This is a genomic window from Kocuria atrinae (assembly GCF_039531425.1).
GTDB lineage: Bacteria > Actinomycetota > Actinomycetes > Actinomycetales > Micrococcaceae > Kocuria > Kocuria atrinae.
Map to the genome: position 1 here is coordinate 1 of NZ_BAAAQA010000014.1, position 55,800 is coordinate 55,800.

Genomic DNA, 55,800 nt, shown 5'->3' on the forward strand with positions numbered 1-55,800 from the left:
CCCGGTCAGACGGGCATCCCGTCTTTAATTGCGACCCAAGCCCAGCATGCTCATCGGTGGATCAAGGCTAAGTATGGCTGCCACCCTCGCGCTCGCGAGTTCAGCGGTGGTCCTGACGGGAACGTCCGCTCACGCGGCCGAGCAACCCTATTTCACCTACGCCAACGGGTGGCGTGTGCAGCAACATCCTCGTTTACTAGCCGACGTCAACGGTGATGGTCGTGACGACATCGTTGGTTTCGGTGATCAGGGAACCTATGTGGCTCTCGGCCGAGTGGACCGGACCTTTGCGCCTCCTCAGTTGAGGCTGCGTGATTTCGGATATGACCAGGGTTGGCGCGAGGGACAGCATCCTCGTCAGCTGGCCGACGTCAATGATGATGGCCGGGCTGACGTGGTGGGCTTCGGGATCGCCGGAACCACCGTGGCCTACGGTCGCCTGGACGGTGGGTTCACCGCGCCTACGCTTGCCCTCCGTGACTACGGAACCAGTCAGGGCTGGCTCAAGAGCGAACACGTGAGGGAGCTGGGCGACGTCAACAGTGATGGCAGAGCGGACATCGTGGGCTTCGGATACTCGAAGACCTACGTGTCGTATGCCCGTGTCGGTGGCGGGTTCACTGCACCCACGGTGGCCGTGAATGACCTGACGGCCGCTCAAGGCTGGCAAATCGGCGAGCACCTCCGAGAGTTGGCAGATGTCAACGGCGACAACCGTGACGACATCGATGCTTTCGGCAGCAGGGGAGTCACGGTCGCTTATGCACGATCGAGCGGTGGCTTCACGGCACCCGCGCTGCGTTCAACTGATTTCGGTACAACCAAGGGATGGAGCGTACAACGTACCCCTCGCGTTATGGGTGACCTGAACGGTGACCTCATCGAAGACATCGTAGGGTTCGGCAACGCCGGGACGTACGTGTCTTACGGACGGTTCGGTGGCGGTTTCACCGCACCCACTCTGAAAGTGGCGGACTTCGGCAGTTATCAGGGATGGAAGATCGGACATCACCCCAGGGCATTGGCCGATGCCAACGGTGACGGAACCGCGGACATCGTGGGATTCGGCAACAGCGGAACCTACGTGGCCTACGGTTTGGCGGACGGTACGGTGACCGGCTCGGCGCTGTGGCTGACGGTGTTCGGGAACAACGACGGTTGGACCGTGGATCTTTATCCGCGTGTCCTGGCTGATGTCAACGGCGATAACCGAGCCGAGGTGGTGGGCTTCGGTTAGCGCATGTTCGTGTTATGGCTCTCGTTTTCTCGGTCCGCGTCCCTCTACAGGTACCGGCAGACCTGGTCTGGGCTGCATGTGACGGGGTCCGGGTGCGCGGCGTCGTGCCGGAGGTCGGCGATGGTGCCGTGCAGGGCGGTGAGCTGGGCGATCTGCTGCTCGATCTCGGCCAGGCGCGCGTCGAGGAGGTCTCGCACGTGCTCGCAGGGCGCGTGGCCGCTGTCGCGGATGTCGAGGATTTGGCGGATCTGGGCGAGGGTGAGGCCTGCGGCCTGGCCACGGTGAACGAAGTCGATCCGGGCGACGGCGTCGGGCGCGTAGTCGCGGTACCCGGATGGCGTCCGGTCGGCCGGGGGCAGCAGTCCCTGCTCTTCGTAGAACCGGAGCGTCTTCGAGGTGGTGCCCGCGCGTTCGGCGAGTTCTCCGATGCGCATTGCGGCCTCCGATCATTCGGCAGGGGCCACGCTTGACCTTCCCCTGCACTGGAAGGTCCAGTATGGCTGAAACGGAACAGAAGTCCAAGCCTTGACGGGAGCAGCGATGCCTACGAAGTACGATCTCGCCATCATCGGATCGGGCGGCGGAGCGTTCGCCGCCGCGATTCGCGCGACCATGCTCGGGAAGTCGGTGGTGATGATCGAGCGTGGCACGCTCGGCGGCACCTGCGTGAACACGGGCTGCGTGCCGTCGAAGGCCCTCATCGCCGCCGCCGATGCACGGCACGTCGCCGCCGACGTCGCCGACCGGTTCCCGGGGATCGCGACGACGGCAGGCCCAGTGGACATGCCCGCGCTGATCGCCGGGAAGCAGGCGTTGGTCGAGACGATGCGGGGCGAGAAGTACGCCGACGTCGCCGATTCATACGGGTGGCACGTCCGGCGGGGAGACGCCGGGTTCGCGGGCACCCCGGACGCGCCGGTGTTGGAGGTCACCGCCGCAGACGGAGCGGTCGAGACGATCGAGGCCGAGCACTACCTGGTCGCCACCGGTGCGCGGCCGTGGGCTCCGCCGATCGACGGCCTGGACGAGGCCGGGTACCTGACCTCGACCACGGCGATGGACCTGACCGAGGTCCCCGAGTCGATGCTGGTGCTCGGCGGCGGCTACGTTGCCCTGGAGCAGGCGCAGCTGTTCGCCCGCCTCGGCTCCCAGGTCACCGTGCTGGTGCGGTCCCGGCTCGCGTCGAAGGAGGAGCCGGAGGTGTCCCGGACACTGCAGGAGGTGTTCGCCGACGAGGGCATCCGGGTGGTCCGCCGCGCGGTGCCGACCCGGGTGTCCCGGGACGCGGCGACCGGGCAGGTCGTGGTTACCGCGGACGTGTCCGGCGGCTCGCAGGAGTTCCGCGCCGACCAGGTGCTCGTCGCCCTCGGACGCCGTCCCGTCACCGACGGCTTGAACCTCGATGCGGTCGGGGTGAAGACCGGGGACTCCGGCGAGGTGGTCGTCTCCGACCATCTGCAGTCGTCGAACCCGCGGATCTGGGCCGCGGGCGACGTGACCGGGCACCCGGAGTTCGTCTACGTCGCGGCCCACCACGGCACCCTCGTTGCCGAGAACGCGTTCGCCGACGCCGACCGGTCCGTCGACTACTCCCATCTGCCGCGGGTGACGTTCACCGGACCGGCGATCGGCGCGGTCGGGATGACCGAGAAGGAGGTCGTCGCCGCGGGGATCCGCTGCGACTGCCGCGTGCTGCCCCTGGAGTATGTGCCCCGGGCGGTGATCAACCGCGACACCCGCGGGTTCATCAAGATCGTCGTGAACGCCGATACGAGCGAGATCCTCGGCCTCACCGCCGTCGCCAAGGACGCCGGGGAACTCGCCGCCGCAGGCGTCCACGTGCTCGGCAAGACCATCGCCGAAGTCGCCGACGCCTGGGCCCCCTACCTGACCATGACCGAAGGCATCCGGATCGCCGCGAAGTCCTTCACCACCGACCCGTCACTGCTCTCGTGCTGCGCATGAACGGCAACGCATGCAATCGGGGAGATCTCATCCGGAAGAGGTGCAGACGATGAGCGCCGATCACGACCGCGACGAACGGCGCGCCGGTCCCATCGTCGCCGCAGGGACCGGGCTGCTCCTACTGGCATGCTGCGCGCTTCCGTTGCTGCTCTGCTGCGGCCTGCCGCTCATCGCGGCGGGCGGAGCACTCGCAGGCGTCGGAGGGCTCCTCGGCAATCCCTGGATCATCGGTGCCGGGATCGCCGTCGCGATGGCCGTCACGGCCGGGATGCTCGTCAGGCTACGGCGGCGGCACCGAGGCCGCAGGACTGGCTGCTGCGAAAATCCTTCGACTGCTGATCGGAACCGGTAGCTCGATCGGATCCAGCCATCACCGCCAACGGGGCCACCTCGGCATCCCGCGGCCCTTCCAGGTCTCCACGAGACCGGCGACCCAGCGGACGGACGCGAAGAGTCCGTAGCCGGCCCCGGCGAGGCCCATGGAGACCACGAGCCAGCGACCGATCCCGAGCCACACGCTCCCGTCCACGTCGAGGGCCCACTGAGCGCCCGTGATAAGCCCGGCGACGGCCATCCAAACACCCGCGACGATCACTGCGACCGGCAGCAGCGCGAGGCACATCGACGCGGCGACAGACCAAAGCTGACGGGCCTCCAGCTTCGCCGTTGTGGCGATGATCTTTTCGGCCCGCTCGTTCGCGGCGTCAATCTTGGCTGTTGCCACGGCCCCGGCGTCGGCAGCGGCCCTCTCGATCGACTGCACAGCCTGATCCCGGGCCGTGCTGATCGCACTCGTCGCCTCGGCGCTGGCTTGGGTGATCGACTCCCGCCAGGCCTTCTGCGCACCGTTCGCGGCCCGCTCGAACTTAGCCCGGCTCTCATCGAGATGCTTGGCGGCAGCCTCGGACTTAGAGGCTGAGCCCTTCAGACTCTCCCCGTTGAGGTTCACGCTCATACCCGCGAGAGTGGACGCGATTCCGGCGAGCAGTTCGCTGTTCTCGTTCGACTCCGGCGGCGGCGACGTTGAGGTCAGCTGATGCGAGATCGCGGAGAGCTGCTTCTCCTGCTCCTCGCTGTCCACCTTCACGAACCCCGCGAGCTTCTTCTGCTGCTCGGTCAGCGTGGCGATCCTCGTATTCTGCGCCTCGACGGCGGCGAGGATCGAGGTCAACAGCTCCATCGTCTCCGGACTGCCGAGCGGTTGCGGCGACTGCACGGGCCCGTTCTGCTGCTTCAGCCTGTCGAGTGCTGCGCTCATGTTCCTGCTCCTTCTGCTGCTGGTGGTAGTCGAAGAACGCCTGCGCGCCCTCCGGGGTGAAGTCCGCCGAGAGTGCGCTCGTGCGCTTGCGGCGCTCGGCACGCCCGGACTCGCCGCGGCGGTCCTCGATGTAGAGCGTCCAGGTCTCCTGCCCGGCGCGTTTGCCCTTCTTGCTGACGGGGCTGTGCAGCCGCATCCGTGGCACCCGATCCCCGTCATCACCGAGCTGCTGGTTCTGCTCCTCGATCACCGAGACCAGACCGGCCTTGTCCACCGCGCGGGGATCGGCCAGCGCCGCACTCATCCGGTCGCCCATCTCGCGGTCGAGCGACCCCTCGGCGAAGTCTTCGCGGCGCAGCTCCCAGTCCTTCGGCGCGTGCTCCAGCCGCTTCACGACCGAGAGCCCGTGCTCGCGCATCAGCTCGTCGTTCGCCGACTGCACGCCCTTCTGATTCCCGGCCTTGCGATCGTGGAACGTGCGATAGTCCGAGAGCGCCTTTCCCGTGCGGTTGTTGTGATTGAGAACCAAAATATGGTTGTGCGGCTTCTTTCCCCGCCCATCCACATGACTGACGACGAGGCAGTCGGAATCCGGGTGCATCTTCTTGGCGAGCTGGTAGCCCAGGTCGTTCACCCGCTGCACGTGTTCGGGGTTCTTCGGGTCGAACTCCTCGTCGCTGAACGACTGGCGGTAGTGCAGCGCCTCGACCTCGCGCGTCGTGTTCTGCGTGAGCGCCCGAGCGCGCGCCGAGAACGCGCCGGGGCCTCCCGGCACATCGCACGTGATCGCGACGCCCCGCTCGTCCTCCTTGCCCCGGATATAGCGCTCCGTGTCGGCGGCGCTGGCGCTCGGGCTGTAGTGCGTCGTGCTCATGACGCCGTCCGATCACCGAGCAGGGCGCGGACCTCGCGCAGCAGCTCGATCAGTTCGGGCACCTCCGCCGACAGCGACACCGCCTCACCGGCCCGCGCGCGCCGGTCCAGGTCGTTGACGTTGATCGCCAGCGGGCGCACCTGAGCGGCCAGCTCGCGAGCCTCCGCCGACGCCTGCACGCGGGACTCAACCCCGAGCTGGTGCGCAGCCACGGCGGCGTCCAGCTCCTCGCTCCGAGACGCATGGAGAGCATCGCGCACGACGGTCCGCACCCATGTGCCCGGAGCCAGCCCGAGCCGCTTCGCACGAGTGCGAAGAGCCGCGAGCGTCTCCTCTCCGAAGTCGGTATCGAGCTTCGCGCGGCCCCCACGACGACGCTTCGCGCCGCCGGGGCTCTGCCGCACAGCCTCTGCATCAGCCCGACCGGTGTTCACCTGGGAGTCGGTCTGATGCTCCACCTGTACGCCAGAGTGGCAAGCAGTAGCCGTGTCGGACATTTCGCTGACGCTCATGTCCTCGCCGGCTGCTTGCGAGGGGCCTCCGGCCCCCTCGACCCCCTGGGAGATCGCCTCAAGTTCGGTGTTCATCGCACACCTCCCACGGCCAGCAGGCCGCCGTTCGCGCGGATCCGCGCGACCTTCCGCTCAAGCTCGGCCTGGCGGCGGGCCTCGGCCGCCGCGTCGCGCTCGGCCTCTCGCTGACGCATCTCTGCCATCGCCGACTCGGCGTCGGTGCGGATCGGGCAGGACACTGTGTGATCGAGGGCGTACCCCTGCCACTCGATGCAGATGCAGCGATCCCGCGGGCTCAGCTCAATCGGCTCGGAGGGGACCTCGACGACGCTCTGCGGGATCGGCTGACCGACCCCGGCGAACTCCGCGAACAGTTCGTCCCCGTCGATCGGTTCCAGCTCGGGACGAGCGATCCGGTCGTAGTGCTCCACGATCGGCGCTACCGTGCGCGCCTCGATCGCACCGCGAACGCGCTCGCGCTCGGCCGTGTCCTTGATCGCCTTGCATTTGCGTGCCAGCAGCTCGAGGTCCTGGCGCATGTGCTCGTATCGCTCGTAGCTCTGGTACTCGCGGGTGCCGTTGAGCACGCCGGAGTTCACGAAGATCGAGAACTCGCGTTCGGCGACCGGGATAATCACCGGGAAGCGGCGGAATCCCTGCCCGAGGTTCTCGGCCTGGTGCTTGACCCGCACGCCTCCCTGCATCGACTCGTATTCGCCCGCCAGGCCGCGGAGGAACTCCTCGTAGCCCTCGGGCCCCGTCACGATGTTCACGCGGTTGAGCAGCTGGGTCTTCGATCCCTTGATGTTCACGATCGGCTTCTCGTCCGGCTCGCGCCACGGGCCGAGGATTCGGAAGAGCATGCCGCGGTTCTTCGCCGTGCGTATCATGTCGCCGACGCGCATGTCCTCCCAGATCACGACCGTCTCGCCGTCGTAGCCCTCCCACGAGACGTTCTCGCCGCCGACCTTGAAGTAGGGCTTGTCCGCGTCGGGGGCCAGCGCACGGGCAAGTGCTTTCGCGAGCAGGTCTTTGCCCGTGCCGCCCTCGCCGAATACGTAGAAGTTCAAGACCGACTCGGGTGCGTCCTGGTGCGCGAGGAAGTCGCCGCGCAGCTTCTGGAAGTGCGCCAGGTTACCCTTCGCGAAGTAGATTGCGGGCTCCTGATCGCGGACCTGCGTCAGCGTCAGCGAGCCCTTGCCCACGGCCTGGAAGAGCTTGCTGAGCTTCGCACTGCCTCCGCCGTCAGCGGCGTTGCGTCGCATCGCCATGTGCGTGTCCAGCTCCGGGCCGAAGTCGAAGTTCGCGACGATCCGTCCGCGGCCGTACTGGTACTTGCCGGGCTTGCCCTCCTGCGTCTTGTCCACGAGGTAATGACGATCCGGGTGGTGGATGCCACGGATGGCGTCCTTTCCGCGCGACTCGTGGGGCAGGTACTCGCTGAGGTCAAAGAACGCCTTCTCCGCCGCGCCGCGGCCCTTGTGCTCGGTGCCCTCTTGTTCCACGGTCTCCTTCGGCGGCTTCACCCGGGCCGATGGGATCGAGAACGCATCGGAGACGGTGCGGATCGTGGGGCGCGCGCCCTCTGCATCAGCGATCCACAGCACCATGTGAGCGTGCAAGCCCTTGAGCCCGCAGCACACCGCCTCGCCGGTGCCCTCGTCCACCTCGACCAGGCGGTCATACGGGTGCCACACGTAGGCCCAGCGGTGGAGGCGATCGCCCAGCGTCGCGAGGCCCTCGTCGATCTGCTCCTGCGTGAGCATGACCTCGCCGGTCTCCGGGTGCTCCCGGTACTGCATCACCGAGAACACGCGCGATTGCATTCGGGCGCGCTTCACCTGGTCCGGGCTCTCCGCGGCCTTCGCCCGGGCGAAGAACTCCTTCGCCTCGGCCACCTGCGCGGGCGTGGACTCGGCGACGAACGCCTCGAGGTCATCGTCGGGATCGGCTCCCGGCACGTCCAGCTCGGCGAAGTCCACGACTGCAACCGAGGTAGGCGCCGGTGCAGCCGTTTCCGAAACGGATGCGCGGCCACCCAAGGAAGACCGCGCATGTAAAGCGGCGTCTGACTCCAGGTCAGAGGTGAGATCAGCGGTCGTCTCGGAGTCGTTGGAATCAGTTGATGCAGCCGTATAGCCGTTTCCTGCGAAAACGTCCTCGACGGCGAGAACCTGGTTCCCGTCGTTCAGAACGTCAGCATACGGCTCGGACTCGCTCCGCTCGCCGAACGCCCGGTTAGGACCTCCGGGCGAGGTCAGGTCGGCGAGAGCGGCAGTACGGGCGCGTGGATCGGCGCTCATCGGCAATCACCCCCAGAACGCTTCCCGTAGCGCTTGATGACCGCCTGGTGGGTAACGCCCAGGGCATCCCCGATCCTCGCCCAGGTGACCCCGTCTGCACGGGCGTCAGCGACCGACAGCTCTACGACCTCTTCGAGGACGGAGCGGAGCACTCCGAGGTCGTGGAGCCGGGCTTCACTGTCGGCAAGGGACGAATCGCCCTGACGCCAACGGAAACCAAGGACGTGGTCGAATGCGGAGGCGTTGGCGCTCATGCCCGACCACCCCCTACCAGGGAGGCGATGACAGCCCTCTGTCGAGGGGTCAATGGGGTCTCAGCCAGGCGCTTACCGGCACGATGGCCAGCGGCGCGGGCGGCGGCGATGACGGGATCGTCACCATCATCGCGGGACGGGAACCCCTCAGACCGAACTGGGGCCAGGGGAGGAAACAGATCGTTGGTGCAAGCGTCGTCGAGAACGACAGAAGACATGACGGAAAACCTCACGAATGAGTTCTTCCGGATCCCGTCGAGCGATTACGACTGTGTTTACCGGCTAATTATCGGGGGCTCGTGCCGAGTTACTACCTCGGACCCCGGGGGATTCTCTATGTCTGCAACCATCTTCCCACGACTCGACTCACCATTGCAATGACGAATCGAGTCGTGAGTCAGTTGCGACGCGGATCGATCCGAATGAGGTCAGGGTCGAACTTCACGTGACCTGGGCGGATCGGCTCGATGGTCACCGTCACCAGCTCGTCCACGAGTAGCCGACGACGGTCCATGTCCCATGCATCCCACTTTCGATCTACGGCTTCGCGGCGCTGCACGGTGCCGACGGGATCGTCGATGTCGGCCATGAAGTCCGCCGTCTGCGACACTGACCGATCGTGTAGTTCGGCGTCGATCTCGACGATGCGGGCCTTCACATCGTTGATCGCCTGCGTGATCTCGATGACGGGCTGACTGACGTCGCTCAGCATGGGGCTCAGCTCGTTCACGCGTTCGACCAGGGCGTTGCGCTCCGTCAGCAGTGTCTCGCGGTCGACCCCGGCCTCCTCCTTAGGTACGACCAGGTCGTGCACGTCCCTCGCGGACAGTCTGGTGATGACGGCTTCGGTCACCATCGCATCGACGGGCGCGCGCTGGCGCGAGAGGTGGAAGTGATCTCCACACCTGTAGGAACCCACACCTTGACTGTTCGTCCCGGAGACGAGCGTCGCGCCGCACTTCCCACAGAGCCCGACCGACGACAGCAGATACTTCGGCTGGTTGCCCTGCCGGGCCGCACGCCTCACGTTGTCCTCCAGCTTCGCCACCGCCGCACGCCAGGTCTGCTCGGCGACGATGGGCGGGAACCGACCATCCATGACGGGATGCAGCTCGCCCGTGGAGTACTTCTTGATGAAGCCAGCGTAGAGCGGGTTCCCAAGCAGGTAGCGGACCGCGTCGGTGGAGAACTCGGACCCGCGGGCAGTGCGATGACCGGCTATGTTGAGGTCCTCGCGAATGCGGCGGATCGACAGCGACGGCTCGCCAAGAAAAGCGTCGAACGCCCTGCGGACCGCCTCCGCCTGATCAGGGACAACCTTGCCGTCCTTCGTCCAACCGAACGGCGTCCAGGCCGAGGCGGGCAGGCCCTCTGCCCGCCGACGGGCATTCGACCTGAGCTGACGCTCGGACTTCCGCCTTGTCTCGAACCTCGCGATGGACGCGAGCATCGTCGCCCTGAACTCGCCGTCGGCCGTAGACAGGTCGATCTCGCCGTCCAAGGTGACGATCTTGAGCCCGTGATCGATCAGGGTGTTGAGATCCTTCGTGCTCCGAAGCAGTCGATCCACGTCCACTGCGACGACCATGTCGACCTTTCCCACATCTGCGTCCCTGAGCATCCTTGCCCAGTCGGTCTTGGGCCCACGCGCCTTGGACGCGGACACTCCACTGTCCTCATAGACGTCGACGATCTTCCAACCGCGTTCCTCGGCTCGACGTGCGATGACCTCCTTTTGAGTGCCGACCGACCAGCGCTCACCGGTGAAATCGACGGATGCCCGAACGTACGCCGCAACTCTAGTCATAGTGCCAAGGCTACAACCCAGACATGCGCTAAGGGCACTCGTTGAGGTACGTTCTGGCCTCCCGAATCTTGGCAGTCTTCGACGTGCTCGCAAACCTGAACACGTGGCTGAAGTGCATTCGACCTGACTCAGAATCTACGAAGCCATCACAGGAAGCGAGTCGGCCGTGCGTGATAATCGTATTGACTTCGAGGTAGTTGGGCGTGCTGCCCGAGCACGCGAAGTCGGCCGGGACAACATCACTGGCGGTCTCTCGCCCGGCGACTATCCAGGTCACATCGTCGGTCAACCATGCTGTCATGGCCTCGGCATCCCTCTTCGCCCAGTTAGTGACGAACTCTCCGACTATGGCGATTCTCGGCGCATTCCCGCAGTCCGTGGGAAGAACGAGTTTCATTTGTTCAACAGCCCTTCATCTGTGGTGACCGGCAATGCAACTTCGCATCGCGGCACCGAGTCTTGGTTGTCTGGTGTGTAGATTTCTCGCGGCGGTCCCGCATGGGTGAAACCGAGTTGACTCGCACGCATCTGGACCGCTTCGAACGCCGAGAGAATCCTGGGAAACTGCACATCCTCGGAAACGACGCGCGTGAACAGCTGCAAATGCTCGCGTTCCACTCGATGGGCACGCTCCGCGTCGCGGAGTGGCACACAGACCTCGATGGGCCCGTCGGACTCCCAGCCGACTTGGCCGTGGTAGATCACGACGAGTCCACCGCTTGGACCGCCGCGTCCGTCCGCGAGCTGCAGGAGTTTCGCTGCACTGGAGCGAATGACATCAGGCAGCTCGCGGGCGGACGTGTGTCGGGTCGATGCCAGAACCGCGCTGTCTGGAACGGTTCGCAGCGACACCTCAAACCGGGAGGAGCCAGGCTGGCCGTCTCCGTCCAACGAGCCCTCTGCGACCGCGTACTCGATGAAGCGAGCCAGGGATTGGCGACGCGCGTGCCGTTCCGCTTCGGCTTCCCGATAACGCGTTACGAAGGCTGATCTTTCGTCTTCAGGCAGTCCCAGCAACTCCCTGATCTGGTCAAGAGGCATGTCGATGCGCCGGAGCATGGTGACGAGACGGGCGACTTCGATCTGAGAGTGGCTGTACTTCCGATAGCCGTTGCACGGATCGACCGCATCGGGCGAGAGAAGACCGTTCCGGTCGTAGAGCCGGAGCGCCTTCGACGACAGCCATGTGGCCGCCGCGAACTCTCCAATTGTCATCAGATCGGCCATGCCCCTCCTCAGGAGTCCAGTCTATCGAAGGCTCAGCGCGCTCAGACGGTCTTGAACAGCAGATCGGTGACCCATTTGGAGGGGTCCGGCTCCTCCTCCGGATCGGTGAGGAAGTGCTCGGCGTGGCCGGTCCACAGTCCACCGTTGTCGTCTTCGAGGACGTCGAGGCGATGTCCGTTGACCTCGGCCCATTTCTTGACCTCGCTGTGTGCCGCCGGGATGGCATCAGGCGCACCGACATGGCGGCCGACGACGTAGGTGCCTGCCGGGAGGGCACCGAGAACGAGACCGTCAGTCGGCTTGACTGGTCCGGAGATCGGCACCGCGACTGTGAGGTCAACCGTGTCATCACTGTTTCCGATGTGACGGTAGACATAGAGAGGCCCGCCAAGCGGCGCAACCTGGTGCTCGCCCAGCCACTGATAGATCCGCGGGATCGCCTCGTTGGGTCCGCCGTGCGCGCCAAACTCCGAGAATCGGGCGCTGAGGGGAATGCCGATGTAGTGAACAGTCTGCCGCTCTTCGGCTGCGATGTTTAGTGCCATTTCAGATCACGTCCTCTTTCCGTATTGCCGGTGGCGTTTTGACCACCTGCAACCACTTGACGCCTTCCCCCAGGGGCAAGGTCAAGCGCCCTCGGTCTGAGGCTTCATTGGGCCAGCTGCCACGATGGCAAGGTCGAGTCATCTGCGGCAGCGCCCTTCTTCGAGGGTTGCAACTCCGACATGTGCTACGTCAATCCTCTGGCCTTCGTCGAAGATGCCGGCGCAACAGACTTGATCTCCGGCGGCAGGCTTCAGCTCGGGATCTCGCGTGGCTCACCTGAGCAGGTCATCGACGGATGGCGCTACTTCGGCTTCGAGCCGGCCGCAGGCGAGTCCGATGCGGACATGGCTAGGAAGCACACAGCAGCCACCCTTGAGCTCCTAAAGGGCGAAGGGTTCGCCCAGCCGAACCCGCGGCCGATGTTCCCCAACCCGTCCGGCCTGTTGCGTCTGGAGCCGTTCTCGGAGGGGTTGCGCGGGCGCATCTGGTGGGGTGCGGGGTCGAACGCCACTGCTCGCTGGGCGGCGAAGCAGGGGATGAACCTCATGTCTTCGACGCTGAAGGACGACGAGACGGGCGAGCCCTTCCACGTTCAGCAGGCGAAGCAGATCCGGTCGTTCCGCGAGGAATGGGCCGAGACCGGACACGAGCGCGAGCCTCAGGTATCCGTCAGCCGCAGCATCTTCGCGTTAGTCAACGACACTGACCGCGCGTACTTCGGTGTGAACCGCGAGAAGTCAGACCAGGTCGGCATGATCGACAACACATGCTCGGTGTTCGGTCGCAGCTATGCCGCTGAGCCCGACGCACTGATCGATGAGCTGTGGAGGGATGAGGCTGTCGCGGAAGCCGACACCCTCCTCCTGACGGTGCCCAACCAGCTGGGAGTCGAGTACAACGCACACGTGATCGAGAGCATTCTTGAGCACGTAGCGCCCGGGCTCGGTTGGCGATGAACCACTGTGAGGGGCGGCCGTGGCGAAGAATGAGCTGACCCTCGGTGAGCCCCGGCTCGGCTGGTTCGTCGACGGAGACGCGAGCACAGACCACCTGGCGGTGATGCTCCGCGACACCGGAACAGCCATCGAGCTTGTTCTGCCGCTGAAGGGGATGTTCTCAACAGACGATCCCTACAGCCGGTGGTGGTCGTCTGGCATTCACTTCGGGGACGATCCGGATCGAACAGAGCACAGCTACAAGCCACCACGGGTCCTCATGGTGGAGGACTCACAGGGGGCGGTCGTGCTGGTCGGATGCCGATCAGCTGGGTCGTCGTCGCGTATGCATGTTGGCCAAGGGCACATCGTGGCGAACTTTGCGGTGCTCGGCGGGAGCCATCTTCGTTACGAGAAGGTCAATGGGCTACGTGCAGACATCCCAGCGCTGGCAGCTTGGACTCGCATGAGCAGCATGGAAGTCAGCACCACGACTTCCCGCAACAATCGCATCCAATCAGTGCAGATGACGTTGACCAATGCAGAACCGGTCCCGCTTGCGCGGCCACTGAACCTGGTCATGCGATCTAGCTGGCATACCGAGCGCCCGAGGGGAGGCTTCGTTGCATACGAGGGAGTCGAGCTTGAGACGCTGGTCGATCGCCCGCGGAGTTGGAGCGATCACCTGGCTGTGCACACCGCCATCCTCGAGCTGGTGTCGATCGCCGGGTGGAAGCCGTTCGGTATCGAAGATGCGACGGTGCACCGAGCCGATGACCCCCTGCGGAGCATCGCGGGAGGAGTGCTCGGTGAGCGATGGCTCCCGGTGGCGACTCATCGGCTGCCGGAGCATAAGCCCTGGAAGAAGGACCCAATTTCCTCTTCCCCTACAACGAGATCGGGCCGCGGGGAGTGGCTCGGTGGCTCAAGCTGCGCCGGGCCTACGGTCAGGTCGTGAAGTCCATGATCAACATTCTCCGCTCGAGTAGCCCATGGGGTGATTCGAGCGTGGTCCAGAGCGGTATCGCGCTGGAGGCGCTCGGCTACCTCATCGACGTCAACAAGAACGACGGGACGAGCCTCAACCGGCGTAAGCAAATGAACTTCAAGCCAGGGCTCCGAGTCATCTTGGCCGACATGAAGATCCATCCGCTGGTGGACGTGGACGACTGGATCGAACGTGCGGACGCGGCCTACATGAGCGCGAAGCATCCCGACCGGGCGGCTCTCGACTCGCTGGAAGTGCTGAACACCCTCAGGGAGAACCTCCTGGTGCTGCGGTTCTGGGTCGCGCTTGAACTCGGGGCCAAGCCCAAGTCGCTCATGGCTGGTCTTGAGACCGACCGCCTCGGCAGCGAGTTTGTCCCGGTCGAGTAAGCGTCTGTCCAGCTAACGGGAACGGGCGGTCTCGTCGTGCCCTTGGAGGATGCAGGGCAACGCGGTCCATAGCATCCGGTGACACAAAGCAATGTTCTGGTACCAGATGCTGCGCTGCCGCCACGTCACCTAGGACAGCCGCGTGGGAGGCTGGCACCACCACTCGGGGCCGCACGGCTGCGCCTTCGGAAATCACGAGCAGTGCCCGTACTGGGCTCAGCTGGGCGAGGACCGGTGGGCGGAAGGCTAGGAGCTCTCCACCACGCGCCATCGGATGTCGATGTAGGGCGCGACGTACGACTCGCCGCTGATCTCCAGTTGGACGGCGAGGATCTCGACGACGCTGAGCGCGCCGTGTTCGTTCATCAGCACGACCGTCTGCCCCTCGTGCGCGACCACGTTCCGGCCCCGAGCCAGCTGGCTCTCGAGCGCCGCGTCGGTGATCCCCTCGTCCCGCACGACTCCGACGGCCTTGATCGGATCCCGGTAGACGTAGACGGAATCGACCCCGCAGCCCGAGACCATGAGAGCGTTCTCGGTCTCCCTGTGCCCCCACCGGAACGTCTTCGAGGGGGCGTCCTCGAACGCGAATCGCTCGCTGCCCTCCAGTGCAGGACTGCGCCAGTGCGACGGGTCGCTCCTCAGCTCGTGGCGCTCGAGCCGGGCGGACCGCTCGCGCAGGACGGAGATGGGCGTAGCCGCGTCCTTGTTCGCGGGCAGTCCCTCGAGCCAGCGCCAGAGCTCGTCCACCTGCTCCGATCCGGGGAAGTCGTGCGGCTTCGCAGGGTCGTGGTTGAACGAGAAGCCCTTGGGCTTGTGCTCCGCCAGCCAGGACGGCGTCGTGTGGTCGAGGTTGTCCTTGAACAGGACCGACAGCCAGGTCATCGGTCGCTCCGGGTGCGCCTCCCGGAGCCAGCGGTTCTCGATGCCGACGCCGGACTCCGGGCAGTTGTCCGCCCGTTCCACGTAGTTGTCGTCGGTGATCATGAGCACGTGGTCGGCGTCGACCACCCGCCGCATGAACCCGGTGAGGCTGTCGCCGTAGACGACGTCGGCGTCGATCAGCACGTCGTAGCCGAGCGCCTTCAGCTGGGCGGCGAGGAGGTGGGCCCACTGGCGGTGCTGATCGGAGGTCCAGGCGTACGAGATGAAGAGATCTGCTGCCATGGTGCTCTCATGCCTCCTGTCCATTGGCCGCGAGCTCGCGGCGCTGTGAACTACGCGTCAGCGAGGTGCCGACTGAGTTGTTCAAGTGCCTTCGTGTGCCCATTGCGGGTGCCGTCGATCATCCCTGATCCAACGAAGGAAACCGCCTGGCTGGTGACGGTGACCAGAGTTCCTTCGTCGTCTGGTTCGAACTCCCACGTCACGAGCCCAGTCGCGAGTGGTTGCCCCTCGTTCTTCACCGTCTCCGTGTACACGACGAGTTCGTTCGGCACGATCCTCGTGTACTCGGTCTCTGCATGGAAGTCGAGAGTTTCCGGCGGCCCGCATCTATGGCGGTCGTGGCCGCCTTCGCGGAAGTCGGACTGGTCATAGACTATCTTCTCCCCAGCTGGAACGCTCCACCGAGCACGTGCAGCTGAGTCGGCGTAGGCCTCCCAGACGTCTGCTACGGACGCATCGATGTGGTGAGTCAAGCGGATCGTGTCGTGAGTTGGCGCGCTCAAGATGCTCTCCTTCCGGGCGCGGATCCGTCTCCTGTGCCCTGCCCTGATTTCTTGAATTCATGACCAAGAACAAGCCTGGCAGTTCTTGGTCGCGTGTGCAAGATGTCGTAGAGTGACAGCATGGCACGGACGGGGCGACCACGGAGCTTCGACGAGGAGAGCATCGTCGACCGAGCAAGGGAAAGGTTCTGGGAGCGCGGCTACGCAGCGACATCGATTCGCACCCTTGCGGATGATTTGGGGGTGCTTCCCGGCAGTCTGCACGCTGCGTTCGGCTCCAAGCGTGTTCTGTTCCTGCGCTCGCTTCAAGATTTCGCTGAGATGAGCCACTCCTCTGTCCAGTCGCTCGCGACCAGCGACGCCCCGCTCGACGCCGTGCGTGGTCTGCTGGAGTCCGTGCTGGAGGCGGCCCACGAAGCGCCCGGGCGCGGCTGCATGCTCGGAAACACCGCAATCGAGATGCTCCCGCAGGACGAAGAAGCGCGCATGATCGTGCATTCAGGGCTTCAGTCGTTTGAACACGGTATCGAGAACGGACTTCGGGCGGCCCAGCAAGCGGGTGAGGTCCGCAAAGACATCGACTGCCGCTCCCAGGCGCGGCTACTCGTCACCCTCGTGCAGGGCCTACATGTCACCGCTCGAGCTGAACGCACACCAGAGAAGCTATACGACGTCATCGATGTCGCGCTTGGCGCGATCAGAGAGTCTGAGCCGACGTCATAACCCGGACATGCGCTAGCACATGGGGACTGATGTCGGCGTGTCGTCACCGCAGTTGCCCATCGTCGTCAAGGGCCCCTGGAACGAAGCGGAGAGTGACAGCGCGGGCCTGTCGGTCTGTCGTTAGAGCTCCAGCATCGCCGCCGCTACTTCGCTGGAGGCCGCATCGGGTATCACCGTCGAGGCATTTTCGAGTACGAGGAGCCGTGCTCTGGGGATCTCCCTTGCAAGCGCTTCGCCGTTGCCGACTGGGAAGAACGGGTCACAGCGTCCGTGCACCACCAGCGCAGGCAGCGCGAGGCTGGCGAGGCGCTCCCTCCAGCGCGGTCCGCAATCGAGCCTGGAGAACACTGTCCCCAACTGATTGGCCATGTGCACGGCTGGCAGAGCCCCCGGAGTGCGGTCCCAGGTGCGTGCGGCGACCGCCCGGGCGGCGGCGGGGTCGTCGCCGAGGATATCGGCGCTTCCGGCCGCGTACTCCGCTACCGCATCGCGATCGGACCAGTCGGGCATGGATCGTGAGAACAGCCGGCCAATCGTTGCCTCATCGTGGTCGGGCAGGTCGTCGTCAACCGGCCCAGGGGCGACCGGCCGTGTTCCGACGAGGGTAAGCGCCGAGAATGCCTCCGGGTGATCGAGAGCAGCGACCTGGGCGACCATCCCACCGACTCCGATGCCCGCCAAATGAGCGGGCCGGTCATCGAGTTCGCTGGCGAGCGCCGCAGCGTCGGCGGCGAGATCTCCCAGTGTGTACGTTGGTTCCTCGGGGTCGCCGGTGGTGGATGCGCCGGAATCACACAGGTCGTAGCGCACTACGTGTCGACCGGCGCGCGCGAGAGAGTCGCAGAGCGCGTCCGGCCACGAAAGCATGGTCGTGCCTCCCGCGCATAGAACCAGCGGCGCTGCCACATCGCCGAAATGCTCGACCCCGAGCGTCACGCCATTCGCCTCATGCGTCGTCATCGTGTGCTCACCCCAACGCGAACTGTACGGCTCATAGATCTCTCCTCATGGGACTCGAGATGCACAAATACAACTGCGGTTTCAATAGTGAACGGCAAACGCTATGCTGTCAATCATGAAGACGTACGGTCAGTACTGCGGCCTAGCTCGGGCGGCCGAGATCCTCGGCGGACGATGGACTCTGGTGATCTTGCGTGATCTGCTCGTCGGTCCGAAGCGCTTCAACGAGCTCAGGAGGGGCATCCCGGGCATCCCCTCTAACATGCTGACGAATCGTCTCGGCGATCTCGAACGGGCCGAGGTCGTCGAACGGGCCATCGACGGCCGCAGCGTCGTCTATCGTCTCAGCGACTACGGGCGGGATCTCGAGCCGATCCTTCTCGCGACCGGACGCTGGGCATCACGGCGCATGGATGCCCCGCGTGAGGGCGAGCAGCCCACCGATAGCTCTCTGGCGGCTGCCCTTCTTACTGGTCGCACCGAGACGAGGGTCGCGCCCTTCACCGTCGAGGTGGTCGCCGGGCCCGCCGTGGCGAACGCGGAGGTAGAGGAGACCGGCGTCAGTGTCGCCGAAGGCATCCTGGCCGACCCGGATCTCCGCCTCTGCGGCCCCGGGCTGCGTCATCTCCTAGCCGATGGCGACGTCGAGGTGGCGCTGAGTTCCGGCACCATTGGCGTCGACGGTCCCGCATCGCTGGTTGAGGAGTTCGCGCGTGCATTCCGTGTCCCTCTCGATGCCTCGGCGCGGCACTGAAGCCCCTTCCGGCAAAGCGAGCCCGAGACGGGGTAGAAGCTGTGAGATGGGGAGAGCAACAGGAGCGAGGCGACGGTCGGCAGCGTGGAACGCCAGAGTTATAACCAGGACATGCCCTACGAGAACCCGTTGTACTTCGCGGAAGAGGCCGCTCAGCTGGACCTCATCGCGGATGGCCGCGTGGCCCTCGGCGTGAGCCGGGGATCCCCCGAACCGGCCCTGCGCGGCTGGGAGTCGTTCGGTTATACCGGCTCCGAGGATCCTCGCGGTGCGGATATCGCACGCGAGCACTTCGAGAAGTTCATGCGCGCCATCAAGGGCGAGCCCATGACCTACGCGGATCCCGTTCAGTACGGTGCCGGTGCCAAGCTGGCCATCGAGCCTCAGTCACCCGGTCTGGCCGAGCGGATCTGGTGGGGTGCAGGTTCGGCCAAGACGGCCGAGTGGGCGGGGGAGCGGGGCGTGAACCTCATGAGTTCCACGCTGCTCACCGAGGCCAACGAGGGTTCCTTTGCGGAGCAGCAGGCCGAACAGTTGCGCCGCTATCGCGAAGCCTTCCGCGCTGCTGGTCATACTCGTACGCCGCGCACCTCCGTCAGCCGCAGCGTGTTCCCGATCGTGGGTCCCGAGGACGAGATCTTCTCTTACATGGGTGCCCGGGAATCGCGTGACCAGGTGGGAGTGATCGATGGGTTTACCTCCGTCTTTGGGCGCACCTACGCGGATTCGCCGGACACCTTGGTGGAGCAGCTGAAGCAGGATCAGGCCGTGATGGAGTCCGACACTCTGATGCTCACGATTCCCAGCCAGCTGGGCCCCGAGCTGAACCTGCGGATCCTGGAGAACTTCGCGAAGTACGTCGCCCCCGAGCTCGGTTGGCAGCCGAATACTGAAGGCCCCGTGACGGGGTACGAGATTTCCTAAGCCGAGCTGGCGGCGTCGTCCCGTGGTCGGCATCGACGACGTCGCCAAGCTCACCTCCCCGGGGCCGCCCACCGCGCGTGGGCGGTCCCGGATTCACTTAAACTGGTGGGTATGTCCCTGCCGAAAATTGTGCTGTTCTATGTCTTCACCCCGCTGGCCGATCCTGATGCCATCAAGCTGTGGCAACAGAACCTCGCCGAACGCAGCAACGTGAAGGGGCGCATCATCGTCTCCGAGCAGGGGATCAACGCGACCGTGGGCGGGGACATCCATGACGTCAAGCGCTACGTGAAGGGCCTCAAGGAGTACGCACCGTTCAAGGACGCGGACATCAAATGGTCTGACGGGGTGGGGGACGACTTTCCACGGTTGAGCGTCAAGGTGCGGCCGGAATTGGTGACCTTCCACGCTCCCGATCCGATCACCGTGACTGAGGATGGCGTGCAGGGTGGCGGCACCCATCTGAAGCCGCACCAGTTGCACGAACTCATGGACCAGCACGGTGACGAGGTCGTGTTTTTCGACGGCCGCAACGCCTTGGAAGCCCAGATCGGCAAGTTCAGGGACGCGCTGGTCCCGGAGACGGATACCACCCGTGATTTCATCGACGAGATCGAATCGGGCAAGTACGACTCTTTCAAGGACAAGCCCGTGGTCACCTACTGCACCGGCGGGATCCGCTGCGAAGTGCTCAGCGTGCTCATGAAGAACCGCGGTTTCCAGGACGTCTACCAATTGGACGGCGGGATTGTGCGTTACGGCGAGGCCTACGGGAACAAGGGCCTGTGGGACGGTTCGCTCTACGTGTTCGACAAGCGGATGCACATGGAATTCGAGCCCGGCGCGCAGTCCCTGGGCACGTGCGCCGAATGCGGTGAGCCCACGCCCCGCTATGTCAACTGCGCCGAACAGACGTGCCGTCAGTTGTTCCTGTGCTGCGAGTCCTGCACCGAATCGGGGGCGCGCGATCACTGCCCGGACTGCGTGCCGGTCGCGGCCTAACACGTATCGGTTCTCACGAGGATCCGTGCGTTCGGGAGCTTTGCCCCCGGGCGCCTCCTGCCTTCGGAGACTCCCCGCACGGAGCCTCGTACCCTGGAGGGCATGGCTCAGCCCACGACCCTCATGACCTTCGGCCACGGCACCGCGGACCGCGACGAGTTGGCCCGCTTGCTGCAGGGCGCGCACATCGAACGAATCGTGGACGTGCGCCGGTTCCCGGGCAGTCGCCGCAACGACGCCGCCGCGCGCGGGCAGATTGAAGAGCTCGCCCACGAGCTGGGTATCGAATATGTGTGGGATGAACGCCTGGGCGGTCGCCGCTCGCTCTCCAAAGCCGAGGACCAGCAATCACCGGACCAATGGTGGCGCGTCAAGGCCTTCCGCGCCTATGCCGCGTGGACCCGCAGCGAGGAATTCCGAGCCGGGATGGCCGACCTTCTGGGAGGGCTGGACGATAAACGTACGGCCGTGATGTGTTCGGAGTCCGTGTGGTGGCGTTGTCACAGGCGCATCATCTCGGATGTGGCCACCGCGAAGCACAGCGTGCGCGTGGTACATCTGATGCACAACGGAAAATTCACGGTGCACGAACCCAGCGAGGGATTGCGCCTGGACGAGCACGGAAACCCGGTGTGGGATGGAGCCAAAGCATGAGTCAGGACCAAGCGACCGTGGACGAGCCGAAGGTGACGGACGCCTCGATTACCCTGCTTCGCACTGGCGAGGTGAAGTCTCGCAACTGGGGGTCATCGCGCGCGCTCAGGACGGCCGCAGTCAAGACGCCGCACGCTGGCCCGGTTCACTTGACCGCCACGGGTTTCGTGGGGGATGAGCAGGGGAACCTAAAACATCACGGTGGAACCGAGAAGGCCGTGTGTTGCTACCCGGCCGAGCATTACGACGCGTGGCGGGCTGAAGGGCTCGAGCTGCCCGATGGCGCGTTCTTCGAGAACCTCACCATCCGCGGCGCCACCGAGGACAAGGTGTTCCTGGGCGACGTGTACCGGGTGGGCAGTGCGGTCGTTCAAGTCACCCAACCGCGCCAACCCTGCGGCACGATCTCCAAGAAATGGTCCAACCCGGACCTACCCAAGCTCATGATGAGCACCAACCGCTGCGGTTACTACCTGCGCGTGCTCGAAGTAGGCGATGTCCAGGTCGGGGACCGCTTTGAGTTCGTGTCCCGGCTGTCGGACGCGGTGTCCTCGGCGTTCGTAAGCCGCATCATGAACGTGGAGCGCGGAGACCTGGCGGCCATGCGCGAGCTGCTCGAGGCCCCCGAATTTCCGGATCGCTGGCGCAAGCAGCTGCGACGTCGTTTGGGCGAAAGCGTCTGAGTAACCGCGAGCCTCGCGCTTGGTGCTGACCGGACCTCAGACCGGTACTACTTGGCCATCCACTCAGCAGCCCGGTCCTGTTCGGATCAGATCAGCTCCAGCGGTCCGGTCTTGTTCAGATCGGATCAGATCAGCTCCAGCGGTCCCGGCTGATCCGGAGCGGGGAAAGCCACATCGATGGCGCGGAGGTCCTCCGTGCTCAGTTGCAGCTCGAGCGCACGGGCATTGTCCTCCACATGCTCCACCGTGGACGCCTTGGGAATCGCGATTGTGTTGCCGTCCCGGATGGCCCACGCCAGAAGCAGCTGCGCGACGGTCGAATCGTGCTTCTCGGCAATGTCTTGAAGCGAAGAATCGCCGAGCAGCTCACCCTGTCCCACCGGGGAGTACGCCATGGCTACGATCTCCCGCTGCTTCATGGCGGGGAACAGGTCGAGTTCCGGACCCCGGCTCGAGGGATTGTAGAGCACCTGGTTGACCAGCGGGTTCTCCGGGTAGCTCTCCAACTCCGCCAGATCAACGTTGGACACGCCCCAGTCGCCGATCAACCCGCGGTCCACGAGCCGTTCGAAGGCCATGAGCGTTTCCTCCACCGGATATGAGCCCGGCCAGTGCAGCAAATACAGGTCGATGTGGTCGAGTCCCAGGTGTCGTAGGCTGCGCTCGCAGGCCTCCTCGGTTCCCTTGGCCGATGCATTGGACGGCAGCACCTTGTCCACCAGGTACACGTCATCGCGGATCGGCGCGATTGCCTCACCCACGAGTTTTTCGGAGCGCCCGCTGCCGTACATCTCCGCCGTGTCGATCAGCGTGAGGCCCAGCTCCACACCCCGGCGTAGCGTGCTGATTTCGGCCTCGCGGGTAGCGGTAGAGTCGCCAATGTTCCACGCTCCCTGTCCGATCGCGGTCAGTTGAGTGCCGTCGGACAGTTCTACGATGCGATTCACGATTTCTCCTGAGCCAGGGGACGGGGTGGACACCACGCTAGGGTCTCGGGTGAACCTCCGCAATCACTGTTCGGTTCAACACGCGAAGAGGACTCAGTCATGGCAACCCCCGAATCGGACACACCGCTCCTGCCGCACCCCCTCACGGGCCAGTCGTTCCCGTCGCCCGTTCCTCCGGGCGCGGGCTGGCCCGAGGACCCCGCCTCGCCGGACACACCCGTCGGGCACGACGCCGCTGCGGTGCGGGCGCTCGCGGACGGCACGAGCGGCGTCGGCGAACTCAACGCTCTGTGCAGCGTGTGCCGGGCGTGCGAGCGGTTGGTCGAGTGGCGGGAGAGCGTGGCCGAGCACAAGCGTGCTTCGTTCGCGGGTGAGCCGTACTGGGGCCGACCGGTGCCGTCCTATGGGGACCCGAACGCAAGGCTGGTCATCGTGGGCCTGGCGCCCGCGGCCAACGGTGGAAACCGGACCGGGCGCATGTTCACGGGCGACCGTGCGGGCGATTGGCTCTATGCGGCGCTGTATCGGGCCGGTTTTGCGGCTCACGAAACGGTGACCACCGCGGGAGATGGGCAACGTCTGCGTGGCGTTCGCATGATCGCACCCGTCCGCTGCGCTCCACCGGCCAATAAACCGCTACCCGCGGAGAAAGCGGCGTGCAGCGGATGGTTCGACCGCGAATTTACCCTCTTGCCCGATGTTGAGGGGATCATGGCGCTGGGTGGCATTGCATGGCAGACCACGTTGGCCGCTGCCGTGCGGATGGGCTGGGAGGTGCCCAAACCGCGACCCAAGTTCGGCCACGGGGCCGTCGCTGAGCTGCTGCGACCGGACGGTCAGCCCGTTCGGCTCGTCGGTTGCTATCACGTGAGCCAGCAGAACACGTTCACCGGGCGGCTGACCGAGCCCATGCTCGATCAAGCCCTCGCACTCGCGGCGGGGGAGACGTACGGATCAGGGTTGTCCGACAACGCTGCGGAGTCCGATGAGCCGGACCATCCGTAACGCTGGTGGTGGTCGGCCAGGGTCGACCGGGGTGCCCGGTGCTGACGGTAAACTCCGAGGAATGAGTGTGTGCCCCTGCGGCGGAATTCCCGCCGGTGCGTCCTATGAAAAGTGCTGCGAACCGGCACTGAGCAATCAGCGCTGGCCCGAGACGGCCGAGGCTTTGATGCGCTCGCGGTACACGGCCTTCGCGCTGGGCAACCAGGACCACCTGTTCCGGACCTGGCACCCGTCGACCCGCCCGTCGGAGGTCTCCGCGGATCCGAGCACGGAGTGGTTGGGCCTGACCATCCACGAGACGGAGGCGGGGCAAGCGAAGGATGAGAGCGGCGTCGTCGAATTCACGGCGCGCTATATCGCGGCGGGACGAGGGGACAGCCAGCACGAGGTGTCCCTGTTCCGCAAGCGTGCCGGCCGGTGGATGTACGTGGCGGCCATGACCGACGAAGAGCCGTGACCTCGAGGGTCCCGACTGCCGGACCGGGGATCAGCGCATTTTGTACAGCTTGATGCCCAGGGCGTGATCCACACCGGCGGACTGACCGGCTTCCGAGGTCATGCCCGTGATCATCTCCTGGGGATCCGGGTGGCTGCCCAGCGCCGAGAGGTACTGCTTGTGGCAGCGCAGTGATTCCACCGCGGCGTTGATATTGGCCTCGGAAAGCTCGATCGCGTAATCGGGCTCCACGCCGCTGACGATCAGACGGGTGACGCCCCAGGGTTCCAGGTTTTCTTCGTCCATGAGCTCACGGAAGACCCACGGATTGTCCGCGTCACGGATGGCGTCCAGCGTAGCTAGCCCGGCCACCCTGTGGTCCGCCTGATTGAGGCCCCACGCGGCCATCACGTCCCAATTGATGGTGACCACGGTATCCGGCTTGATCTTCCGGATCTCCCGGGCAATGCGTTTGCGGATGTCCAATCCGGATTCGAGCATGCCGTCCGGTAGATCCAGGATCGTGAGGTTTTCGACACCCACGGCTGCACAGGCGTCCCGCTGTTCCTGAGCTCTCAAAGGGCCGACATCGCTCGGATCCTGGTCTCGGATACCCGCCTCACCCGCGGTCAGCAACAGATAGGAGACGCTCGCTCCGCGCTCCACCCAGCGGGCCGCTGCGGCGGAACCGCCGTACTCCATGTCATCCGGGTGCGCGACCACGCACAGCACGTTCTGGACCTGGGAATCGTCGAAAATCGGAAGATCAGCCATGCTCTCAGCCTAGGCACGTGGACGCTCCGCGGCCAGGGATTCAGCCCCTGACGTTTACTATTCTGCGGCGTAGGGTGAAGTCATGGACGTTCAGATTGTCAAAGGTGACATCACCAAGGTTCAAGCAGACGCCATCGTCAACGCCGCCAACTCATCGCTACTCGGTGGCGGAGGAGTGGACGGTGCCATCCACCGAGCGGCCGGCAAGCAGCTGTTGGAAGAGTGCAAACGGTTGCGCGAAACCACTCTCAAGGACGGCCTCCCGTCGGGCCAGGCCGTGGCCACGGAGGGCTATAACCTTCCTGCGAAGTGGGTCATCCACACCGTAGGACCCGTCTTCGCCAAGAAAACCGACCGGAGCGACACCCTGGCCTCGTGCTACCGGGAGTCATTGCGCGTGGCGGACGAGATTGGTGCGAAGTCCGTGGCGTTCCCCGCCATCTCGGCCGGGATCTACGGGTGGCCGATGGACAACGCCACGGAGATCGCCGTGCGAACGGTGCAAGAAGCGGACACGTCGGTGGAAACCGTCATCTTCGTGCCCTTCTCCAACGACGCCGAAGAAATGTTCCACGAAGCGCTCGGCCGCTGAGCAGACGGACCGGGGCCAAGCGTGAGGGGAGGATTGTGCAGAAAATCGCCACGATTTCTGCACAATCCTCCCCTCAGACTGCGTGCCTGCGGTTTCCTCACATCAGGCCGCTCACGTAGGGCCGGAAGCTTAGATCAGTCTTAGTTCCTTGACCGCAGTACGTTCCGACTCGAGCTCGGCCACGGACGCGTCGATGCGCGAGCGAGAGAACGCCGAAACATCCAGGTCTTCCACGATCGACCAGTCACCGTTGGACGTGGTCACCGGGAATGAGCTGACGAGCCCCTCCGGAACGCCATAGGAACCATCCGACACGACCGCCATCGACGTCCAATCACCCTCGGGGGTGCCGCGGAACAGATCGCGGGCGTGGTCCACCGTGGCCCCGGCGGCAGAGGCTGCGGATGAGGTGCCGCGCGCCGCCAGGATTTCCGCACCGCGCTTGGCAACCCGTGGAATGTACTCTTCCTCGACCCACGAGTGATCCACCAGATCCAGTGCGGGCTTGCCGGCCACCGTGGTGTGGCTCAGGTCCGGGTACTGCGTGGCGGAGTGGTTGCCCCAAATGGTCATGCGCTTGATGTCGGTCACGGGCGCCCCGGTCTGCTTGGACAACAGGGACTTAGCTCGGTTGTGGTCCAGCCGGGTGAGCGCACTGAAGCGGTCGGCGGGGATGTCCGGGGCGTTCTGCTGAGCAATCAAGGCGTTGGTGTTGGCGGGGTTTCCCGTGATCACCACCCGGATGTCGTCTGCGGCCACTTTGTTCAACGCAGCCCCCTGAGCGGTGAAGATGGCACCGTTGGCCTCCAGCAGGTCGCCGCGCTCCATTCCCTTGGTGCGCGGACGGGCACCCACGAGCAACGCGAGGTTGGCGCCGTCGAAGACCTTCTCGGGATCGTCACCGGTCTGCACATCGGCCAGCAAGGGGAACGCGCAGTCCATGAGCTCCATGACCACGCCGTCCAGGGCACCCAGTGCCTGGGGAATCTCCAGCAACTGCAATCGAACGGGCTGATCCGGTCCGAACAGGTCACCTTGAGAGATTCGGAACAACAAGCTGTAGCAGATCTGACCTGCGGCTCCGGTGACGGCAACGTTGACGGGTGCTGGACTCATGGATCCTCCTGAGGCGCGGGGTGACGCCGGTTTCGCGGGTGTTCAGTGACCTATGACACTAGCAGCGGGAAGTTCAGCGCACGGCTAAAGATGGCGACAGATGCTGACATGACGCGTGGCGCACAGCACAATGAAGACATGGCAACTACCGCATTTCAGGGAAACACCGTCCACACCTCCGGCGAACTGCCCGACGTGGGCACCACCGCACCCACCTTTGACCTGGTGGGTTCCGATCTCAGCCCCGTGACTTCCCAGGATTTCTCTGGCAAGCGCGTGGTCCTCAACATCTTCCCGTCGTTGGACACCGGCGTGTGCGCCCAGTCCGTGCGTGAGTTCAACAAGCGCGCGGCAGCACTCGACAACACCGCAGTGGTGTGCGTGTCCAAGGACCTTCCATTCGCTCACGATCGCTTCTGCAGCGCCGAGGGCATTGAGAACGTCACCACCGGTTCCGCATTCCGTTCCAGCTTCGGCGAGGACTACGGCCTGGTTCAGACCGACGGCCCGCTCGAAGGCCTGCTGGCTCGCGCCGTCGTGGTTCTCAACGAAAACGGTGAGGTGGTCTACACCCAGCTCGTTGACGAAATCACCGATGAGCCCGATTACGACGCCGCTGAGGACGTCTTGTCCTAAGCAGCCACCTCTAAGGGGCGGGGCCTTTCGGTCCCGCCCTTTTTTCGTGCCCGGTTCCTCGACGTGGTGAACCACGGCGAGAATGACGCCGCCGCACCGCCCCCGAAGAGGCGACGCGGCGGCGTCGTCGATCTGGAAACGCGCTACGCGATCAGGCGCTGAGCGAATCCACGATCTTGTTGAGCGTGGCCGAGGGGCGCATCACGTTGGAGGCCTTCTCGTCGCTGGGCCAGTAGTAGCCGCCGATGTCGGCCGGGGAACCCTGAACCTCGAGCAGCTCCTTCACGATGGTGTCCTCGTTGGAGCGCAGCTCCGAGGCGACCTTCTCGAAAGCCTTGGCCAACTCGGCGTCCTCGGTCTGCTTGGCCAGTTCCTCGGCCCAGAAGAGCGCGAGGTAGAAGTGCGAGCCGCGGTTGTCGAGCTCGCCGGCCTTGCGGGACGGGGACTTGTTCTCGTTGAGGAACGTGCCCGTGGCGCGGTCCAGCGTGTCCGCCAGGACCTGGGCCTTGGGGTTGTCGTAACGAGTGGCCAGGTGCTCGAAGGATGCGGCCAGGGCCAGGAACTCACCCAAGGAATCCCAACGCAAGTGGTTTTCTTCCACGAGCTGTTGCACGTGCTTGGGGGCGGAACCACCGGCACCGGTCTCGAACAGGCCGCCGCCGTTCATCAGCGGAACGATGGACAGCATCTTGGCGGAGGTGCCCAGTTCCAGGATGGGGAACAGGTCGGTGAGGTAGTCACGCAGCACGTTGCCGGTCACGGAGATGGTGTCCTCGCCGCGGCGGATGCGCTCGATCGTGAACGTGGTGGCGTCCACGGGGGAGAGGATGCGAATGTCCAGACCGTCGGTGGCCTCGTCGGCCAGGTACTGGTTGACCTTCTCGATGAGGTTGCGGTCGTGGGCGCGAGTCTCGTCCAACCAGAACACGGCCGGCATGCCGGATTCGCGTGAACGGCGAACGGCGAGCTGGACCCAGTCCTTGATGGGTGCGTCCTTGGCCTGGCAAGCGCGCCAGATGTCACCGGGCTGAACCTCGTGGGACATCAGCACATCGCCGGCCTGGTTGACGACCTGCACGGTGCCGGCCTTCTCGATCTCGAAGGTCTTGTCGTGCGAGCCGTACTCCTCGGCCTTCTGCGCCATGAGGCCAACGTTGGGAACGGTGCCCATGGTGGTGGGATCGTAGGCGCCGTTGGCGCGGCAGTCCTCGATCACGGCCTGGTACACACCGGCGTAGGAGGAATCCGGCAGCACCGCCAGGGTGTCCTCCTGCTGGCCCTCGCGGCCCCACATCTTGCCGGAGGTGCGGATCATGGCGGGCATGGAAGCGTCCACGATCACGTCAGAAGGCACGTGCAGGTTGGTGATGCCCTTGTCCGAGTTCACGTAAGCCAGTTCGGGGCCGTTATTGATGCCCTCTTCGATGGCGGCCTTGATCTTGTCGCCATCAGCCACGTTGGACAGGCCGGACAGGATGCCGCCCAAACCGTCGTTGGGGGACAAGCCGGCCTGAGCCAGCTGATCACCGTACTGTGCGAAGACCTCGGGGAAGAACGCCTTGACCACGTGGCCGAAGATGATGGGGTCCGAGACCTTCATCATGGTGGCCTTGAGGTGGGTCGAGAACAGCACGTCCTCTTCCTTGGCGCGGGCCACCTGGGCCTTGAGGAACTCGTCCAAAGCAGCGGCGCTCATGAAAGTAGAGTCGACCACTTCTCCCTTGAGCACGGGCACGGATTCCTTGAGCACCTCGGTGCCCTGGTCGGTGACCAGCTGAATCTTCAGGGTGTCGTCAGCGGGCATGACCACGGACTGCTCGTTGGAACGGAAGTCGTTCTCACCCATGGTGGCCACGTTGGTCTTGGAGTCAGCGGACCAATCACCCATGGAGTGCGGGTGCTTCTTGGCGTAGTTCTTCACGGCCTTGGGAGCACGGCGGTCCGAGTTACCTTCGCGCAGCACCGGGTTCACGGCGGAACCCTTCACCTTGTCGTAGCGGGCGCGGATGTCCTTGTCCTCGTCCGTCACGGCTTCTTCCGGGTAATCCGGGATGTCGTAACCGGCGGCCTGGAGCTCGGCAATGGCCGCCTTGAGCTGCGGGATGGACGCGGAAATGTTGGGAAGCTTCACGATGTTGGCTTCCGGGGTCTTGGCCAGCTCGCCCAGCTCGGTGAGGGCATCGGCCACGCGCTGCTCTTCGGTCAGGCGATCCGGGAACTGCGCGGCAATGCGGCCGGCCAGGGAAATGTCCCGGGTTTCGACCTCGACACCGGCGGTGGAAGCGAAGGCCTCGACCACGGGCTTGAAGGAATAGGTGGCCAGCAGGGGCGCTTCATCCGTCTTGGTGTAGATGATCTTGGGCATGGGGCAATGACTCCTTGGTTTGACGGTCACTGGACTGCCCTCCAGCCTACCCCGTGGCGGGCACCACACCCGTTGAGTTTCATTCGTGGATAGCCCGCGACATCGCGCGGGTCGATCTCACCGGGCTTCAGTCCTCTGGGTGCTCCAGGTCCTCCTGCGCCTCGATCGCGAGAGCCAGGCCTGCACCCGAATACAGATTGATCACGGTGTCAACGCCCAGCTTCTCCAGCTCAGCCACCTGATCCTCGTACTGCGCCACCGCAGCCACGCGGCCGGAGAAATCAGAACTGTGCAGTTCGCGCAGCGCGGCCACGTTGGCATCGTGGAACGGCATGGCGAGCACGGCCACCTTGACGTGGCCGGTTGCAGAGATTCGGTCCCACACGTCCGCGTCCGTGGCGTCCGCGTTTTCGACGTCATAGCCCTGCTCCCACAAGTGGTGTGCCCTGACGGGGTCGATCTCGAGGCCCACCACCTTGTGCGAGGTGGTCACCGTGAACTCGTCATAGGTGGCCGTGCCGACCCTGCCCATACCCATGACTAGCACGTCCGCTCGGGTCAGGTCCAGTGGGCGGTCCTCGGGATGCAGCTTGTCCTCGGGTGCCTCGGGCACGGCGCGCAGCAGTGCGCTGGTGATCAGGCTTCCACGCCGGTTGAGCACGGTGGACACCACAAAGCTCAGCGCCACAGCGCACGCGAGCATGACCAGCCAATCGTCGTCGAGGTGACCCGTCACCACCGCGGTTGAACCCACGATGAGGGCGAACTCGGAGTAATTGGCCAGCGCGAGGGCCCCGCGGACTGCCGTGCGGCGTCGTAGCCCACAGAGCGTGAGCACGGCGGCCATGGCCGCGGATTGCATGGGTATCAGCAGGCACAGGATGACTGCCATGATCAGCATTTCCATGCTGGGTAGGCCGTAGAAGCCGATGCTCACGAAGAACCCGACCAGCAACAGGTCTTTGACCGTGAGGATCGATTTGGCAAGGTCCCGCGCCAGGGGGTGGGATGCCAGGAGCACCCCGACCAGCAGGGCACCCAGATCGCCCTTGAGCCCGGTGGCAGTGAACGCCCACCACCCGGGGACCAAGGCCATGACCACGCCGAAGAGAGCCAGTAGCTCACCATGCCCCAGTCGGGACCACAGCAATCGGGCGAGCCTGGTCACCGGCCACAGCAGCGCCAGCACGAGAAGCGCCCAGGGGGAGGGGAGGTGGCCGCTGGAAATGGTGAGGTACAGGACCGCGGCAATGTCTTGCAGGACCAGGATGCCAACGGCCACCCGCCCGTACAAGGAGTTGGACTCGCCGCGCTCGTCCAGGATCTTGACGACCAGCACCGTAGAGGAGAAGGACAACGCAAAAGCTACGAGCAGGACCGTTCCAGCGGTTTCACCGGCCAGTTCCAGGCCCGCCAGCATCATGAGCCACAGGACTGCGGCCCCGCCCACGGCGCTGACCGCCATATGAATGGTGCCGGCGGCCCACACCTCTTTGCCCAGTAGGGTCCGCAGATCGAGTTTGAGCCCGATTCCGAACAGAAGAAGTGTGACACCGAGCTCGGAGAGCAGTTCCAGCTCGTCCAACCGCTCGATGCCCATTCCGTTGAGCAGAAAACCGGCCGCCAGGAACCCCAACAAGGGCGGCAGCCGAATCAGGTGTGCGAATGCCCCCAGCCCCATGACCACCACCAGGTAGATGGCCACGGTGGTCATGACTCAGCCGTCCTGGGCGATGGTGTGGGCCGGGGGCGTCATAGCGGTTACCGGTTGAGGGTTTCCTTGATGCGTGCGCGTTCATTCTCGAGTTTGCGGACGCGGTGGCTCAGTTTGAACATGCGTACCGACCCCACAAGCGCCATGACCAGTGCGCCCGCGACGGCCGAGAGCAACATGGCCACTCCCAGAGGAAGGCTGAACTGCCAGGCCATGTATTCGAATCGAGTGGACACGTTGTTCTGGATGATGAAGATCAGGAGCAGGATCAGGATGATCACGCCCAGGATCAGCGCGGCCCACACAATTCCAGAGACACCGCGCTTGGTGGGTTCGTCCAAAGTGGGGTCGGTCGCGGGCGCGGCGCTGTGGTCGCGGCCGCCGCCCCGGGCCGTTTCCACCGACGACGACGCCGCACGGTCACGTTCTGTGCTGTGCCCGTCCGCTTGCTGTGCGCGCGAGTCGAAGGTTTCTCCAGGTTCCGAGGGGTCGCGGCGGGGCTGTACGGGGTCTTGCGGGTGCTGTGTCATAACGGTTCCTCCGGTAGCTGTTCTTCTTGTGCCAAGCGTAGTCACAGGATGAGTCAAGAGCGGCAGGTGCGGTGGTCAGAACGGATTTCGTCTCAATCGCGAGTGACGTGTTTCGAGATTGTGACCAATGAGTAACAAATGACGAGTATTTGTCGGACACGGACAACTGAGGCGCGTGTTCATGATCAATGACCGGTAACCTATGTCTCACTGTGAGATGAAACACACCTCACGCACAACTCATCCAACTCACGGGTGGAAGCACACCGTGGTGCCCCACCGATCGTGACACCACACCAGGAGAGATACCGTCATGGGAAATTACACTTTCAAGGGCAAGGCAGCCGTTTCTGTTGCCGCGATTGCCGCGTTGGCTTTGTCCGGATGCGCGAGCGTTGGCGGCGGCGACGAGAACGGCGGAGGCGGTGACAATGGCGGCGGTGAGTCCGGCGGCGTGGTCACCGTAGCCGAAACCAACGCGTTCACCGCGGTCAACAGCGGTACCCCGGCAACGAACCTCGATATCAACGGCAAAATCGGTAACGCCACCCGCGAGGGTTTCATCTACGTGAACCCTGCGCAGGAGATCCAGCCCAACGAAGGATTCGGCTCCTACGAGCAGACCTCCGAAGATCCCCTGACCGTCGAATACACCCTGAATGATCCCCAGTGGTCCGACGGCAACGCCATCGACAAGGCCGACATCATGCTGTGGTGGGCCACCGGTTCCGGTTTCTACGACGACGAGGACGCAGAGGCCGAAACCGGCACCACATACTTCTCGATCGCTGGTTCCACCGACATCCTGGGGCACACGGACAAGCCCGAGTTCTCCGAGGACGGCAAGTCCTTCACGCTGACCTATGACGAGCCCCAGGCTGACTGGGAAATCGCCTTCGACGATTTGTATCTGCATCCTGCCCACGTGGTGGCCGAGCAGGCCGGTATGTCCGAGGACGAGCTGCTGTCCACCCTTGAGGACGCTCCCGCGGGTGACCCCGAGAGCCCGCAGGAACGCCCGGAACTCGAAGAAATTGGCACCGCCTGGGGCGAGGCATTCGCCTTCTCCGACATGCCCGAGGACGAGAGCTTGTTGCTGTCCAACGGTCCTTACCAGATCCGCGACATCGTGGAGAACAACTCCGTGACCCTGGAGAAGAACGAGAACTACGCCGGTGACCACGAGGGCAACCTGGACGAGATCACCATTCGCACCATCGGTGACGCCACGGCTCAGATCCAGGCACTGCGCAACGGTGAAGTGGACATCATGGCCCCGGGCAATGTCAACAAGGACACCATCGACCAGGTGACCGAGTTGGACAACGTGGAGGTCGTCGATGGCGGGCAGTTGGCTTACGACCACCTGGACCTGAACTTCGGTTCGGACACCTTCGGGGATGAGAACACCCGCGAGGCGTTCCTGAAGACCATCCCCCGTCAGCAGATCGTTGATCAGCTGGTCAAGCCGGTCAATGAAGACGCCTCTGTGCTGAACTCTCAGCTGTGGGTTACCAGCCAGGAAGAGTACGAGAAGACCACTGGCGAGAACCAGGCGGAGGAGCTCTACGGCGAGCCGGACATCGATGCCGCCAAGGAATTGCTCGACGGCAAGACGCCCACCGTGCGCATCCTTTACAACAACGAGAACCCGCAGCGTGTGGACACCTTCCAGCTGATCAAGGAATCTGCTGAACAGGCTGGCTTCAAGGTCGAGGACTTGGGTGATCCCAACTGGTCCGAGAAGCTCGCCGACGGTGACTACGATGCATCCTTGTTCGGCTGGGTCTCCCCGGGTGTCGGTACCGAAGCTCTGTCCCAGATCTTCAAGACCGGCGGCGGCGGCAACTACAACGAGTACTCCAACGAAGAGGTGGACAAGCTCGTGGACGAGGCCCGTTCCAACCTGGACAAGGACTCCCGCGACGACCAGATGGTCGAGATCGACCGCCACACCTTCGAAGACGGCTACGGGCTGCCGCTGTTCCAGTCCCCGGGCTTCTTCGGAGTCTCCGATCAGATCGGCGGAGTGAGCGAGTACCAGCCCAACCAGGACGGCGTGTTCTGGAACGTCTGGGAGTGGAACCGCCAGTAAGGCGTGTTAGCTCACGTCATGGAGCCACTCGACTAGCGAGCACGGCGTGTTGCGACACCCCTACGAAGAACGTGGTGTCGCAACATGCTGTGCCCTTTCACCCCCTCAAGGCAGCCACCTATGATCTCTTATATTTTTCGACGGCTCATCACAGCCGTCCTGATCCTGTTCGGGGCATCGTTCATCGTTTACATGATGACTGCGGCCTCCGGCGACCCCCTGTGGGACCTCTACGGTCACCCCAACGGACCCCAGTTGATCCCCGCCAGAATTGAGGCCCTGAACCTCGATCAACCGCCCATCCTGCGGTACTTCACGTGGCTGGGAGGTGCGCTCGGTTGCCTCGTCCCGTTCACGGACACGTGCACCCTGGGCGTGAGTCGCGAAGGCATGGAAGTCACCGACATGCTCGCCTTCGCAATGGGCCAGACGATTCTCCTGGTGACCGCTGGAACCATTCTGGCCATCGTCTTCGGCGTGACGCTCGGTATTGTGTCCGCGCTGCGTCAGTACTCGGGCCTGGACTACGGCATCACCTTCTTCACGTTCTTGTGCTTCTCCCTGCCGAGCTTCTGGCTTGCGGTGTTGCTCAAGGAAATCGTGGCCATATCGTTCAATGACTTCTTACAAGACCCAGTGTTATCCGTGGCCTCGATCCTCGCGATCGGAGTGATCGCCGGGATCATCTGGTACCTGGTCTCGTTCGGTAAGACCCGTACCAGGCTCCTCATGGGTGTCCTGGGCTTCGTAGTGACTTCGGCCATTGTGTACTTCGTGTTGGCCACCAACTGGCTCACGGCGCCCTTCTTAGGCATTCCGCTGATCGGCTTGACCGGGGTTTTGGTCGCCGTGATCGCCACCATTTTGATCGCCGGGCTGCGGAACAAGCGAGCGTTGTACGCGGGGATTGCCACGGTTGTGGTCGGACTGATCGCGTACTTCCCGGTACAGGGGCTGTTCGAGGGTGCGGGCCTGCTCACGCTGCTCGTATTGTGCGTGCTCATGATCGCGGTGGGCGTCCTCATCGGTTACTTGGCCGGTGGCTACGACCGCGGTCAGGGCATGCGAGTGGCCGGCGTGACCGGTTTCTTCGTGGCGCTGTTGATCATTCTGGACCGTTTCATGCAGTCCTGGCCGGACTATCTGGAATCGGGGCACATCCGCGGACGTCCGATTGCCACCGCCAGTGCAGCAACCCCCGGTCTGACCGGGGACCTGTGGATCACCGGAATCGACCGGTTCACGCACCTGTTGCTGCCCACCATCGCACTGACGCTGCTGGCCCTGGCGTCCTACTCGCGGTACTCCCGAGCCTCGATGCTCGAGATCATGGGCCAGGACTACGTGCGTACCGCTCGCGCCAAGGGTCTGTCCGAGCGCACGGTGGTCATGCGCCACGCTTTCCGCAATGCGCTCATCCCATTGGCCACGCTGGTGGCTTACGACATCGGCGCGCTCATCGGCGGCGCGATCATCACGGAGTCCGTGTTTGCCTTCACTGGCATGGGACAAATGTTCGTCCAAGCGGTACGCAACGTCGATCCAAACCCGGTCATGGGTGTCTTCCTGGTCACGGGCATCGTGGCGATGGTGTTCAACCTCGTCGCTGACCTCGTGTACTCCGTTCTCGACCCGCGCGTGAGGGTGAAAGCATGAGTCAGCCACAGCAAATCGAAGTCGACGAGGCCAGGAACTTGGATCCCGCCGGCGATCCTCGCCATGAGGTCCAGGGCAAGAGCCAAAGTCAGTTGGTCCGCCAACGGTTCTTCGGCAATACCGGCGCGGTCGTCTCGATGATCGTTCTGGTCTTCATCGTCCTCCTCTCCATCACCTCCATCGGCATCGGTCCCATCCCGGGCTGGTGGAAGTGGGATCCGGACGCCACCGGAGCCGTAGTGGACGGCGGCAGGCCCACACTCTCGCTCCTGCCGCCGAGCCTGGGGGATCACCCCTTTGGCCAGGACAACCTGGGGCGTGACCTCTTCGCGATGACCATGCAGGGAACGCAGTACTCCCTGATCGTGATGGTCGTGGTGGGTCTCATGGCGGGCCTTCTGGGCACTGTGATCGGCGGTCTGGCCGGTTACTTCCGTGGCTGGACCGAAGCGATCCTGATGCGTCTCACAGACGTGATCATCATCATCCCGCTGGTGATCCTGGCGGCACTGTTGGGGCGCCTGGCGATCTCCTACGTCCGCTCAGCAGGTCTGCCCACCGTGGCCACGGTCATCGCCCTGGGTCTGTTGATCGGTTTGGCATCATGGCCGCCGCTGGCCCGTTTGGTTCGCGGTGAGTTCCTGTCCCTGCGCGAACGTGAATTCGTGGACGCGGCTCGGTTGGCGGGTGCTTCGAGCGGCCGCATCATCTTCAAGCACATCCTGCCCAACACCGTGGGCGTGATCACCGTGAACATCACGCTGTTGATGTCCTCGGCCATCCTGCTGGAAACCGCGCTGTCCTACTTGGGTCTCGGTATTCAGCCGCCGGACTGGTCCCTGGGTCGGTTGATCAATGAGAATCAGACGGCCTTTGCCACCCGCCCCTGGCTGTTCTGGTGGCCCGGTCTGTTCATCGTGACCATCGCCCTGACCATCAATTTCATTGGTGACGGTTTGCGTGATGCCTTCGACCCGCGCCAGAAGAAGTTCAACCCCAAGAAGGCTCGGGAACGCGGCGAGCACCGTAATGATCGTGGTGACGTGGATGCCGGAACCAACGCCGGGATGCGCAGCGCCGTGAAGCGAGCTACCCAGTGAGTTGGCTCACACCGAATCGTACGTGGGCGTCACACTGTGGCGAACAGGGTGATGCCCACGGCGGCAAGCAGCAGCGTGACCGCCAGGGGGCCGGGAACGTAACGCACGTTCATCGGTTCAACGGAAGTGTCGTCGAGGGTGAAAACGTCCAACTCGCCGGTGTCGATCTTGCGCTGCCATACGGTGCGGATGTCATTGGCGGCCGCGCCAGAACGAGTTCCGGCCAGGTCGCCGGTGCGCACGGCACCGTCCGTTCGAGCGAGCGGATGGGCCTGCGTGACTCCCTGGGTCCCCGAACGCAGAGCGGACCCGGGCCCCGCGGCGGGCAACGCGAAGCACGAGTAGGATCCGGCCTCGGCGATCACGGTGACTGTGAAGCGCGTGCGCACGTCGATGATCTGCGCCCACGGAATGTCCACGGTGCGCAGCGGATTGATGATCCGTACACCGTGACCGCGGATTTCCATGCGAGGGCGCCAATACAGGCTGTACCCCAGACCAGCCAGGGCCGCACCGCTGCACAGACCGGCCACCGTGAGCCACGGCTCCCGGCCCCAGCCAGTAATCGCCACGACCACACCCAGGACCACCAAGAATCCGGTGAGCCAAGCGGCGGACGTGGCGCGATATACGCGCGGAGATTCTGCGGTGGAGTTCGGCTCGTGGGGCATGGCCCCCATGCTAAGCATCCGCACCTCGCAACCCACGCACACCACGTCTCAGACACGATGGAGCACACACGATGAGCACCTCGCACTCAGCCCCCGGTCAGCCGGAGGGCACCCCGGGACCCACGGGTTCGGACAACACGCCTAACGCACAAGCTTCCGGTTCCGCGCCCTGGCAGGACGACGCCGCCGCTCAGCCACAGAGCCGCCGCGAGCGGCGGCTTCGATCCAACCGAAAGGTGAGTCGGACCAAAGAGAATCACGAGGGCGCCGAAGGCAGCTCGTCCGCGGGGACGCGCACGGGTAACCGCGTGGCCCGCGGCGAATCGGTCTTGGTCGTGGACGGGCTGTCGGTTGACTTCGGTGTGGACAAGGAATGGGTTCCGGCTGCGATCGACATGAACTACCACGTGGCCGCCGGTGAGGTGCTGGCCATCGTGGGCGAATCGGGTTCGGGCAAGTCGGCGAGCTCCATGTCCATCCTGGGTCTGTTGCCTTCCAACGCCCGAGTCAGTGGCTCGGCCAAGTTGGCTGGACAGGAACTCATCGGCCTGCAGGGTGCCGCCCTGCGGCGCGTGCGCGGTGAGGAGATCGCGGTGATCTTCCAGGAACCCATGACCGCGCTGAACCCGGTGTACACCGTGGGCCAGCAGATCGTGGAGACCATCCGTCTGCATCGTGACATGTCTCCGTCCGATGCCGCGGACCGTGCTCGAGAAATGCTCACCATGGTGGAGCTGCCCGATCCCGAGAAGGCCTTCCGCTCTTATCCCCACCAACTCTCCGGCGGCCAACGTCAGCGCGCCATGATCGCGCAGTCACTGTCGTGTGATCCCAAGCTGCTGATCGCGGATGAGCCCACCACCGCCCTGGACGTCACCGTGCAGGCCGAGATTCTGGACCTGATCCGCAATCTCAAGGACAAGCTGGATTCTGCGGTCATCCTGATCACCCACGACATGGGTGTGGTTGCGGACCTCGCGGACCGGATTGCGGTGATGAAGAAGGGCCGCATCGTGGAGCAGGGCACCTCGGCGCAGATTTTCTCGAACCCCGAGCATCCCTACACCAGGACTCTGCTCGAGTCGGTGCCGCACCTGGGAGAAGGCGGTGGCAGCGAGGCCGATTCCGTGGACATGGTCGCGGCAATTCAGGGGACCTCAGATCGGCAAGGTGACGCAGCGGCGTCGTCGACCGCGCAAGGCGATTCGCAACCCTCGGAGGATGGCCCCGCAGCCGAGGCAACGGGAACCTCGCCGCAGGACGAGGGGACTGAGGGTTCCACGGCAGCGACTGCCACTGAGCGTCCGACACTGCCCAGTGATGCCAGGCGCACTCCGCGCCACCAAGAACCCAGCGACGACACTGCTGCGCTGCGAGTGACCGAGCCCGTGTTGCAGCTGAAGAACGTGGCCATCGAGTACCCCAAGCAGGGGCGCAATCCCGCGTTCCGCGCGGTGGAGGACGTGAGCCTGACCGTGGCAGCGGGCGAGGTGCTCGGCCTGGTGGGTGAGTCCGGTTCGGGCAAGACAACCATCGGTCGCGCCGCCGTGGGACTGTTGCCGGTCGTAGAAGGCTCCCTGATCGTGGACGGTCACGAGCTCAACGGTGCGAAGCGACGCGAACTGAACACCGTTCGCAAGGACGTGGGCATGGTGTTCCAGGACCCGTCCTCATCGCTGAATCCGCGCTTGCCGATCGGTGAGTCCATTGGTGAGCCCATGTTCCTGGCGGGTATGGCCAAGGGACAGGAGCTGCAGCGTCGGATCGAAGAGTTGCTGGACCAGGTCCGTCTGCCGCGCAACTATCGCAACCGTTACCCGCACGAACTCTCGGGTGGCCAGAAGCAACGCGTGGGTATCGCTCGCGCGCTGTCGCTCAAGCCCAAGCTGCTGGTGGCGGACGAGCCGACGTCCGCACTGGACGTTTCCGTGCAGGCCACCGTGCTGGACCTGTTCGAGGAACTGCAGGCCGAAATGGGCTTCGCGTGCTTGTTCGTGACTCACGACCTTGCCGTGATCGACCGGCTCGCGGACCGCATCGTGGTCATGCAGCACGGCCGGATCGTGGAGCAGGGACAACGCGAAGTGGTGCTGCGAAACCCCGAGCAGGATTACACCAAGCGCTTGCTGGCGGCAGTGCCGGTGCCCGACCCGGACACCCAGCGCGCACGCCGTGAACTGCGTCAGAAGATGATCATTGGCACGCCCTAGGGGTATCGCTGGTTCCGACTCAGGGAGGTATTTGGACGAAATCGGTATGTGTCACCGGCAGTCATGTGTGCGGGGTGTCACAGCAAACTTACTAGGGTGGAGACATGATTAATCCCGCACGCCTCACTTCTGACCTTTCCCGCTTGCGTCGTGAGACCGATATGTTCCTGGCGACCATCGAGTCCCTGGCCGATCGCGAGATGACCGAACCCACTCTGTGCGAGGGCTGGGATCGTGCGCACGTGATTGCTCACATCGCGTCGAACGGCAATGCGCTGGTCAAGCTCATCGACTGGGCCGTGACCGGTGAACCCACCGAGCTGTACGAATCCAAGGAAGCCCGCGATCGCGAGATCGACGAGCTGGCAGCCCTTCCCAAGGAGGAGCTCTTCCAGAAGGTTCGTGACAGTGCGGACTACTTCGAGGAGCAGTGCGAACGCCTCAAGGGTGAGATCAAGACCGAGGAACTGGACCTGCACGGCAAGCCCATTCCCGCCACGTCCATCCCGGCCGTGCGCGTGTCGGAGGTCGTGGTGCACCACCACGACCTGGACACCACGTGGACCGTCGAAGAGGCGGACCCGGACTCGCTGCTCAACGCCGTCGAAGCTGCTGTTCGCACCATGCGTGCCAAGGACGCACCGGGTATGACCCTGCGCACCGAGGAGCGTGACGAATGGGTCATCGGTGACGGCGGCCAGGAGATCACCTCCGACCGTGAAGGCATGCTGGCCTGGTTGGCTCGCGGTGACGACGAGAACGTCGAAACCCAGGGTGAATTGCCTGAGCTGCCCAAGTGGTAATTCGTTGAGTCGCGGCTGACTCACATAAAACCGCCGCCGTGCAAAGGTGCACGGCGGCGATTTTTTTATGGCGCTAGCTCAATTGCGCACGTCGAAGAGCCATGGGTCCCAGCGGCGGTCGGTGTGGGGGTCCCCGAAGTTCACGAAGGCCTTGCCCTTGGACTCGACCGTTTTGTACTCCTGGACCACTTCCAAGCTCAGCCGCTCGCGGTGTTCGACCTCCACGATCACAGCCCGGGCCCCGGAACGGTCCGGCAAGGTCGCGGGGTAGGCCAATGCTGCGACCAGCAGGTCTGAGGCCTTGGCTGCGGTCATGGCGCGGAGTTCTTCCAGCACGTCATCCGGGTGCCGGTCTGCGGTTTCTGCGGGGTCCAGGGAGTTCAACTCGAACTCGCCGTCCTTGGAGCCGGTGACCACGAACACGGGGAAGGCACCGAACTGCAGCACCTGGTCCTCCACCACGGTCTGCACGTGGGTCAGCGCGGTGTCCACGGCCTCAACGGCACTGTCGGACACCCACTGGCGCCAGGCGTTGTCGTGGTCCGACTGGGCCTTCGCCGCGTCAGCACGCGATAGACGGGGCTTTTTGGAAGGGCCACCGGAGTGACGTTTGGGCGGGCGGGCGGAGGACTTTGCCACGAGTGGGGACCCCTTAGTGAGATAGGTAAAAGTCGAGCGTTCTGAGTCAAGCCTAGGCGCTCGCTAGACTGGATCGGAATCACTAGCAAATACCAGGAGCATGCATGTCTGCGATTAATCGCGAGCAGGTGGCCCACCTGGCCGACCTCGCGCACATCGAGATGACCGAGGAAGAGCTCAAGCGCGTTGCGGGCGAACTCGACCTCATTGTCTCGTCCGTGGCATCGGTCAGCGAAGCCGCCGGACCTGACGTTCCTGCAACCAGCCACCCGCTGCCGTTGCAGAACGTTTTCCGTGAGGACGTGGTGGGGGAGACCCTCACCCAGGAAGAGGCCCTCTCCAACGCACCGGACAGCCAGGACGGCAAGTTCCGTGTGCCCGCAATTCTGGATGGGGAGTGAGCATGAGCGAACGCATCGTAGAACTTTCGGCCGCAGACCTCGCGGCCAAGCTGGCGTCCGGGGACGTCTCGTCCGTTGACGCGGTCAACGCGCACTTCGAGCAGATCGACGCCACCGAGGGTCAGGCCGTGGACTCGACCGATCCGCACACGGGTACCGACGGCCTCAACGCGTTCCTGCACCGCAACCGCGAGGAAGCGCTGGCGGTTGCGCAGGAGGTCGACCAGGCTCGCGCCAACGGTGAGCAGCTGCACGAGCTGGCCGGTGTGCCCATTGCGGTCAAGGACCTGATCGTGACCAAGGGCCAGCCCACCACCGCAGCATCCCGGATGCTCGAGGGCTGGATGAGCCCTTACGACGGCACCGTGACCAAGAAACTGCGCGCCGCCAAGATGCCCATTCTGGGTAAGACCAACCTGGATGAGTTCGCCATGGGCTCATCCACGGAGCACTCGGCGTTCGGTCCCACCCGTAACCCGTGGGATCTCAACCGCATCCCGGGCGGTTCCGGTGGCGGTTCCGCCGCTGCGGTCTCCGCGTTCCAGGCGCCCCTGGCCCTCGGTACGGATACCGGCGGTTCTATCCGCCAGCCGGCCGCGGTCACCGGTACCGTGGGCGTCAAGCCCACCTATGGTTCGGTCTCTCGCTACGGCGTGATCGCCATGGCGTCCTCGTTGGACCAGGTGGGCCCGTGCTCGCGCACCGTGCTGGACTCGGCCCTGTTGCACGAGGTTGTCGCGGGGCACGATCCGCAGGATTCCACCTCCCTGAACGATCCCGTGGGTTCCTTCGCCGCGGCCGCCCGTCAGGGCGCCGAGGACGGCGGGCTCAAGGGCCTGCGCGTGGGCGTGGTCAAGCAGCTCACCGGTGACGGATTCCAGGCCGGTGTACAGCAGCGCTTCAACGAGGCGGTCGAGCTGTTGCAGTCCGCAGGTGCCGAGGTCGTGGAGGTCGAGACCCCCAACTTCGAGTACGCGTTGGGCGCCTACTACCTGATCATGTCCTCCGAGGTCTCCTCCAACCTCGCCAAGTACGACGGCGTTCGGTTCGGTTTGCGCGTGGTCCCGGAGGGCAACCCCACGATCGAGCGCGTCATGGGAGCATCCCGCGCGGCCGGATTCGGTGACGAGGTCAAGCGCCGCATCATCCTGGGTACCTATGCACTGTCGGCGGGTTACTACGACGCCTACTACGGTTCGGCCCAGCAGGTGCGCACCCTGGTGCAGCGCGACTTCAAAGCCGCCTTCGAAAAGGTCGACGTGCTGATCTCGCCCACCGCACCCACCACCGCCTTCAAGATCGGCGGCGTGGACGAGTCCGCGGACCCCATGCAGATGTACCTCAACGACATCGCCACGATCCCCACCAACCTGGCGGGGATCCCGGCCATCTCGCTCCCGGGCGGTCTGGCTCCCGAGGACGGATTGCCCGTGGGTATCCAGTTCATGGCCCCGGCCCGCGAGGATGCCCGCGTCTACCGCGCCGGTGCTGGCCTGGAACGATTGCTCAACGAGAAGTGGGGCGGTCCCGTGTGGTCGTCTCGCGGCGACGTCGCCACTACCGTTCGTGACTTTGCGGCCGGTGCCGCGCTGGGAGGCAAATAATGAGCGAGGACGTCCTGTCCTTCGAAGAGGCCATGGAGCGCTTCGATCCCGTGCTGGGTTTCGAGGTGCACGTGGAGTTGAACACCAACACCAAGATGTTCGACGCCGCCCCCAACACCTTTGGCGATGAGCCCAACACCAACATCACCCCGGTGTCCCTGGGTCTGCCCGGTGTGCTGCCCGTGGTCAACGGCAAGGCCGTGGAATCGGCGATCAAGCTGGGGCTGGCGCTGAACTGCTCCATTGCAGAAAAGTGTCACTTCGCCCGGAAGAACTACTTCTACCCGGATACGCCCAAGAACTTCCAGACCTCGCAGTACGACGAGCCGATCGCCTTTGACGGTCAGCTGGAACTCGAGCTCGAGGACGGCACGCCGTTCACCATCGAGATCGAGCGGGCGCACATGGAGGAGGACGCAGGCAAGCTCACCCACGTGGGTGGCGCGACTGGTCGTATTCAGGGCGCATCACACTCGCTGGTCGACTACAACCGCTCGGGCGTACCGCTCATCGAGATCGTAACCAAGCCCATCGTGGGCGCCGGTTCGCGCGCTCCCGAGCTGGCCCGCGTGTACGTTGCAGCGATTCGCGAGATCGTGAAGAACCTGGGTATCTCCGACGCACGTATGGAGCGCGGCAACGTGCGCTGTGACGCCAACGTGTCCCTGATGCCCAAGGGCACCACGGAGTTCGGTACGCGCTCGGAGACCAAGAACGTGAACTCGCTGCGCGCCGTCGAACGCGCGGTGCGTTTCGAGATCCAGCGCCACGCCGCCGTGCTGTCGGCGGGCGAGAAGATTGTTCAGGAAACCCGTCACTGGCACGAGGACACCCGGTCCACCACCTCAGGTCGCCCCAAGTCGGACGCTGATGATTACCGTTACTTCCCCGAACCGGACCTGGTTCCCGTGGTCACCACGGAAGCCTGGATCGAGGAACTGCGGGCTCAGCTGCCCGAGCCGCCGGCCCAGCGCCGCAAGCGTCTCAAGGCCGAGTGGGGTTACTCGGACGAAGAGTTCCGGGACGTCGTGAACGCCGGCGTCATGGACGAGATCGAGCAGACCATCGCGGCTGGTGCTTCCCCGGCCGTGGCCCGCAAGTGGTGGATGGGCGAGATCGCCCGTCTGGCCAAGCAAGCCGAGGTCGAGATCGTGGATCTGCCGGTGACCGCGGCCCACGTGGTCGAGGTCAACGCCCTGATCGATGAGGGCAAGATCAACGACAAGCTGGCCAAGAAGGTCATCGGTTTCGTGATCGAGGGCGAGGGTTCCCCGTCCGAGATCGTCGAGGCTCGGGGGCTTGCGGTCGTCTCCGACGACGGCGCCCTGACGGCCGCCGTGGACGACGCCATGGCCCAGATGCCGGACGTGGTGGAGAAGATCAAGGGTGGCAAGGTTCAGGCCGTGGGTGCGCTCATCGGCCCGGTCATGAAGGCAACCCGTGGGCAGGCAGACGCCGGTCGCGTGCGCCAGATCATCCTTGAGAAGCTGGGCGTACAGGGCTAGCTTCCGCTGCCGCCGGTGTGGCTACGCCGGGCGAACCTCAAGTGAGGGTCGTGCAGATTCCGAGTCAGGAATCAGCACGACCCTCACTTCACGCTGGAGGCCTTAATTCTTCACGGGAACGTCTTCACTGACGAGCCATTCGCGGAGGCCATTCTCTACCGCGGACGGCGTGTTGACGATCTGGGCGATGCGCTCGCGGTTCTGTGTGTCTTGCGCTTGCGAGCGGCAGATCCCGTTCGGCGAGTCCGAGGCCGTCGAGCACCACGCGTACTGACCGCCCTGCGTGTTCGAGCTGGGGGCCCAGGACAGGTCACTGACGTCCCAGTTGCCGTTCTCCGTTTTCGCGAACTGGAACCGTGCGATCAGACCATCGTTGTTGCTCGGCATCATGGGGGCGGTCTCCGTGACCGTGTTACCCACGCCGTAGACGATCCAGGTACCGTCGTGATTTTCGATGGGCTGAACGCTGTGGGATCCGTGCCCGTAGATGGCGTCAAAGGCGCCGGAGTTGGCCAGTGCGTGGGCGGTACGGACTTGGAAGTCATCGGCCGTATCCGTGTATTCGATGATGGAATGCATTGCTGCCACCACTACATCCGCACCGTGCTCGCGGGCCTTTTCCGCCTGACTGACGGCGTGGTCGAGATCAGCCTGGGCAACCTCCGGGTCCACGGTGGGGTCTTCGCCGTTCCGGAAGCGGTCCACCTGCCAATCATGGTCCGGCACTTTTTTGTTGAGACTGTTGGTGCCCGTCACGATCGCCACGGTGCCGGTTTCCGTATGAAGGAGCAGCGGTTCTTCAGACGCCCGCTGAGAATCGTAGGAGCCGGTGTGCTGCAAACCGGCCTCGTCCAAGGACGTCAACGTCCGATTGAGCCCCTCGGTCCCGTGGTCGACGGTGTGGTTGCTAGCTGTGGTGCACGCGTCATAACCCACCGACTTCACAGCGGTGAAAATTTCCGGGGGAACCTGGAAATCGGGGTAGTCCGCGTAAGGCCCGCCCTTTTCCGCTACGGGAGTCTCGGCATGACAGACGCCGATATCGGAGTTCTCCAGGTACGGGCGCTGCCCGGCCAGCAACGGCTCGAAATCAAAATGCTCACCGTCTCGGGGGGCAGGGTCCGTGGCGAAATTCTCCCACAACCCGTGGTGCAACAAGAGGTCGCCGGTCACGGCCATGGTGATGCAACTATCTTCCGGACACTCGGGGCCGGCTGCGGCGGCTGGCAATGTGGGGGAGGACTCGGCGGAAGTGGGCTCCGTGGACCCGGCCGCTGGATCGTTCGTCTCCTGGGTTGTATCCGAACACCCCACCAGAGCGCCCGCGGTCAACGAAACCGCGGCTGCGAGAGTCAACATCCGTGTTGGCCGGGTATCCAGGAAGCTCATGGAACAGATGGTTTCACATCCAGAAGATGATCTGCATCACATTGAGAACGCGCTTGGACTCAATCGAGTGGATTTAAGTCATTAAAATCTGACGTATTTCATGAGATGCTCTTCACACGAAGGATGCCAAAGGTTAGGCTTTCCTAAGTTTCGATAGCCACACAGAGAGCGAGGAAGCCATGGTCGAGCGAACGATTGGTGGCCAGTCTCAAGGTTCCAGCACCCGCGATCGAGCAGTGTCACTGGCACATCGAATGCTTGCGGGAGCGGGGCGCGCGGCGCTGGTTGCCTACGGGCTCGAAGGACAGCCCACGCTCGATGCCCTGGCGCACGGCATGACCGGCAGTGGCGACCTCATGGTGGCGACCACGGTGTTCTCCGGCTCCGATGACGCGGTTCTGCTCAACCCGGGCACGCGTATGGACGTTCGGATGGACATCACCAAGCTCTCCCCGGAACCTCGCGTGGAGATTCTCACGGCCAGCGCGCACATGCTCGGTCAGCTCGAATGGTTGGATTCCGAGCGCGCTTCCGATGTACTCGAGTACGACGACGTGCCCGAGATGGTCAAAGCCGTGGCCGAGTCGCCCCTCGGAATGCTCGGCATCGTCCGAGTCTCACGCGTCCTGCTGCACGACGGCGTGGGTGCCACGGCCATTCCGTTCGCGCACCTGGTCGAGCGGCATGACGACGTCGCTCTGGCCGGCTTGGGTGACATCGAGACCGTTGGTCTGGATGTTGCGTCCAGCCTGGATTCCGTTGATCTTGCCTCGCTGTGCGATGCCGTCAGCAACGGCTGGGTCGAAGCGCGTGTCTTGAGTGAGAAACCCTCTGCCGGAGGTTGCTCCCACACCAAGAACCGAGAGTTCGTGGTGGATGTCGATGTCACAGGATTGACGGTCATGCGCAACGGCGCCGAGCGCACTCGTGTGTTCTTCGTGCCCTTCGACCGCGAGTCCGTGGTGGAGTGTGGTGGTCTCTTGGCCCGTGTGGAGTCCCTGTTCGGGGCTCGAGTGGGCGCCGCCGAATAATCGACCCGGATTCACCCTCAATCTGGGGGTGGGTAGTCGCCCAGGCGGCTGGCTCGTCAGAACAAAAAACCGTGCCAGTGCGTTCGTGAAGAACGCTCGGGCACGGTTGTGTTCGGAAGTCAGTGATTACTCGGCTTCGTAGGATGCACAGTTAGCGGTGTCGCCGGTCATCTCGATGGAGGACGCGGTGCACAGCAGGTCGGTGTTGTGCTTGCACTCGAGGCGCTGGCACGCGCCAACCTGGCCGTTGGCGGTGGGCAGGCCTCCGCGAGCGTCCAGGGAAATGAAAGTGGTGCAGGATGCGGTGGAGCCGCTGCCGCCCACGGTGATGGCGGGCGCGGAGCAGCCGTTGTCGTTGTAGGCGCACGCGGTGGCGGCGCAAGCGGAGACGGCGGTCAAAGTAGCCATGATCTGTTCCTCTCAGGCGGTTCGTATTTATAAAGATACGAGCGAAAACCCCGTCTTACAAGTAAGTTGAACCTTAGATCAAACCACTCTGACGTAATTAAATTAGTGAAGTCCCATGTTCTCTAATTGCCTACCAAGGAGAGCATTGACTTGCCGTGACGGGCATCTCGCGGGTCCGCGGTCCGTGAAAAGTGTTTCGTAATTGGGTAGCCGCTAAATCATCCCTGCATTAGCTAGTGGGATTCAGGGCATCCGCGTGAAATGCACATTAATCACACATGACACCAATTGAAATGAATAACTGCTAACGCGAGTGAGCCCGGCTTCTACGTGCGGTAATCGGTGCCGTCCGGGGCTCGCATGATGTACCCGGTGTCCACGCAGTGCCGGCGAATCAGGGCCGGATCATCGCTGAACTTCTCAATCCGGTCATTGAGCTCTCGCTCTTCGACGCGCTCGTCAGTTGCCAAACATTGATCCATGATCCATCGGATCAGTCCGTCTTTGTCCGCTGCCTTGGACGGCCACCGTGCAACGCGCCCGTTCTCCAGAAATCGCTCGTAACCCTTGGGTGTGTCCCTGGCGCCCTCGGTCAAGAGCTCACGGAACACCTCGGTAGGTGACCATGCGCCGTCGGCGGTGTCGATCAAGCCTGCGCGGTGCAGGTTCAGGAGGGCCCGCGATTGCTTGGAGGTGGGCGACTCGGGGGCTTGACCGAGGATGACCCGGGCCTACATATCGCGAGTATCGGAGTTCGCGAGGGCAGCGAAAATCTGGCGCGTGTTCATTCGGCCATCCTGGCAGCCTGCATCTCATCTGTGAGGTTCGAGGGTGGCGAGTCCACTGTGAGCCGTTAGGCAAGGGAGAGGAATAGCTTCTCCATTTCCTTCTTGTCCATGGCTTCGTCCGGGTTCTTGAAGCACTGTTCGAGGCCGCTCGCGACGATCAAGAAGCCTGCGCGGTCCAGGGCTTTGGACACGGCGGACAATTGGGTGACCACGTCCTTGCACTCCTTGCCATCTTCGGCCATGCGAATGACCGCTGCGAGTTGGCCCTGGGCTCGCTTGAGTCGATTGATGGCAGGTGTGATGTCTGAGGGGTCAAGTTCCATGGGGTCTCCTGAATGTGATGTTTGAAAGCATCTTATACCCCCGGGGGCGTTTGCATACCCCTAGGGGTATCAAGCATACTGACGTCATCACTTCGGCTCAATTACTCGAAAGGACGCTCATGTCTACTCCCACCGTCACCGACGTCAGCCCTCAGACCCTCCGCGAGTGGATGGCGCAACACCAGGATCTGGCGGTGATTGACGTCCGGTCTGCGGCCGAGTTCCAGTCCCTCCACATCAAGGGCTCCTACAACGTGCCGCTGAACCTGCTGTCCGAGCACACGGAAGACCTCGTTTCCCGGCTGGGTGAGCGCGTTGTGCTGGTGTGCCACTCGGGCGTTCGGGCAGAGCAAGCGCGTCAACGGCTGGCCACGGTGGGGCTCGAATCGGCATACGTGCTTGAAGGTGGTGCCTCGGGGTTCGCCGATGCCGGTGGTGATGTGGTGCGCGGCGCATCCCGCTGGGATCTCGAACGACAGGTGCGTCTGGTGGCCGGTTCCTTGGTGTTGGCCGGTTTGGTCGGCGGAAAGTTCGTTTCGCCCAAGCTGCGTACTGTGGCCGGAATTATTGGCACCGGGCTCACCTTCTCCGCCGCTACCAATACCTGCGCCATGGGCAAGGCACTGTCGGCCATGCCATGGAATAGGGCGGCGGTGGAGCCCACCGCCACCTCGGCCATTCAGCAGATCCCGGCACGCTCCGAGTAATCCCTGAAGTTGCGTGCCCGAAGGTGCGGAGCTTTAGGGGGACAGGACTTCTCATGACACTGACTCTTGCACTGACCCTGTTGTTGTCGATCATGATCGGACTCTCGCTGGGGCTGCTCGGTGGCGGCGGATCCATTCTCACCGTTCCGATCCTCACCTACGTGGCCGGATTGGATCCCAAGGAGGCCATTGCGGCGTCGCTCTTCGTGGTGGGGGTGACCTCGGTCTTCAGTGCTGTTACGCATGCCCGCCAGGGACGGGTGAAGTGGCGAACCGCGTTGATTTTCGGGCTTGCCAGCATGGTCGGCGCGTTCCTCGGGGGACTGGCCGGCGGGTACATCCCAGGCACGGTGCTGATGATTGCATTTGCCGTGATGATGGTGGCCACGTCCTTGGCGATGATTCGTGGTCGAAAGAAGGAGAAGGAGAGCTCTGAGCGCACGGATCTGCCGATCGTCAAAATTCTCATCGAGGGGCTCGTGGTGGGCCTGGTCACCGGCCTGGTCGGGGCCGGCGGAGGTTTCCTGGTCGTCCCGGCCCTGGCGTTGCTCGGCGGCCTGTCCATGCCGGTTGCTGTGGGAACCTCGCTCGTGGTCATCGCCATGAAGTCCTTCGCGGGACTGGGCGGCTATCTCACTTCCGTCTCGCTGAACTGGGCACTCGTAGGGGCCGTCACGGCCGCCGCAATAGTGGGGTCAGTGATTGGTGCTCGGCTGGCGGGAAAGATCCCGGAAGCCGCATTGCGGAAAGGGTTCGGGATCTTCGTGCTCGTCATGGGATTCTTCGTACTCGCTCAGGAACTGCCGGGCGTGGGAGGCCTGATCGTGGCGGGTGCAGCCGGGGCTGCTGCTGTCGCCGCGCTGGTCTGCTGGTTCGCCGTTCCCCGTTGTCCCCTCAGGTCTAAGGCGTTCGCTGGCTGACCCCCGGTCGTGCGAGCTCCCTTTTCTCGAGGAAATCGCAGGCGATAAGGAACTCCCCGCCGGATGAGCTAAGTTTCAGCTCATTCGACGGGGAGTTTTCTTGAACCGGTTATTCGGGCGCAATGTACAGTGGCCTACCTGGAGTCATGCCCATGGTGCAGAGCCAATGACGGCGCTGGGTGACGGGTTCTCCACGGGAAGCCGGACACCAAAAGGCCGGGAGGCCCACCCGCAATGGGTGGACCTCCCGGCCTCGGTCGTCAGGATTTCTTAGGGAGAGGCGCTGCTGACGGAGTCCTGGTGAATTGCCCAGGCATCGTAGGAGCCCTTGAGTTCGGCCACGTCGAAACCGGCGTGGCGTAGGACGTTCGCGACGATCGAGCTACGCGCCCCGCTCTTGCAGTACGTGACGATGGTTCCGTGCTGGGGGAGCTTGTCCAAGTTCCACAGCACTCGACCACCGTGCAGCTGGGTGGCGCCGGGAATGTGTCCCTCGTCGTATTCGCTCACCGCGCGCACGTCCAGAAGCGTTGCTGCATCGAAGGATTCCACATCTCCTGGGTTGATCACCTGAGGTTTGGAAATGGGGAGCCCATCAAACGAGGTCACATATCCGGCCACCTTGTCGATGCCCACACGCACCAGGTGGTCCCAGATGCTCTGCGCCGACTCCTGGTCTTCCGCCAAGAGGACCAGGGGGCGATCATCCGTTTCCGGGTTCACCGCCCAGGCCCCATACGTGGCGGTATTGCCGGAGCCTGGAATGTTCAGTGCACCTTCAACGGTGCCATTGTGGACGGCGTCCGCGGAACGGGTATCCACGAAGCTGACTTCGTCGGCTTCCAGCTTCTTGGCGACCTCCGCGTTGTCGAGTTCTTCCAGCGGGGCGCGTTCACCCATGATCTCCGGGCCGCGGCGGTTCTGGTTCTTCATGCGGCCGAAGTAGAACGGTGCGTCAGGCTGCCCATCGAGGAGCTCGTCGATGAATCCCCGTTCGTCGTTGTTCTCCGCGTAGGAGGCCCACCAGGAGAAGCGGCGCTCATAGCCCACGGTGGTGGAGGGGATAGCGCCCAGGGACTTACCGCAGGCAGATCCGGCGCCGTGGCCGGGGAACACCTGCACGAGGTCCGGCAAGGTCAAGAACTTGTCTCGAAGGCTCTTGAACATCTGCTTGGCACCCTCGAAACGGGTATCGACACCGCCGGCGGCCTCATCGAGCAGATCGGGTCGGCCCAGGTCACCCGAGAACACGAAGTCTCCGGTGAGCATGTAGCCCGGGTCGTCCGCGAACGCGCCGTCGGTGACGAGGTACGAGAGGTGCTCGGGTGTGTGTCCGGGGGTGTGTACTGCGGTAATGGTGATGTTGCCAAGTTTGATCTCGCTCCCGTCATAGAGGCGGGTTGCGTCGAATTCGTACTGCCAATCCTGGCCACCTTCTCCCGAGACGTACATGGTGGCACCAGTGGCCGAGGCCAATTCACGAGTACCGGAGAGGAAATCTGCATGGATGTGAGTCTCGGTCACACCCACGATCTTCATGTCGTTCTTCTCCGCGATCTTCACATAAACGTCAAGGTCGCGTCGTGGATCGACCACGATGGCCTCTTTCTTGGCTTGGCAGCCGATCACGAAGCTCGCCTGGGCCAAGTCCTCGTCGTAGATACGTTCCAGAAGCATGAGGAGTTCTCCTTACTTGTGACATCGGGGAGCCTGCTGCTCCTCCGGGTGTTGACCAAAACGGTAATACCCTAGGGGGTATAGCGCAAGTACCCCCGAGGGTATTGCTGGCACAGTCCGCACTCTGGGTGTCAGAGCATCGCGTTAGTGTGACCTACATGACATTCCGTGTAGATACCCCCGAGCATTTGATCGCGTCTCCTCGCCTGTCCGGATTCAATACCCACGAATCGGGCACTGTGGTGGCCCTCCGTAAAGAGCTGTCTACTGATGGCAAGAAGTACGTGACGCAGGCGTGGTCGGTAGGGACGGACCAGGACGAGATCCAGACCCGGCAGCTGACTCACGATCAGCACGGTGTGTCGGAAGTGTGTCCAGGGGTCGGCGGCGCCCTCTTCTTCTCGTCTGCGCGCCCGGCCAGCCAGGACGACAAGGACCGCACACGGCTGTGGCTTTTGCCCCCGTACGGCGAGGCGCGGATGATTCTGGAACGGCCCGGCGGCGTCGAAGACCTCAAGCTGGGTGGCGACCGTCTGTTCTTCGTAAGTGGCACGCTCCCGTCTGCCCGCCACGCCAATGAGGTCACCGCCGAGAACGAGCGGTTGGACAACTTGCGCGAAGACTCGGGCGTGAGTGCGGTGTTGTACGAGTCGGCACCCACCCGCGATTGGGACCACGATCTGGGGCCGGATGTGCCCACGCTCTGGTTCGTGGACGCTGTCGCTGCTGCCGACGGCGCTTCGGTCCAGGACCAAGCACGGCACGTTCGACTTCCGGAGGGTCGTTTGCTGGGTTATGAGCCCTCGCCGGACGGGAGTTTTGCGGTGGTCACCGTGCAAGCTTGGATGGACGGTGGGTGGGAACGTTCGGAGATCTGGCGTGTGCCCGTCACCGACGATGGCACTGGGGAGCCCGAACTTATCCGCCCCGTCGAACAGGACACTTGGTGGGAAGCAGGTCCTGTCAGCCCGGACGGAGCCCGGGCCATCATCGTCAAAGAGCGGCTGTGGACCAGTACGCAGAATCTCTCCATATCGCTGTGCGTTTACGACTTCGCGTCGGGTGACGCACGCGAGATCCTGCCCGGAGACCAGTACTGGGGAGAGGATCCGCAGTGGATTGATGAAGCTACCGTGGTGTGCAGCGCCGATTACCGTGGCCGCGGCATTGTGCTGCGCATCAGTTGTGCACCAGGGGATGAACCGCGCGTCGATATTGCTGCCGGCGGCGATGGTCAAGGCTGGACGTACCGATCTGTTCACGTAACGGGGGAGCGGCTCTGGGCTCTGCGATCCCGCCTGGACCGACCCGAGGAGCTCGTGTCGTGGCCGAGCGAGGGATTCTCGTCGGATCCCGCACCGGTTCAGGGGCTCCTGCCCGATGCCACTCCGGCTGGGAGGCTCGAAGAGGTCACCACAGCGGCCGAGGACGGAACGGAGATTCGGGCCTGGCTCGCGCTGCCGGACACCGCCGCGGCCGAGGAGCTTCCGCTGCTCGTGTTCGTGCATGGTGGGCCGTGGGCGTCCAACAACGCGTGGTCATGGCGTTGGAACCCGTGGCCCTTCGTGGCAAGTGGTTATGCCGTGCTGCTTCCCGACCCGGCGATCTCCACCGGCTATGGCCAGCACATGATCGACCGCGGTCAGCAAGAATTGGGTGGGACCCCATTTACGGATGTCATGGCGCTGGTCGAGGCCACCACTCAACGGCAGGACATCGATGGCGAGCGACAAGCACTGTTGGGTGGTTCCTACGGTGGCTACATGGCCAACTGGGTGGCCGGTCACACAGGGGATCGATTCAAATGCATTGTGACCCACGCGTCGCTGTGGGACCTGAACACCATGGGTTCGACCACCGACAACACCGAGTGGGAGGAAGCCATGGTGCCGTCGCAAGCGGATCACTATTCACCCCATCGGTTCGTGGGTGACATCCAAGTCCCCATGCTGGTGATCCACGGTGATAAGGACTATCGCGTTCCGATTTCCCAGGGTTTGCAACTGTGGTCGGATCTGCAGCGGCACACCGCGGTGGAAGGGCACAGGTTCTTGTACTTCCCGGATGAGAATCACTGGATCCTCAAGCCGGCCAACGCGCGTACCTGGTACGAGACCGTCCTGGCCTTCGTGGACGAGCACGTTCAGGACAAGCCGTGGCACAGGCCGGAATTGTTGGGCTAAGGGAAAACTATGCGGAGTGGCTCGGGAGATGGACCCGGGCCACTTTCGTTGAGCTGCCTCCGAGAACCCATCAAAAGTGAGTGATAGGTCACGTGTGGACGAGCATGTCCATCAAGAAGAGTAGAATCGTTGAGATTCCCCTCTACCTCGATCTATGAAGAGAGACCTGCGTATGTCTGAAACCACCGCCCAGCGCGCCGATCTGCGCAACGTGGCAATTGTTGCCCACGTTGACCACGGCAAGACCACCATTGTCGATGCCATGCTCCAGCAGACGCACGCTTTCTCCTCACACGGAGAGGTCGAAGAACGAGTCATGGACTCGGGTGACCTGGAGCGGGAGAAGGGCATCACCATCCTCGCGAAGAACACCACCGTGTTCTACGACGGCCCCTCGGCCGACGGCGAGACCATCACCATCAACGTGATCGACACCCCCGGCCACGCCGATTTCGGTGGCGAGGTGGAGCGCGGTCTGTCCATGGTGGACGGCGTTGTGCTTCTGGTCGATGCTTCCGAGGGCCCTTTGCCCCAGACCCGTTTCGTGCTGCGTAAGGCCCTTGAGGCCAAGCTGCCCGTGATCCTCGTGGTCAACAAGGTGGACCGCCCGGATGCCCGCATCGAAGAAGTGGTCTCCGAGACCATGGATCTGCTGCTCGGCCTGGCCTCGGACATCTCCGAGGACTACCCGGAGATGGACCTGGACGCAGTGCTGGACGTCCCCGTGGTCTACGCTTCCGGCAAGGCCGGTCGCGCTTCCACCGAACAGCCCGGCAACGGTGAGCTCCCCGACAACGAGGACCTCGAGCCGCTGTTCAAGACTATCATCGAGCACATTCCCGCACCTACCTATCAAGAGGGCGGCGTGCTGCAGGCGCACGTGACCAACCTTGACGCTTCCCCGTTCCTGGGTCGTCTGGCTCTGCTGCGTATCTTCAACGGCACCCTCAAGAAGGGCCAGACCGTTGCGTGGGCCCGCCAGGACGGCCAGTTGAAGAACGTTCGGATCTCCGAGCTGCTGGCCACCAAGGGCTTGGACCGCGTTCCTGCAGAATCTGCGGGCCCCGGCGAGATCGTGGCCGTTGCCGGTATCGAGGACATCACCATTGGTGAGACCCTGACCGATCCGGAGAACCCCCAGCCGCTGCCGCTGATCACCGTGGATGATCCCGCGATCTCCATGACCATCGGCATCAACACTTCTCCGTTGGCCGGCCGCGTCAAGGGCGCCAAGGTGACGGCCCGTCAGGTGAAGGACCGCCTGGACAAGGAGCTCATCGGTAACGTCTCGCTCAAGGTTCTGCCCACTCAGCGTCCTGACGCCTGGGAAGTTCAGGGCCGTGGCGAACTGGCTCTGGCCATCCTGGTCGAGCAGATGCGCCGCGAAGGGTTCGAGATCACTGCCGGTAAGCCGCAGGTGGTCACCAAGACCATCGACGGCAAGGTGCACGAGCCCTACGAGCACATGACGATCGACGCTCCGGACGAGTTCCTCGGCGCCATCACCCAGCTCATGGCCGGACGTAAGGGTCGCATGGAGGGCATGGTCAATCACGGCACGGGTTGGGTGCGCATGGAATTCAAGGTTCCGTCGCGCGGCCTGATCGGCTTCCGTACCAGGTTCCTGACCGAGACTCGCGGTGCCGGCATCGCGTCGTCGTACGCGGACGGTTACGAGCCGTGGGCCGGTGACATCGAGTACCGCACCAACGGTTCGCTCATCGCGGACCGCGCCGGTGTGGTCACCCCGTTCGCCATGATCAACCTGCAGGAACGCGGTACGTTCTTCGTGGAGCCCACGTCCGAGGTCTACGAAGGCATGATCGTGGGTGAGAACTCTCGCGCTGACGACATGGATGTGAACATCACCAAGGAGAAGAAGCTCACCAACATGCGCTCCTCCACCTCGG

At 63.9% G+C, this 55,800-nt stretch carries 53 protein-coding genes and 2 pseudogenes (1 of these 55 only partly in view); 29 read left to right on the forward strand and 26 right to left on the reverse strand.

Annotated features, from left to right (window positions below; translation table 11 throughout):
• Positions 1-73 precede the first annotated feature (73 nt).
• The gene (locus tag ABD283_RS06040) at positions 74-1,237 is read left to right on the forward strand and encodes an FG-GAP repeat domain-containing protein (RefSeq protein ID WP_344224088.1); all 1,164 of its coding nucleotides are present in this window, start codon (positions 74-76) and stop codon (positions 1,235-1,237) included.
• Positions 1,238-1,281: 44 nt separating this feature from the next.
• Here ABD283_RS06040 and ABD283_RS06045 read toward each other — a convergent pair whose 3' ends face one another.
• Positions 1,282-1,671 (reverse strand): heavy metal-responsive transcriptional regulator, encoded by a 390-nt coding sequence (locus tag ABD283_RS06045; RefSeq protein WP_259894649.1) that lies wholly within the window; start codon positions 1,669-1,671, stop codon positions 1,282-1,284.
• A 106-nt stretch (positions 1,672-1,777) separates the two neighbouring features.
• Between ABD283_RS06045 and merA the strand changes: the two genes are divergently transcribed.
• Both merA and ABD283_RS06055 read left to right on the forward strand, forming a co-directional pair.
• Positions 1,778-3,202: a mercury(II) reductase gene (merA, locus tag ABD283_RS06050; RefSeq protein ID WP_344224089.1), complete on the forward strand. Its 1,425-nt coding sequence runs from the start codon at positions 1,778-1,780 to the stop codon at positions 3,200-3,202.
• Positions 3,203-3,251: 49 nt separating this feature from the next.
• Positions 3,252-3,554 (forward strand): hypothetical protein, encoded by a 303-nt coding sequence (locus tag ABD283_RS06055; protein WP_081275423.1) that lies wholly within the window; start codon positions 3,252-3,254, stop codon positions 3,552-3,554.
• Positions 3,555-3,572: 18 nt separating this feature from the next.
• Here the strand turns inward: ABD283_RS06055 and ABD283_RS06060 are convergent, their stop codons facing one another.
• From ABD283_RS06060 to ABD283_RS06105, 9 genes and pseudogenes are all read right to left on the reverse strand, one after another.
• Positions 3,573-4,460, reverse strand: coding sequence for an ABC-2 transporter permease (locus ABD283_RS06060; protein WP_038989747.1), 888 nt, complete (start codon positions 4,458-4,460; stop codon positions 3,573-3,575).
• A gap of 412 nt (positions 4,461-4,872) precedes the next feature.
• Positions 4,873-5,334: pseudogene (locus ABD283_RS14365) on the reverse strand (relaxase/mobilization nuclease domain-containing protein); the annotation flags it as partial.
• Positions 5,331-5,921: a hypothetical protein gene (locus ABD283_RS06070; RefSeq protein WP_344224090.1), complete on the reverse strand. Its 591-nt coding sequence runs from the start codon at positions 5,919-5,921 to the stop codon at positions 5,331-5,333. The pseudogene ABD283_RS14365 and the gene ABD283_RS06070, both read right to left, overlap by 4 nt.
• The gene (locus ABD283_RS06075; RefSeq protein WP_344224091.1) at positions 5,918-8,149 is read right to left on the reverse strand and encodes an RNA helicase; all 2,232 of its coding nucleotides are present in this window, start codon (positions 8,147-8,149) and stop codon (positions 5,918-5,920) included. The genes ABD283_RS06070 and ABD283_RS06075 overlap by 4 nt, the downstream gene beginning before the upstream one ends.
• Complete coding sequence (locus tag ABD283_RS06080; RefSeq protein WP_344224092.1) at positions 8,146-8,403, reverse strand: hypothetical protein; 258 nt, start codon at positions 8,401-8,403, stop codon at positions 8,146-8,148. The genes ABD283_RS06075 and ABD283_RS06080 overlap by 4 nt, the downstream gene beginning before the upstream one ends.
• A gap of 397 nt (positions 8,404-8,800) precedes the next feature.
• A complete protein-coding gene (locus ABD283_RS06090; RefSeq protein WP_344224093.1) occupies positions 8,801-10,210 on the reverse strand; it encodes a recombinase family protein in 1,410 nt (469 codons plus the stop codon).
• Between the two features lie 28 nt (positions 10,211-10,238).
• Positions 10,239-10,607 (reverse strand): nuclear transport factor 2-like protein, encoded by a 369-nt coding sequence (locus ABD283_RS06095; protein ID WP_344224094.1) that lies wholly within the window; start codon positions 10,605-10,607, stop codon positions 10,239-10,241.
• The gene (locus tag ABD283_RS06100) at positions 10,604-11,437 is read right to left on the reverse strand and encodes a MerR family transcriptional regulator (protein WP_344224095.1); all 834 of its coding nucleotides are present in this window, start codon (positions 11,435-11,437) and stop codon (positions 10,604-10,606) included. The genes ABD283_RS06095 and ABD283_RS06100 overlap by 4 nt, the downstream gene beginning before the upstream one ends.
• A gap of 41 nt (positions 11,438-11,478) precedes the next feature.
• Positions 11,479-11,982, reverse strand: coding sequence for a GyrI-like domain-containing protein (locus ABD283_RS06105; protein WP_344224096.1), 504 nt, complete (start codon positions 11,980-11,982; stop codon positions 11,479-11,481).
• 177 nt (positions 11,983-12,159) lie between these two features.
• Here ABD283_RS06105 and ABD283_RS06110 point away from each other — a divergent pair.
• From ABD283_RS06110 to ABD283_RS06120, 3 genes and pseudogenes are all read left to right on the forward strand, one after another.
• Positions 12,160-12,939, forward strand: a pseudogene (locus ABD283_RS06110) (LLM class flavin-dependent oxidoreductase); the annotation flags it as partial.
• A gap of 19 nt (positions 12,940-12,958) precedes the next feature.
• The gene (locus ABD283_RS06115; RefSeq protein ID WP_344224097.1) at positions 12,959-13,876 is read left to right on the forward strand and encodes an ApeA N-terminal domain 1-containing protein; all 918 of its coding nucleotides are present in this window, start codon (positions 12,959-12,961) and stop codon (positions 13,874-13,876) included.
• A complete protein-coding gene (locus ABD283_RS06120; RefSeq protein ID WP_409339799.1) occupies positions 13,873-14,295 on the forward strand; it encodes a hypothetical protein in 423 nt (140 codons plus the stop codon). Before ABD283_RS06115 ends, ABD283_RS06120 begins: the two co-directional genes overlap by 4 nt.
• A gap of 246 nt (positions 14,296-14,541) precedes the next feature.
• Here the strand turns inward: ABD283_RS06120 and ABD283_RS06125 are convergent, their stop codons facing one another.
• Both ABD283_RS06125 and ABD283_RS06130 read right to left on the reverse strand, forming a co-directional pair.
• Positions 14,542-15,462 (reverse strand): toll/interleukin-1 receptor domain-containing protein, encoded by a 921-nt coding sequence (locus ABD283_RS06125; protein WP_344224098.1) that lies wholly within the window; start codon positions 15,460-15,462, stop codon positions 14,542-14,544.
• A 50-nt stretch (positions 15,463-15,512) separates the two neighbouring features.
• Positions 15,513-15,965 carry an SRPBCC domain-containing protein gene (locus ABD283_RS06130; protein WP_344224099.1) on the reverse strand — a complete coding sequence of 151 codons (453 nt, stop codon included), beginning with the start codon at positions 15,963-15,965 and terminating at the stop codon, positions 15,513-15,515.
• A 120-nt stretch (positions 15,966-16,085) separates the two neighbouring features.
• Between ABD283_RS06130 and ABD283_RS06135 the strand changes: the two genes are divergently transcribed.
• A complete protein-coding gene (locus ABD283_RS06135) occupies positions 16,086-16,688 on the forward strand; it encodes a TetR/AcrR family transcriptional regulator (RefSeq protein WP_344224100.1) in 603 nt (200 codons plus the stop codon).
• Between the two features lie 120 nt (positions 16,689-16,808).
• Here the strand turns inward: ABD283_RS06135 and ABD283_RS06140 are convergent, their stop codons facing one another.
• Entirely contained in the window at positions 16,809-17,648 is an 840-nt protein-coding gene (locus tag ABD283_RS06140) for an alpha/beta fold hydrolase (RefSeq protein ID WP_344224101.1), read from the reverse strand.
• Between the two features lie 115 nt (positions 17,649-17,763).
• On the opposite strand from ABD283_RS06140, the gene ABD283_RS06145 reads away from it, so the two are divergent.
• The 5 genes from ABD283_RS06145 to ABD283_RS06165 all read left to right on the forward strand — a co-directional run bounded on the left by ABD283_RS06145 (position 17,764) and on the right by ABD283_RS06165 (position 21,665).
• Positions 17,764-18,402 carry a winged helix-turn-helix transcriptional regulator gene (locus ABD283_RS06145; protein WP_344224102.1) on the forward strand — a complete coding sequence of 213 codons (639 nt, stop codon included), beginning with the start codon at positions 17,764-17,766 and terminating at the stop codon, positions 18,400-18,402.
• 111 nt (positions 18,403-18,513) lie between these two features.
• Positions 18,514-19,326, forward strand: coding sequence for an LLM class flavin-dependent oxidoreductase (locus ABD283_RS06150; RefSeq protein ID WP_425552809.1), 813 nt, complete (start codon positions 18,514-18,516; stop codon positions 19,324-19,326).
• Positions 19,327-19,437: 111 nt separating this feature from the next.
• Positions 19,438-20,328: an oxygen-dependent tRNA uridine(34) hydroxylase TrhO gene (gene trhO, locus ABD283_RS06155; RefSeq protein WP_095797490.1), complete on the forward strand. Its 891-nt coding sequence runs from the start codon at positions 19,438-19,440 to the stop codon at positions 20,326-20,328.
• Between the two features lie 102 nt (positions 20,329-20,430).
• Entirely contained in the window at positions 20,431-20,982 is a 552-nt protein-coding gene (locus ABD283_RS06160; protein ID WP_095797489.1) for a DUF488 domain-containing protein, read from the forward strand.
• Complete coding sequence (locus tag ABD283_RS06165) at positions 20,979-21,665, forward strand: MOSC domain-containing protein (protein ID WP_344224104.1); 687 nt, start codon at positions 20,979-20,981, stop codon at positions 21,663-21,665. Before ABD283_RS06160 ends, ABD283_RS06165 begins: the two co-directional genes overlap by 4 nt.
• 125 nt (positions 21,666-21,790) lie before the next feature.
• Here ABD283_RS06165 and ABD283_RS06170 read toward each other — a convergent pair whose 3' ends face one another.
• Positions 21,791-22,612, reverse strand: a complete 822-nt coding sequence (locus tag ABD283_RS06170; protein WP_095797487.1) for an aldo/keto reductase — start codon at positions 22,610-22,612, stop codon at positions 21,791-21,793.
• Between the two features lie 99 nt (positions 22,613-22,711).
• Between ABD283_RS06170 and ABD283_RS06175 the strand changes: the two genes are divergently transcribed.
• Both ABD283_RS06175 and ABD283_RS06180 read left to right on the forward strand, forming a co-directional pair.
• Positions 22,712-23,617, forward strand: a complete 906-nt coding sequence (locus tag ABD283_RS06175) for a uracil-DNA glycosylase (RefSeq protein WP_095797486.1) — start codon at positions 22,712-22,714, stop codon at positions 23,615-23,617.
• A 61-nt stretch (positions 23,618-23,678) separates the two neighbouring features.
• A complete protein-coding gene (locus tag ABD283_RS06180) occupies positions 23,679-24,074 on the forward strand; it encodes a YchJ family protein (RefSeq protein WP_344224105.1) in 396 nt (131 codons plus the stop codon).
• A 30-nt stretch (positions 24,075-24,104) separates the two neighbouring features.
• On the opposite strand, the gene ABD283_RS06185 is transcribed toward ABD283_RS06180, so the two are convergent.
• Complete coding sequence (locus ABD283_RS06185; protein WP_095797484.1) at positions 24,105-24,827, reverse strand: PIG-L deacetylase family protein; 723 nt, start codon at positions 24,825-24,827, stop codon at positions 24,105-24,107.
• Positions 24,828-24,909: 82 nt separating this feature from the next.
• Here ABD283_RS06185 and ABD283_RS06190 point away from each other — a divergent pair, with 82 nt between their 5' ends.
• A complete protein-coding gene (locus ABD283_RS06190; RefSeq protein ID WP_129700007.1) occupies positions 24,910-25,419 on the forward strand; it encodes an O-acetyl-ADP-ribose deacetylase in 510 nt (169 codons plus the stop codon).
• 129 nt (positions 25,420-25,548) lie between these two features.
• Here ABD283_RS06190 and ABD283_RS06195 read toward each other — a convergent pair whose 3' ends face one another.
• A complete protein-coding gene (locus ABD283_RS06195; protein ID WP_344224106.1) occupies positions 25,549-26,535 on the reverse strand; it encodes a malate dehydrogenase in 987 nt (328 codons plus the stop codon).
• A 138-nt stretch (positions 26,536-26,673) separates the two neighbouring features.
• Here ABD283_RS06195 and tpx point away from each other — a divergent pair, with 138 nt between their 5' ends.
• Positions 26,674-27,171, forward strand: a complete 498-nt coding sequence (tpx, locus tag ABD283_RS06200) for a thiol peroxidase (protein ID WP_095797481.1) — start codon at positions 26,674-26,676, stop codon at positions 27,169-27,171.
• A gap of 151 nt (positions 27,172-27,322) precedes the next feature.
• Here the strand turns inward: tpx and ABD283_RS06205 are convergent, their stop codons facing one another.
• From ABD283_RS06205 to ABD283_RS06215, 3 genes are all read right to left on the reverse strand, one after another.
• Positions 27,323-29,536: an NADP-dependent isocitrate dehydrogenase gene (locus ABD283_RS06205; protein ID WP_344224108.1), complete on the reverse strand. Its 2,214-nt coding sequence runs from the start codon at positions 29,534-29,536 to the stop codon at positions 27,323-27,325.
• Between the two features lie 127 nt (positions 29,537-29,663).
• A complete protein-coding gene (locus tag ABD283_RS06210; protein WP_344224110.1) occupies positions 29,664-31,250 on the reverse strand; it encodes a cation:proton antiporter domain-containing protein in 1,587 nt (528 codons plus the stop codon).
• Positions 31,251-31,297: 47 nt separating this feature from the next.
• Entirely contained in the window at positions 31,298-31,780 is a 483-nt protein-coding gene (locus ABD283_RS06215; RefSeq protein WP_344224111.1) for a LapA family protein, read from the reverse strand.
• Between the two features lie 313 nt (positions 31,781-32,093).
• On the opposite strand from ABD283_RS06215, the gene ABD283_RS06220 reads away from it, so the two are divergent.
• From ABD283_RS06220 to ABD283_RS06230, 3 genes are all read left to right on the forward strand, one after another.
• Positions 32,094-33,875: an ABC transporter family substrate-binding protein gene (locus ABD283_RS06220; RefSeq protein WP_344224112.1), complete on the forward strand. Its 1,782-nt coding sequence runs from the start codon at positions 32,094-32,096 to the stop codon at positions 33,873-33,875.
• 120 nt (positions 33,876-33,995) lie between these two features.
• Positions 33,996-35,531 carry an ABC transporter permease gene (locus ABD283_RS06225; protein ID WP_344224113.1) on the forward strand — a complete coding sequence of 512 codons (1,536 nt, stop codon included), beginning with the start codon at positions 33,996-33,998 and terminating at the stop codon, positions 35,529-35,531.
• Positions 35,528-36,631, forward strand: coding sequence for an ABC transporter permease (locus ABD283_RS06230; RefSeq protein WP_344224114.1), 1,104 nt, complete (start codon positions 35,528-35,530; stop codon positions 36,629-36,631). The genes ABD283_RS06225 and ABD283_RS06230 overlap by 4 nt, the downstream gene beginning before the upstream one ends.
• 29 nt (positions 36,632-36,660) lie before the next feature.
• Here ABD283_RS06230 and ABD283_RS06235 read toward each other — a convergent pair whose 3' ends face one another.
• The gene (locus ABD283_RS06235; protein ID WP_344224116.1) at positions 36,661-37,302 is read right to left on the reverse strand and encodes a PH domain-containing protein; all 642 of its coding nucleotides are present in this window, start codon (positions 37,300-37,302) and stop codon (positions 36,661-36,663) included.
• A gap of 71 nt (positions 37,303-37,373) precedes the next feature.
• Here ABD283_RS06235 and ABD283_RS06240 point away from each other — a divergent pair, with 71 nt between their 5' ends.
• Both ABD283_RS06240 and ABD283_RS06245 read left to right on the forward strand, forming a co-directional pair.
• On the forward strand, positions 37,374-39,512 hold the full coding sequence (locus tag ABD283_RS06240; RefSeq protein WP_344224117.1) for an ABC transporter ATP-binding protein: 2,139 nt from the start codon (positions 37,374-37,376) through the stop codon (positions 39,510-39,512).
• 104 nt (positions 39,513-39,616) lie between these two features.
• On the forward strand, positions 39,617-40,315 hold the full coding sequence (locus tag ABD283_RS06245; RefSeq protein WP_344224118.1) for a maleylpyruvate isomerase family mycothiol-dependent enzyme: 699 nt from the start codon (positions 39,617-39,619) through the stop codon (positions 40,313-40,315).
• 78 nt (positions 40,316-40,393) lie between these two features.
• Here the strand turns inward: ABD283_RS06245 and ABD283_RS06250 are convergent, their stop codons facing one another.
• Positions 40,394-40,954: a hypothetical protein gene (locus ABD283_RS06250; RefSeq protein WP_344224119.1), complete on the reverse strand. Its 561-nt coding sequence runs from the start codon at positions 40,952-40,954 to the stop codon at positions 40,394-40,396.
• 104 nt (positions 40,955-41,058) lie between these two features.
• Here ABD283_RS06250 and gatC point away from each other — a divergent pair, with 104 nt between their 5' ends.
• Genes gatC through gatB form a run of 3 tightly spaced genes read left to right on the forward strand, consistent with a single transcriptional unit; the run spans position 41,059 to position 44,464 of the window.
• The gene (gatC, locus tag ABD283_RS06255; protein WP_344224120.1) at positions 41,059-41,355 is read left to right on the forward strand and encodes an Asp-tRNA(Asn)/Glu-tRNA(Gln) amidotransferase subunit GatC; all 297 of its coding nucleotides are present in this window, start codon (positions 41,059-41,061) and stop codon (positions 41,353-41,355) included.
• Between the two features lie 2 nt (positions 41,356-41,357).
• Complete coding sequence (gene gatA, locus ABD283_RS06260) at positions 41,358-42,959, forward strand: Asp-tRNA(Asn)/Glu-tRNA(Gln) amidotransferase subunit GatA (protein ID WP_344224122.1); 1,602 nt, start codon at positions 41,358-41,360, stop codon at positions 42,957-42,959.
• Positions 42,959-44,464 carry an Asp-tRNA(Asn)/Glu-tRNA(Gln) amidotransferase subunit GatB gene (gatB, locus tag ABD283_RS06265; protein ID WP_344224123.1) on the forward strand — a complete coding sequence of 502 codons (1,506 nt, stop codon included), beginning with the start codon at positions 42,959-42,961 and terminating at the stop codon, positions 44,462-44,464. Before gatA ends, gatB begins: the two co-directional genes overlap by 1 nt.
• Before the next feature lie 102 nt (positions 44,465-44,566).
• On the opposite strand, the gene ABD283_RS06270 is transcribed toward gatB, so the two are convergent.
• Positions 44,567-45,853 (reverse strand): CapA family protein, encoded by a 1,287-nt coding sequence (locus tag ABD283_RS06270; protein ID WP_344224124.1) that lies wholly within the window; start codon positions 45,851-45,853, stop codon positions 44,567-44,569.
• 179 nt (positions 45,854-46,032) lie between these two features.
• On the opposite strand from ABD283_RS06270, the gene ABD283_RS06275 reads away from it, so the two are divergent.
• Complete coding sequence (locus ABD283_RS06275; RefSeq protein WP_344224125.1) at positions 46,033-46,884, forward strand: hypothetical protein; 852 nt, start codon at positions 46,033-46,035, stop codon at positions 46,882-46,884.
• A gap of 126 nt (positions 46,885-47,010) precedes the next feature.
• Here ABD283_RS06275 and ABD283_RS06280 read toward each other — a convergent pair whose 3' ends face one another.
• The 3 genes from ABD283_RS06280 to ABD283_RS06290 all read right to left on the reverse strand — a co-directional run bounded on the left by ABD283_RS06280 (position 47,011) and on the right by ABD283_RS06290 (position 48,403).
• On the reverse strand, positions 47,011-47,292 hold the full coding sequence (locus ABD283_RS06280) for a DUF1540 domain-containing protein (RefSeq protein WP_016997581.1): 282 nt from the start codon (positions 47,290-47,292) through the stop codon (positions 47,011-47,013).
• Positions 47,293-47,618: 326 nt separating this feature from the next.
• Positions 47,619-47,942: a DUF2087 domain-containing protein gene (locus ABD283_RS06285; protein ID WP_344224126.1), complete on the reverse strand. Its 324-nt coding sequence runs from the start codon at positions 47,940-47,942 to the stop codon at positions 47,619-47,621.
• Positions 47,943-48,145: 203 nt separating this feature from the next.
• The gene (locus tag ABD283_RS06290; protein WP_315277036.1) at positions 48,146-48,403 is read right to left on the reverse strand and encodes a metal-sensitive transcriptional regulator; all 258 of its coding nucleotides are present in this window, start codon (positions 48,401-48,403) and stop codon (positions 48,146-48,148) included.
• A 119-nt stretch (positions 48,404-48,522) separates the two neighbouring features.
• Between ABD283_RS06290 and ABD283_RS06295 the strand changes: the two genes are divergently transcribed.
• A complete protein-coding gene (locus tag ABD283_RS06295) occupies positions 48,523-49,110 on the forward strand; it encodes a rhodanese-like domain-containing protein (RefSeq protein ID WP_315277037.1) in 588 nt (195 codons plus the stop codon).
• A gap of 53 nt (positions 49,111-49,163) precedes the next feature.
• A complete protein-coding gene (locus tag ABD283_RS06300) occupies positions 49,164-50,030 on the forward strand; it encodes a sulfite exporter TauE/SafE family protein (RefSeq protein ID WP_315277038.1) in 867 nt (288 codons plus the stop codon).
• 270 nt (positions 50,031-50,300) lie between these two features.
• Here the strand turns inward: ABD283_RS06300 and ABD283_RS06305 are convergent, their stop codons facing one another.
• The gene (locus ABD283_RS06305) at positions 50,301-51,707 is read right to left on the reverse strand and encodes an MBL fold metallo-hydrolase (RefSeq protein WP_315277040.1); all 1,407 of its coding nucleotides are present in this window, start codon (positions 51,705-51,707) and stop codon (positions 50,301-50,303) included.
• Between the two features lie 158 nt (positions 51,708-51,865).
• Here ABD283_RS06305 and ABD283_RS06310 point away from each other — a divergent pair, with 158 nt between their 5' ends.
• Both ABD283_RS06310 and typA read left to right on the forward strand, forming a co-directional pair.
• Positions 51,866-53,890, forward strand: coding sequence for a S9 family peptidase (locus tag ABD283_RS06310; protein ID WP_344224128.1), 2,025 nt, complete (start codon positions 51,866-51,868; stop codon positions 53,888-53,890).
• Positions 53,891-54,062: 172 nt separating this feature from the next.
• Positions 54,063-55,800, forward strand: the 5' portion of a protein-coding gene (typA, locus tag ABD283_RS06315; RefSeq protein WP_344224129.1) for a translational GTPase TypA. It continues 170 nt past the right edge of the window; 1,738 of the gene's 1,908 nt are visible here — the first part of the coding sequence; its start codon is at positions 54,063-54,065; its stop codon lies off the right edge, out of view.

Coding starts and splice junctions, on each gene's coding strand:
- ABD283_RS06040 (WP_344224088.1), top strand. CDS start 74: ATGGCTGCCACCCTCGCGCTCGCGAGTTCAGCGGTGGTCCTGACGGGA.
- ABD283_RS06045 (WP_259894649.1), bottom strand. CDS start 1,671: ATGCGCATCGGAGAACTCGCCGAACGCGCGGGCACCACCTCGAAGACG.
- merA (WP_344224089.1), top strand. CDS start 1,778: ATGCCTACGAAGTACGATCTCGCCATCATCGGATCGGGCGGCGGAGCG.
- ABD283_RS06055 (WP_081275423.1), top strand. CDS start 3,252: ATGAGCGCCGATCACGACCGCGACGAACGGCGCGCCGGTCCCATCGTC.
- ABD283_RS06060 (WP_038989747.1), bottom strand. CDS start 4,460: ATGAGCGCAGCACTCGACAGGCTGAAGCAGCAGAACGGGCCCGTGCAG.
- ABD283_RS06070 (WP_344224090.1), bottom strand. CDS start 5,921: ATGAACACCGAACTTGAGGCGATCTCCCAGGGGGTCGAGGGGGCCGGA.
- ABD283_RS06075 (WP_344224091.1), bottom strand. CDS start 8,149: ATGAGCGCCGATCCACGCGCCCGTACTGCCGCTCTCGCCGACCTGACC.
- ABD283_RS06080 (WP_344224092.1), bottom strand. CDS start 8,403: ATGAGCGCCAACGCCTCCGCATTCGACCACGTCCTTGGTTTCCGTTGG.
- ABD283_RS06090 (WP_344224093.1), bottom strand. CDS start 10,210: ATGACTAGAGTTGCGGCGTACGTTCGGGCATCCGTCGATTTCACCGGT.
- ABD283_RS06095 (WP_344224094.1), bottom strand. CDS start 10,607: ATGAAACTCGTTCTTCCCACGGACTGCGGGAATGCGCCGAGAATCGCC.
- ABD283_RS06100 (WP_344224095.1), bottom strand. CDS start 11,437: ATGGCCGATCTGATGACAATTGGAGAGTTCGCGGCGGCCACATGGCTG.
- ABD283_RS06105 (WP_344224096.1), bottom strand. CDS start 11,982: ATGGCACTAAACATCGCAGCCGAAGAGCGGCAGACTGTTCACTACATC.
- ABD283_RS06125 (WP_344224098.1), bottom strand. CDS start 15,462: ATGGCAGCAGATCTCTTCATCTCGTACGCCTGGACCTCCGATCAGCAC.
- ABD283_RS06135 (WP_344224100.1), top strand. CDS start 16,086: ATGGCACGGACGGGGCGACCACGGAGCTTCGACGAGGAGAGCATCGTC.
- ABD283_RS06140 (WP_344224101.1), bottom strand. CDS start 17,648: ATGACGACGCATGAGGCGAATGGCGTGACGCTCGGGGTCGAGCATTTC.
- ABD283_RS06145 (WP_344224102.1), top strand. CDS start 17,764: ATGAAGACGTACGGTCAGTACTGCGGCCTAGCTCGGGCGGCCGAGATC.
- ABD283_RS06150 (WP_425552809.1), top strand. CDS start 18,514: ATGCCCTACGAGAACCCGTTGTACTTCGCGGAAGAGGCCGCTCAGCTG.
- trhO (WP_095797490.1), top strand. CDS start 19,438: ATGTCCCTGCCGAAAATTGTGCTGTTCTATGTCTTCACCCCGCTGGCC.
- ABD283_RS06160 (WP_095797489.1), top strand. CDS start 20,431: ATGGCTCAGCCCACGACCCTCATGACCTTCGGCCACGGCACCGCGGAC.
- ABD283_RS06165 (WP_344224104.1), top strand. CDS start 20,979: ATGAGTCAGGACCAAGCGACCGTGGACGAGCCGAAGGTGACGGACGCC.
- ABD283_RS06175 (WP_095797486.1), top strand. CDS start 22,712: ATGGCAACCCCCGAATCGGACACACCGCTCCTGCCGCACCCCCTCACG.
- ABD283_RS06180 (WP_344224105.1), top strand. CDS start 23,679: ATGAGTGTGTGCCCCTGCGGCGGAATTCCCGCCGGTGCGTCCTATGAA.
- ABD283_RS06185 (WP_095797484.1), bottom strand. CDS start 24,827: ATGGCTGATCTTCCGATTTTCGACGATTCCCAGGTCCAGAACGTGCTG.
- ABD283_RS06190 (WP_129700007.1), top strand. CDS start 24,910: ATGGACGTTCAGATTGTCAAAGGTGACATCACCAAGGTTCAAGCAGAC.
- ABD283_RS06195 (WP_344224106.1), bottom strand. CDS start 26,535: ATGAGTCCAGCACCCGTCAACGTTGCCGTCACCGGAGCCGCAGGTCAG.
- tpx (WP_095797481.1), top strand. CDS start 26,674: ATGGCAACTACCGCATTTCAGGGAAACACCGTCCACACCTCCGGCGAA.
- ABD283_RS06205 (WP_344224108.1), bottom strand. CDS start 29,536: ATGCCCAAGATCATCTACACCAAGACGGATGAAGCGCCCCTGCTGGCC.
- ABD283_RS06210 (WP_344224110.1), bottom strand. CDS start 31,250: ATGACCACCGTGGCCATCTACCTGGTGGTGGTCATGGGGCTGGGGGCA.
- ABD283_RS06215 (WP_344224111.1), bottom strand. CDS start 31,780: ATGACACAGCACCCGCAAGACCCCGTACAGCCCCGCCGCGACCCCTCG.
- ABD283_RS06220 (WP_344224112.1), top strand. CDS start 32,094: ATGGGAAATTACACTTTCAAGGGCAAGGCAGCCGTTTCTGTTGCCGCG.
- ABD283_RS06225 (WP_344224113.1), top strand. CDS start 33,996: ATGATCTCTTATATTTTTCGACGGCTCATCACAGCCGTCCTGATCCTG.
- ABD283_RS06230 (WP_344224114.1), top strand. CDS start 35,528: ATGAGTCAGCCACAGCAAATCGAAGTCGACGAGGCCAGGAACTTGGAT.
- ABD283_RS06235 (WP_344224116.1), bottom strand. CDS start 37,302: ATGCCCCACGAGCCGAACTCCACCGCAGAATCTCCGCGCGTATATCGC.
- ABD283_RS06240 (WP_344224117.1), top strand. CDS start 37,374: ATGAGCACCTCGCACTCAGCCCCCGGTCAGCCGGAGGGCACCCCGGGA.
- ABD283_RS06245 (WP_344224118.1), top strand. CDS start 39,617: ATGATTAATCCCGCACGCCTCACTTCTGACCTTTCCCGCTTGCGTCGT.
- gatC (WP_344224120.1), top strand. CDS start 41,059: ATGTCTGCGATTAATCGCGAGCAGGTGGCCCACCTGGCCGACCTCGCG.
- gatA (WP_344224122.1), top strand. CDS start 41,358: ATGAGCGAACGCATCGTAGAACTTTCGGCCGCAGACCTCGCGGCCAAG.
- gatB (WP_344224123.1), top strand. CDS start 42,959: ATGAGCGAGGACGTCCTGTCCTTCGAAGAGGCCATGGAGCGCTTCGAT.
- ABD283_RS06270 (WP_344224124.1), bottom strand. CDS start 45,853: ATGAGCTTCCTGGATACCCGGCCAACACGGATGTTGACTCTCGCAGCC.
- ABD283_RS06275 (WP_344224125.1), top strand. CDS start 46,033: ATGGTCGAGCGAACGATTGGTGGCCAGTCTCAAGGTTCCAGCACCCGC.
- ABD283_RS06280 (WP_016997581.1), bottom strand. CDS start 47,292: ATGGCTACTTTGACCGCCGTCTCCGCTTGCGCCGCCACCGCGTGCGCC.
- ABD283_RS06290 (WP_315277036.1), bottom strand. CDS start 48,403: ATGGAACTTGACCCCTCAGACATCACACCTGCCATCAATCGACTCAAG.
- ABD283_RS06295 (WP_315277037.1), top strand. CDS start 48,523: ATGTCTACTCCCACCGTCACCGACGTCAGCCCTCAGACCCTCCGCGAG.
- ABD283_RS06300 (WP_315277038.1), top strand. CDS start 49,164: ATGACACTGACTCTTGCACTGACCCTGTTGTTGTCGATCATGATCGGA.
- ABD283_RS06305 (WP_315277040.1), bottom strand. CDS start 51,707: ATGCTTCTGGAACGTATCTACGACGAGGACTTGGCCCAGGCGAGCTTC.
- ABD283_RS06310 (WP_344224128.1), top strand. CDS start 51,866: ATGACATTCCGTGTAGATACCCCCGAGCATTTGATCGCGTCTCCTCGC.